Source organism: Saonia sp. (assembly GCF_056326165.1).
This window is the reverse complement of record NZ_JBWFBN010000013.1, coordinates 57672-102379: the sequence shown is the minus strand read 5'-3', so window position 1 is coordinate 102379 and position 44708 is coordinate 57672. Positions and strand designations below refer to the sequence as shown.

Here is a 44708-nt window from a genome sequence, read left to right as displayed (position 1 = left end):
CAGTTCCCGCTACTAGAATAAAAAGGCTTCATGGAAATGTGAAGTCTTTTTTATATTAATCGATTTAAATTACTTTCAATTCTTTTCCCACTTTTATAAATGCCCTAACTGCTTTTTTAATGTGCTCTTTTTCATGTGCAGCTGAAAGTTGCACACGTATTCTTGCTTTCCCTTTAGGCACAACAGGATAGAAAAACCCGATTACGTAAATTCCTTCTTCCAACAACATTTCGGCAAACTTTTGTGCCAAAGTGGCATCGTACATCATGACCGGGACAATTGGGTGGTTTCCATCAACAATATCAAAGCCAGCTTTGGTCATTTCTGCCCTAAAGCAGGCAGTATTTTCTTCCAACTTGTCCCTGAGCTCAGTTGTTGAGCTCAGCATCTCCAGTACTTTAATGGAGGCACCAACAATACTTGGGGCCAGTGTATTGGAGAACAGATAAGGTCTGGACCGTTGTCTTAGCATTTCCACAATTTCCTTCCGGGCAGCCGTAAAACCTCCTGAGGCCCCACCTAGGGCCTTTCCGTAAGTGCTCGTAATTATGTCTATACGGCCCATTACATTTCTATATTCATGGGTTCCTCTCCCAGTCTTACCAATAAACCCAGTGGAATGACATTCATCTACCATGACCATTGCCCCATATTCTTCGGCTAAGTCACATATCTTATCCAACTGAGCTATGGTACCATCCATTGAAAAAGAACCATCCGTAACAATAAGTTTTCTTCTACAATCTATAGAGAGCTTTAATTGCTCTTCTAAGTCTTGCATGTTGTTATGTGCATATCTAAATCGTTTGGCTTTACATAGTCTAATCCCATCAATTATAGAAGCATGGTTCAAAGCGTCTGAGATAATTGCATCCTCTGCACCAAGTAGTGGTTCAAAAACACCTCCATTTGCATCAAAAGCAGCGGCATATAAAATACAATCTTCCATTCCTAAGAATTCGGCGGTTTTCTTTTCTAATTCTTTATGAATATCCTGTGTGCCACATATAAAACGTACAGAGGACATTCCATATCCATGGGAATCTATAGCCTCTTTACTTGCCTTAATAATTTCTGGATTAGACGAAAGCCCCAAATAATTATTTGCGCAAAAGTTCAATAAATGGGTCGAAGATTCTGTATCTATAACCGCTCCTTGAGAAGTAACAATAACCCTTTCAGATTTATACAGCCCTTCAGTTTTTATTTCCTGAAGTTCCTTTTGAAGTTCATCTTTTATATTAGAAAACATATCTACTAGATTTAGAAAATGAATGTTGTTTTTTATTGTTTAGAATGTACTTATGGGACATGGGCTTTGTATTTTTGCTTTAGCTTTTCAATCATGATATTGGTGATTTTATCCAAGTTATATTCTGGTTTCCATCCCCAATCACGATTTGCCTCTATGTCTTTTATCGTTTTTGGCCATTTTGATGCAATATCTTGCCTATAATCGGGAATATATTTCACCTCAAAATTCGGATATAATTTCCTAATGGAAGTTACAATCTCTAATGGAGAAAAACTAACTCCAGAAATATTGTATGAGGTTCTAATTCCAATATTCTCTTTTGGGGCATCCATCAATTCCAGGGTGGCTCTAATAGCATCATCAATAAAAATCATGGGCAAAGTTGTATCCTCTTTCAAAAAACAAGTAAAAGGTCCTTGTTTGACCGCTTCATGGTAAATTTCGACAGCATAATCTGTTGTTCCACCACCAGCACTGGATTGATACCCAATAACACCAGGGTATCGTAATGATCTAATATCCAACCCATATTTTTCAAAATAATACTGCCCCCAATTCTCACCAGCTGCTTTACTTATACCATAAGAGGTCAGTGGATTTAAAGGTTCGTTATTTCCTGTATCCTCGTGAGCAGCCGTTGGACCAAAAACAGCAATCGAACTTGGAAAAAATATTTTTTCAATTCCATTTAACCGTGAAATCTCCAAAACGTTTAATAGTGCTTGCATATTAATATCCCAGGTTTTTAAAGGTTCCTTTTCACCACTAGCTGATAAAATGGCTGCTAAATGATAGATCTCTTTAATTTGATATTTATGCACAATGTCTTCCAAACACTGTATATCGGTCACATCTAATAGCTCAAAAATTCCATCAAAATCTTCTCTTGGTCTTAAGTCCGAAGCAACAATGTTTTCCTTTCCATATTTATTTTGAAGCGATTGTGTTAACACTGTTCCCAGTTGACCATTTGCCCCAATAATTAAAACTGCTTTATTCATTTAAATAAAATATTTATAAAAGCATTATTTACTGACAAAAATAATAAAAACAATTTTTTATTTATAAATATTGTGATATTACAGCTAATTTTACTGAATATTATTATTATAACCATTTTTTTAACTTAATTTACTTTGATTTTCATTCAAATACAATAATAGACAAACACAGGAAATGGAACAATTAGATAAAACCGATATTACCATTCTTAGAATTTTGCAGGAAAACGCAAAAAAAACAGCTAAAGAAATTGCAGAAAACCTCAACTTAACTGTATCCCCAGTTTATGAGAGAATTAGAAGATTGGAAAAACAGGGGTACATTAAAAAGTATGTGGCATTACTTGATAAAAAACTTATTGATTTATCTGTAACGGCAATTTGTCAAGTCTCCATGAGGTACCACGACGAATCCTTTATAGAAAAGTTCGAAACCCAAATACAAAGTCTAAATGAAGTACAAGAATGTCATCATATGGCTGGAAAAGTAGATTTTATTTTAAAAATCAACACTAAAAGCTTAGAGGGCTACCATAATTTTGTTAAGCACAAGCTTTCCAAAATTGAAAATATTGGGGTATTAAACAGTTCTTTCGTATTAAAAGAAATTAAGCAAAACTCTGAATTTAATATTTAATTAACCCCCTTAAAAAAATAAGCCCCTAAATTTAATTTGTATTTTTAGAAATACCCAAAATCAAAAAAATATCTTGAAACATCTATATAAAACAGTAGTTTTTTTGTTCTTATTAATAAGTGCTTCTTACCTAAGGGCACAAAATAGCCAACAAGATTCTATAAAAGTATGTTTTGATAGAATAAAAGTTCTTATCGATAATAAAGACAAGTATAATGATGATTTTGTTACTTCTGAACTCCTCTTGGAAAAGATAAAAACGAGTGTAGGCATAGAAAAAATAAATATACTACTTAAACTCTGCACTTTAAATAAGTATAAATCTATTGGTACAGCAAAAGAACATAACGACGAAGCATTGCAGCTATCAAAACAAATTGGCTATAAAGAAGGGGAATATAAAGCAAAATACAACCAAGCATATTTAGCCTTTGTACAAGGTGATTTTGATAATTCCCTAAAGTTGATTGAAAACATAGATGGAATTATTGATTACAAAAAATTTCCAGAAAGTTTTGCGGACCTAAAAACATTAAAATCTGACATTCATGCAGAAAAAGGAGAGTATGATATGGCTCTTGAAACTGGCTTAAAATTGTTAGACATTGCTGAAAAGTCCAAAAACGAATATATCTTCATGAAAGCCCATGCCGCTCTATCTCATTATTACCTAAGACATGAAAATTATTCAAAAGGACTAAGCCATTGCCTAATAGGCTTGGACTACTTAATTGAACATAGACAAGTTCATCTTCTTTTTCAAAAAGTAGATGAAATAGCAAGAATGTCTGGAAAATTAGGTGATATAAATGGAGCTTTAGAGGCTTATTCTTTTTATCTAAAGATGGAAGATGAATTATATTCTCCAGGAAGTTATATTCAAAGTGTTGTATATATGAACATGGCAGACGTTTATATGTCTAACGGAGATTTTAGTAAATCTCAGAATTATATATCCAAATCGTTATCCATGATTTATACTAACAATTACAAGTTTAGGACGCCAAGGGCATTGACATTGCAAGCCGAACTTAGCTTAAAAACTGGGTACACATCTAATGCTATCCTTAACTATGAGAAGAGTATTGAGGCCGCAGAAAACATTAATGCCTTTGACGTAATAAAATCCAATAGCCTTATTCTAGTTAATTTATATGAAAAGACAAATAAGCCCTCAAAGGTCTATGAATATAAAACGTTACATAAAGCCATTAAAGACTCTTTGTTCAACAATGAAAAGGAACAAAGAATAATTATTTTGGAGACGAGAAGAAAAATCAAAGAAGCAAACCAAAAGCAGAAAATTTTAGAGCTCCAAAACTTAGCCAATGAGGCAAAATTAAATACCATAATAACAATACTCACATTCCTATTGATTATTACCGCTTTTATTGTGTTTTCATATGTAAAGGTGAAGGAAAAAAATAAGCTGTTATATAAAAGAACTATTGAACTTGCTGAAATTCAATTAAAAATAACTGAAGGCATTTCTATAAATGTAACTGATAAAAAAGAATCTATACCACCTGTAGATGAACCTCAAAAAACAAATCATCCAATAGACTCAAACATCAAGGAAATAATATTAGATAGATTGGAAAAACTCGAAAAGGAGAATTTCTTTATTGACTCTAATTGCAATTTACATCAGCTGTCAGAGAAGTTAAAAACAAATTCAAAATACTTGTCCCAAGTAATAAATCAAGAAAAAGGTTCTAATTTCAATAATTATATCAACGGACTAAGAATAAATTATCTCTTGGGAAAACTACTTAAAGATGAGGAATTTAGAAATAGCAAGTTAAGCTATATAGCAGTATCCGTAGGTTATAACAATCTAAACACATTCAATTCGGCCTTTAAAAAAAGACAAGGAATTCTTCCTTCTTATTTTATTAATGAGCTCAACAATGAGTCAAACATAAAAGTTTAAAGTATTAGAAGGAATTCTCTTTAAGTCAATAAATTTGATTATATACAAACAAGAAAGGTAACACCAAAATTGATATTACCTTTCCAGAAAATTAAAACTAAACTAACTCACTAATTATCAAATAGACTTTTAATATATATATATGACTTGTACCCGTAATAAAGTCAATAAATCTATCTAAACAATATATCGTTAGAAGTAAACAAGTTAAAGCAATACCAACCAAACACATAAAGTTTTGGTTGCAAAGACCTTAAAATTCATGAATTTTGGAGAATGGGAAATTATATATTCCAATCCCACTCAAAAGTGGCTTATAAATCATCTTTTTTATAAATTAAAACCCTGTCCCTATTCTGTGTGACTATATATAAAAAACCTCCTGTTGCATTTTTTACCTGCGATATTGCCTTTGAATCTCCTGGAGTTATAAAACCACTATCCAGCTCTTCAATTGGTTTAAAATCACCTTTTCCATTCCCCTTTAAAAGCAAACCATTAAAAGCATCATGCCTTCCTATGAAGGTCTCATTACCAAAATCATTGCCAACAAGAATTAAATCCAAATTATTATCATTATCTATATCCGCAGTTATCACCCCATTTATAGGGGCTTTTTGTGCCTCCGCAGGCAATACATGCAATTTAAATTTTCCGTTTCCCAAATTCTCAACATAACTTGTCTTATCGTAGTTGCCAATTAATTTGGTAACATCTTTTAGTTCTTCCGTATTTAACAAATCTTCTTGTGTAGCAACTGCGTATTCTTTGTATAAACTAAACTTAGACCTAAACAAAGGGCTTTGCCCAAAAAGGTCTGCCCAAAAATTTACCGGGAAAGATTCATATACTCCTTCTTGATTTCTTAAATAGGCAAACATAACTGGATCTATACTCCCATTATCATCATAGTCCTTCGCCAATATAGTCACTGGTCGTTCTTTAGAAGGTTGATAAAAATTATTAGAACCCATATTTCCAACCAAAAAATCAAAATCCCCATCATTATCAAAATCTTCGGAAACAATACTTTCCCACCAACCTAAATAATTTTCTAATCCAGATGCTTCTAATTTAGAAAACGAAGTTCCATTGTTTACCAAAATACTTATCTCCATAAATTCCCCTACCACTACCAAATCCTGAACATCATCATTATTTACATCTGTCCAAACAGCATCCGTAACCATACCAATGTTTCTAAGATCTTTAGCCAATACATCAGTAACATCTTCCAGTTTTCCTCTATTGTTTTTCAACAAAAAACTCTTCTCTGGAATAGGGTATTGAGCAACTGGTGTTCTTCCTCCAACAAACAAATCTACAAAGCCATCATTGTCATAATCCATTGCTTTAACAACGCATCCACTTGCTTGGATGCTAGGTATTTTATCATTAGAAAAAATAAAATTTCCACGACCATCATTTATCATCAATCTATCGGCATATAGATTTTCCTTTCCTAAAAACTCATTACTTCCGGATACCAGATACAAATCCAAATCTCCGTCATTATCCAAGTCAAATAATACCATACTCTCTTCTTCATATTCCTTATCCTCTGATTCTGTAAAAAGAGATTTTTCCATAAAAGTACCATCAGCAGTTTGAAAGAATATGGTGGGTGAATATGTGGCTGAGCTTCCAATTATAAAATCTTCATATTTATTGCCATCTATATCGCCAACAGCAATACATGGTCCATTTTGCGAGAGCTTATGCGGTAATATCCGCTGCAAACTATAATCCACAATGTCTTTTTCTTTATGTTCGTAGTCTACACCGACCTCTTTAGATACTTCCACGAACAAGGGTTGTTTCTTTTCATTTTGAAAAAATGGAAATGGCAGTGTTGAAAATTCTATTGCCTTTGAGTCTTTATAATCCAATAAAAGAGTTTGATTTCTATCAACCTCTTTTAATTCTTGAAACCTACCATCTGGCCATAAAACTGCAACTGATTCTATGTTAGCGACTTCCCCAATGCCAAAATGAGCTATTTCATCTACCGATGACATATACCCCCTTGTAAGATAATGTTCATAATATTGAGCTTTACCTTCTCCATACTTAATAGTTATTTTTGTGCCAAGACCCATTTCATTATTCTTTGGCCCATTAAACTTTATATTAAGAAAACCATTCTTGGAACTTTTCCCAACTTGATTATTTTTAAAGACAAAGGCTTCCTCATTAATATTGTTCACCACATAATCTAAATCCCCATCCTTGTCCAAATCCACGAACGCAGCACCGTTTGAGAAGGATGGAATATTTAACCCCCAATACTCACTCACATCATCAAAAGTACCATCGCCATTATTCATAAAACCATAATTTGGTATTTTAACAATTGGTATAGAGTCCATAATTTTTCCAGGGCTTAAAAAAGGAGCCATGCCGACCCTAAAATCACCAAAATCTTTATCGGTTATATCTCTTGGAAAACCATTGGTAATCAATAAATCTCTATATCCATCATTATCTACATCCATAAATAATGGAGACCAACTCCAATCTGTTTTTGCCATGCCCGCCATGAGTCCAACTTCGCTAAAAGGAACGCCAACACCATTGCCTTGATGTAGCATGTTTCTCATATATTGATGTTCATAATCAAACCTTTTATTCAATACATAATTAATATAATTATTGTTTCCGATGGTCGTTTTCATTCTATAGTTTGTCTCACCCAACATATCCAATGTGACTATATCTAAAAAACCATCATTATTATAGTCTGATATATCACATCCCATAGAGAACTTACTCTGATGCTTTATATAGTCTTTTATATTATTTGAAAAAGTGCCATCACCATTATTGATATATAATAGATCGTTTGTTAAATAATCATTGGATATATGCAGATCTGGCCAACCATCATAATTAATATCTGCAACTGCAATTCCCAATCCAAAACCTTCAATAGTGATTCCCGCCTTAACAGTAACATTGGAAAATGTTCCGTCTCCATTATTATGGTACAAACGGTCATTGCTTACTGCGGAACCATCCATAACTTTAGGTCTATAATTTGTAGGCAGTGTATGTGTCTGTTCATTGTTTAAAACATAAAGATCCAAAAAACCATCTTTATCATAATCAAAAAAAGTAGCTCCCATACTATTACCAGGCGCATCAATTCCATATTCTGAAGCCATTTCTTTAAATACCGGTATTCCTTTTTCATTTATCCCTTGGTTCATATAAAGGAGGTTTCTTCTTTTTTCCTCAACTTCTGACATTGCGACAGCAATATAAATATCCTTATACCCATCTGAGTTCAAATCAACTATAGTTACGCCAGTACACCATCTATCAGCAGCTTCTATACCTCCTTCAATGGATACATCATCAAACTTAAAATCACCATCGTTTAGATAAAGTTTATTAGGAACTTGGTTCCCAGTAAAAAAAAGATCGGGAAAACCGTTATTGTCAAAATCCGCAACAGCCACTCCTCCTCCATTAAAAATATATTCTTCGGTTAAAATATTTACGCTATCTGTTTCTACAATTGAATTGTTGAATTTTATCCCAGATTCTTCAGAAGTGATTTGCTTAAAAAGCTTTTCTTGATTTTTGACACATGAAACCAAAAATGTAACTATTAGTATAATGTAGTAGATTTTTTTCATGAGATAATTAATACAAAATAGAGTTGAGTATATGTAATTAGGAAATCCATAAATCACTTTTTAAAATTCCTTAGTTTGTAAATTACAAAAAAAGACCATGAGGGTTAATACCCATCATGGCCTATTTTATTTTGCACCATAAATTGGCAACTATTTTAATTTAGTAAGCAGGGTCCTGGGTCAATGTTGGCTGACCATCAACTGCTGATCTATCGATTGCCTCAATAGGTATTGGGAAATATTCATGCTTTCCTGCAGTAAAAGTTTTTCCTACTAAATAAGACCTATGTTCAGATTCGCTAGCAATATAATTATTCAGCACCTCGGCAGATACACCCCATCGTTGCAAATCAAAGAAACGGTGGCCTTCCATGGCAAACTCCAGTCGAGTTTCAAAACGAACTGCCTTTCTCGCTTCAACAGGATCTGTCCAGGCTGTATCGTATGTAGCAATGTCATAATTTGCAGCGGGTGTTCCTTCCTCAACAGTAAAGTCGTTACGTTCTGCACCTTGCACAGCTCTTGGTACAAAACCATCAGAATTGGCTGCTCTAGTTCTAATTAAATTTACAAGTTCTCTTGCTCGCTCCAAATTACCTAATTCAACTTCTGCTTCAGCCAACCATAGATAAATCATATCCAAACGCATGTATCTATAATTATTGGCAGATAGGTTTCCCCAACCACCTTGTCCAAAAGCTTCTGGTTCTGCAACATGTTTCATAGAAAAGAATGGACCGGCATATGATAAATCTCTTACAAAATCTGTTTGATAAATTTTGAAATTTTTATACAAAATACCTGGACGGCCCACAGTGTGATCCAACCTTGGATCTAAAGTTCCAGTATATGTTGATAATGTTGTTGTAGCATCCACATCTGCAGGTACATCCGCATCATCAAAAGTATCCAACATAGGCAAGCCATTTTCTGTTTTATAAGCATTCACCAAGTTCTGAGAGGCTTGGTAAAAACCGCAACAACCCCATGGATCTGTATAAGGATGTGCCAAACCAATACCTCTATTAGAATTATCTCCAGAAGCACTACTTATAGCAAATTGAACTTCAAAAATAGATTCTGCATTGTTACGCGTGGCTACTAAGAAATTATCTTCAAACTTATCCATTAGTGTAAATGGTCCGTTATCCACAATATCATCTAAAATCACTTTAGCTTCCGCCATCTTAGTTGTATTTGGTGCACCATTGGAATCAAACCCCTGATAAATCTTTGCTTTCGCCAAGAAAGCTTTAGCTGCCCAACTTGTTGGTCTTCCCACATCACTTTGAGATGCCGGAAGAACGGCCGCAGCTGCCTCAAGATCAGCTTCAATTAATGGCCAAATCTCCCTGTCATTAGGAACCTTAGTGCTTTCTAAATCATTCAACACAAAATTCTCATCACTTACATAAGTTGGCATTCTCCACATTTTTCTTGCTTCAAAATGAAACAATCCTCTCAAAAATCTGGCCTGAGCAATAATCTGTGCCTTATCAGCCTCGCTAATACCCTCAACTACAGCAACTGTATTGATTACATTATTCGTCGCCGCAACCCCCTTATACAATCCTCTCCATTTATCTCTAATGTGAATGTTGAACGACTGAAAATCATATGCTTCAATAAAGGACTGTTCTGGCTGATCCCCTGCATCTGTACCCTTTAAAGCATCATCAGAAGCAATATTGAATACCCAAGCATGGATATCACTATGCCATGTTTGACCTTCAAGACCACCTCCTGATAACATATTATAAGCTCCAAGTAGTAATCCTTCAACTCCTTCTGGCGTTGCTACATCTCCCTCACTGAAACTACCCTGAGGTTCTCGAGTCAAAAATTCATCACTACAACCTGTAATAAACACCATAATGGTGAGACAGGCGATGAAGATTAAATTTCTTTTTTTCATAATATATATATTTTGCATTAAATTAATTTAAAGTAACATTAAGACCCAATAAGAAGGTACGAGATACTGGCAAGAATCCTCCATCATACCCAAGATTGGTATTATTACCAGTTTGAATCTCTGGATTTAAACCGGAATAATTCGTGAACGTTGCCAAGTTCTGACCTTGTACATAGATAGCAGCCCTTGTTAACCCAATTGTAGAAAGTATATGTTCAGGAAAATTATAGGTCAATTGAACATTTTTAAGTCTAAAGAAGCTACCATCTTCAATAAAATATGAAGAAGGTCTACTGCTTATTTGATCATTGGCGTCCATAATTGGAGTAGTTGCTCCAGGATTTGCAGCAGTCCATTGAGCTACGGGAGCGGTAGGGTTAGCTGGTTGCCAAGCATCATACAATGCCCTTTTTGACCTGTTACCTTGAAAGGTGTTAAAATCTGCAAAGTAGCGAACATAGTTATATATCTCGTTTCCTTGAGATCCGTTACCGAAAATATTCAAAGCAAGGTTTTTGTACGTAAAATCAATATTAATACCATATGTAAAATCTGGGTGAGGATTACCAATAACTGTACGGTCGTCATCGTTAATTTCACCATCATTATTAATATCAGTCACTTTTAATTTACCTGGCGCATTATAATCTCCATATTCTGGCCAAGCATCAGCTTCAGCTTGAGATTGGAATATACCTTCTGTTTTGAAACCATAAAACGAAGATAAGGGTGATCCAGCCTGCGTAACCGTTAAAGCTGGAACTCTTCTTGAGCTACCAAAAAATCTCGTGTCAGGACTATCGCTCAAATAATCAACATTATTTGTGTAAGCAGATAAATTAGCATTGATACTATATCCAAAATCTCCTTGCTGATTACTATAACCCAAGCCTAAGTCAATACCTTTGTTTGTTAAACCACCAACGTTAAACCTTGGTTCATCAGCTTGTCCTGCAGTATAGGCAACTGGAACTTGAAATAGCATATCTGTTGTAATTCGGTTCCAAACATCTAGGTTGAAATTTACCTTGTTATCAAACATAACCAAATCCAGACCTAAGTTATTGGATGTTGTGGTCTCCCATTTTGCATTAGGATTACCAAATGCTCTGGTAGAAAAACCTATCGTAGGTGATCCTGTTGAACCATCAATTGGATACCCCCCCGTAAGTATGTCTGAACGGAATGTAGTAAAGGCATTGTAATCTCCAATTTGCTGATTCCCAGTTTTACCCCAGCCATATCTAATTTTCATATCATTAATCCAATCTAAACCATCCATAAAGTTTTCGTCTGAAATTCTCCAACCTACACTAAATGCTGGGAAAACAGCACTTCTCGAGGCAGACTGAAATCTTGAAGAAGAATCATTTCTAAGTATAAACTGAGCTAAATACCTTCCTTGATAATCATAGTTTAGTTTACCAAATTGAGACCAAAGGGAATAATCTTGCTCTACATAACCATAGTTAGAAGAAGTGGTTGCATTCCCTAAATCTAAATAGCTAAGAATATTGGCTGTTTCAAAAGCAAATCGCTGACGGCCTGCACCAAAACGTTCCTCAAATTGTTGTATTGACTCTACCCCTACATAGGCTTTAAAATTATGAACATCATTAAATGTTTTTGAATAACTCAATGTATTGGTCCAAGTCCATTGATATTCATATTCTTCACGAGAATTTGAGCTATTGATAAAATTACCCTCTACATATTCTGGTTGTGGACGACCCAAGTCTCTTTGGCGTTGACCACGAATATCAACCCCAAAACTAGAGCGCATGCTTATATTTGGAGTAATTGCATACTCTCCAAAAACATTTCCTAAAAGTCTTAAACGAAACCTACGGTCATCCTCATTCCTTTTAAGACTTGCATAAGGGTTAAAATTATTACCAAGGTTAGCCCCCCTACTTCCTGCAAAGTTTCCAGCAATATCATATATAGGTAATAATGGATGATGCTTATATGATGCTGATACTGCATTTTGCTCTTCATCATTATTAAATTCACCTTTCAAATTATCAAAAGAAGCTGTAAAATTTTCTCCAATAGTCAACTTATCACTTAGGCCTTTAAACTCTGTATTTGCACGAAGTGACACTCTATCATAACTAGCAAATTTGGTAATGTAATCTGTGGAAACATACCCAACAGAAAAAGCATATCTTGCTTTATCAGTAGCCCCTGATGCCGAAACATTGTGGCTTAATGTAGGCGCAGATCTTGTAATCTCATTCCACCAATTGGTATCAGCAGAACGTGTAATGGCATAAATGTTGCCTTCTACCAATGAATACAAATCTGGATTCACACCAGCATCACCTTCCATTCCAGCACTTGGAAAAACATAATCAGGTATAGACACCTCCCCATTTGGTCCAAAAGTATACTGACCATGACCTGGTGTTTTACCAGCGTATAAATCTGCTAAATATAAATATTCCCCTAATTCACGTGCATTTAACGCTTCTGCGTCTTTTTCTGCAGATTGAATACCATAAAAAGTATTATAAGAGATAGTAGGTGTTCCTAACTTTCCCTTTTTGGTAGTAATAATAATTACACCATTCGCAGCTCTTGAACCATAAATGGAAGCAGCCGATGCATCCTTAAGAATCTGTAATGATTCAATATCATTAGGGTTTAAGTTAGCTTGCGCTTGCGTAGGCACACCATCAATAACATAAAGTGGGTCATTATTACCCACAGTACCAAAACCTCGAATACGTACTGTAGCCTCGCCTCCTGGTCTTGCATCGTTAATAATGCTAACACCCGCGGCTCTACCTTGTAACTGTTGTGCAAAAGTAGTCGCTGGTACGGCCAGCAACTCATCTGTATCTACAACCGCAACAGCACCCGTTAAATCTTTTTTGGCTTGGGTACCATAACCAGTTACAACGACCTCGTCTAATTGGCTTGCATCCTCTTCCAAGGTTACATTTACATTAGATTGTCCATTTACTGGAACTTCCATTGTTTTAAAACCAATGTAACTAAATACCAAAATGGCATCACTCTCTACATTGTTCAATGTGTAATTACCATCAAAATCAGTCTGAGTACCATTGGTTGTTCCTTTTACCAAAACATTGGCCCCAGGCAATGGCCCCAGTCCATCTGTAACGCTTCCCGCTACCGTCTGTGCTTTTACTACTCCGAAACATAGAAATGCTCCCATAAGCAATAAGCTCTTTAATAGTGTGATCTTCATAAATAATTTAAGTTTAAGTTAGTATTGATATAATTGTGAATTTGCTCCGATAAATGTCAAATTAGAATTATCCTAGTTTGATTTTTATTTAAAAGGCAAAAAAACTCATATATTCTTTTCAGAATAACAATTTATCTCAATGCTCTCAGATTACTAGCTATTTAAAAGAAAAGACCTCTAAAATTCATGAATTTTAGAGTGTTACGGTTTCCAGAACTGGTATTTGGAATTAACAGCATGAATAGTTGAAAAATTCACCCGAATAGATTTTACTTAGGAATACCTATTAAATGACTTCTTATATATACAGAAGTTTCTAAAGAATCCTTACTTAATTTTACCATCATAGAATTAGATGGAGAAACTGGCATATGACAAGCAATACAATTATCTCCCATATTTTCTCTCTCGGAAGATTCAGCACTACATATTGATGATTTCTGATTATGACACTCCATGCATTTTTGATTAAAATACAGCGAATTCCCTCTTTGGTTTTTGTGTGGATCATGACATGTTACACAATCCATTTTTCCTGATTCTTTAAAACATTTACTACTAGTCAACAACCCATATTGGTTAGCATGTACATCTAATTTATTATTGGGTTTACCAGTATAAAAATTTTTGGAATGTTCTTCTAAATTTTCTCCTGCAACATAAGAAAAAGGACTCCCCTTTAAACTACGTGCTCGCAGACCTGAATGACATTGGGCACAAACATCCAAGCGTTGTTTCTTAGAAAGTTCATTGAATTTAAGTACAAACTTAGGTTCTTTCTCGGTTGGATTTTTTCTGTGATAGACTACATGCTTGGCAGCTGGCTGATGGCACCGTTCACAATCTATACCATAAACTATTTGGTCTTTGTAATACTGATTGCCATTCCCCAAAGAATCAAGATTTTTTGCAAATGTAACATGACATTTTAAGCATGCATCCGAAATAGGTCTCTTGAATTGGTGATTGGGAAAGCTGGGGCTATTTATCCAATTACCAGTTGGTTTATAATAAGATGCTTGTAACTGGAACAATCTATCGTCTTTCCATGTTAAATAAGATTGTCCCTTTACTCCAGAACCAATAACAATATCCAATTTTGACAGCAATCTATCTTGTTTAGAATATTTATAAGATGTCTCTTGGTAGAAATTTCCTCTTTTGGATAACATTTGATAATTAACATCTTGCAATTTTAATTCATTATTCCCAAGTGTGAAGTTTCCTAATATATTATCAGTATTGGCAAGTGCCGAAGTATTGAAATGAGCTGTTTTTAAATGAGACTTATAAATATTTTCATGGCACTCTAGACATGTCTCAGACCCTACAAATTGTTGTCCATTATTATGGGTAGTTATAATCTTTGGATTAAAGTAATCTGATTCTATTCTGGAATCAATAGTATACCATATATAACCAAGGAGCAGTATAATGCAGAAAATAAGACCGCTTTTAGTTTTTTTTTTCACAATCGCCTACTTCTTGATTAAAACACCCTTAACGATTAACCTATTCAATTAAATAATGAATACTAATAATTATGTTTAGGTTAAAAAGTTTAGTGTTATAATTTAGCCCAACTCAAAAAACATATCAATTGGAATATTTGCTATGTCAACAAATTCCCTTCATCATCCCATTCAGCAATATCACCTCGTTTACTCTGGTCTACACATTTGGCAATCCATTCTGGGTCATAGGCAACACCATGTTGGTCCAGAATATCCTGTGGCACGCCATCCCACACATTGGGCTGATTTCCTTTATAACCCAAATCTGCAATGCCCACTTTTGATGTATAATACCCTGTTAAAGTAAGTGACCGCATCATTTTGAAGAATTGAATTTCCAGCGGTTGCTCGTTAATTGGTTTTTCAGTATCATGATAGCATATTTCATCACAAATTTGCTTCTTCTGTTCTAAGGTAGCCGTTTTAAATTCAGTTCCAAACTCAGTATTGCTTTTATGGTCCAACCACATCAAACCACCCACAAGAGTAGGCTGATACCCAGGTTCATCTTTGGCCATAAATTCAATAAATTCTGGTACCCCTGCTTCAATAGGGCCTCCATTTGGTTCTTTTGGCGGAAGAATTACCAAACTTAAAGCAGTTATGGTTTCCATATCATGTTCACTAAACAACTTCTCCGAGTTTAATTTAGCTATGTCCTCCAATTCCTCCGGTGTCCTTCCAAAATAATGTTCAGCGCCGTTAACAATATTTTCATCAACATTTGTATCTCCTTCAGTTTTACAGCCATGTAGAGCTAAGCCTGTAGCACCTGCGCCAGCACCCAAAATAATTGTCTGTATACTTTTTCTTCTATCCATAACTAGATGTTTTGCTGCTTTAATTGTTCAATAATATAATCGGATGCCCTCCAAGAAAGTGCCAAAATAGTCCATGTGCAATTTTTATCCCCCTGCGAAGTAAATGGCCCTGCATCTACAATAAAGACGTTATCTACATCATGTAACTGATTAAATTTATTAGTAACCGATGTTTTAGGATCATCCCCCATTCTTGTAGTACCTACTTCATGAATAATATCCCCTGGTGGGTGCAAGCCATAATCGCGGTCTGCTCCTGGTTTATCACCAATAGGTTCTCCACCCATATTATGAATAATTTCCTCAAAAGAATCCTGCATATGTTTGGCTTGCTTAATCTCATACTCTGAATGTTTGTAATTAAACTTCAAAACAGGAATGCCAAACTCATCTACTGTAGTGGGGTCTATTTCACAATAATTCTCTTTCCGTGCAATACTTTCCCCTCTACCTGCCATTCCAACTACAGAACCGTAATATTTTTTTACATCATCTCTAAGAGAATCACCATAACCACCAACTTTTAATCCAAAGAACTTATTAAAATCATTTGGATTCATCGCAAATCCATAGTTAGGATTACCCATTCCACCACCAACTTCTATATGATACCCTCTTGGGAAATCTAATTTGGAATTATCTCCCCACCATGGAGAATAAACGTGCATTCCGCCCACTCCATCTTCATTATAAGACACCTTGCGATTCATTAAGCTAGGAACAAAACCTGCTCTACTGGCCCCAGTAGAATCATGAAGGTATTTCCCTACCACATCACTACTGTTCCCAAGACCATTAGGATGTTGTTTGCTTTTTGAATTAAGAAGGATGCGAGCCGAACTACATGCAGACGCTGCTAAAACAACAACTTTTCCTCTTAATTTATATTCTTTACGGTCATCCTTGCTTATATAAGAAACACCCGTAGCCTTCCCTTCATCATCAGTTGTTACTTCACGAACCATACAGTTTACAAATAGCTTTACCTGGCCACCACTTTTCTGTGCTGGAAAAATTAAACAACTACCCGAAGAGAAATCCGCATAAACCGAACAAGAGCGGTTACACTGTCCACAATAGAAACAAACACCCCTATCATTGTTTATTTTTTTAGTTAACATGGACAACCTGCCCGGAATAGTAGGAATGCCTGTTTTTTTAGCGCCATTGATATAAAAAAGCTCGTGCAACCTTGGTTTTGGTGGAGGAAGAAAAAATCCATCTGGATCATTTTCAAGACCTTCGTTTGAGCCAAAAACCCCTATCAATTTATCAACTTTATCATAATAAGGCTTTACATCATCATAACTTATGGGCCAATTCTCCCCAAGTCCATCAACATCCTTATGTTTAAAATCCATAGGTCCAAATCGCAGGGAAATTCTCCCCCAATGATTGGTCCTTCCTCCTAACATACGAGAACGAAACCACCTAAATTCTGTTCCTTTTTCAACAGTATAAGGCTCGCCTTCTACACTAAAACCACCATAAGCCATATCAAAAGCTCCAAAATTTCGAAATTTTGTTGATTTGCCTCTACGAGGTGATTCATAAGCCCACTTTAGTTGTGTCATAGTTTCTGGATCCGCTGGGTCAAAAAAGGGGCCCGCTTCTACAACTGCCACATTAAAGCCTGCATCTGCCAATTGTTTTGTTGCCATACCACCACCCGCTCCAGAACCAACAATAATTACATCATAGACTTCTGAGGATTCTTTTATCTGCATAGTTTGTCTTTGTTAATTTGATTCAAAAATTAATAAAATTAAATAACACGAGGAATGTTTTCACTTAAAACATGTTAGAATTCATGAATTATAGTCCTTAAACTTTACTTATCCATAACTCACTTAGTCATAAAAACATTATTAACCCTTTAAAATAACCCTTTGATATCTGGTCATACTAGGGAAAGTGTCATCTGACACTTCCAAAATTAAGTGTATAGTTTCTCCAGACTTTAAGTCGGCAGGCATTTTTAAACCAATGGACAATTTATTTGGATTTTCTATATCTATTTTTTTAGGGTAAGAATCCACTTCTTCATATTGCCACCACTTAAACCTAAGAGCATCACCATCTGGGTCTTTTGCTTTCCCCTTTAAGGTCACTCTTTGATTTGGTTTAACTGATATTATATTATCATGCTTCAGGGTTACAATAGGCGCATGATTTGCATCTTTATAATTCTTTACACACCAATCGGCCCTAGCGGCAAAATCCAATTGTAGCGTCTCCAACCATCTAATTTGTGGATAAGCCAAGTCTTTTTCATTGGTAATAGGGTTAATATCTGCCACATCTTCACCATCTTCCCAACGGTTGGGAGTCGTCTCAGATTGCTGTAACCTACCTCCCCAACCTCCAAATTCTGGATGCTCCAAATTATCCAAACCTACGTCAATTAAATGAAGAAATGCAGGTGAATCTCCTTCTGAAATAAAATCATATTGATTAAAACTTCCCCATTGAAAATCCTTTATTTTAGAAATATCACCATGGATATGCTCGTCGTCACCCTCTTGTTTTTGTCCGTCGCCATAACTGTAATACATTTTGGTCAATGGGCCATGGTTGTTTATAATATGATCCCCCATAAACTTACCTTCTAAATAAGGATGTAATTTCTCATTCACGGCAGATTTCCAAGGATATGCAAAACACCAAAACTGGTGGGAGTTGTAGTATATTCTAATTTCTGGCCATTGTTTGGCTATGTATTTTCTATAGGTAGCATCTTGATCCAAGATGGCATAAATAATGGTTTTATTTATTACTTTTCGTTTAATGGCCTCCCAATCTACAGAGTTGCTGTATTCATCTTCAATTGACTTTAATGCCCTGGCTATGGTATTGGTACCTCCCCAAACTTGTAGGTATAAAGGGGTCATGTCATCATCCAAAAGTTTTTCTTTAATAAAGTCAGAACCCTCCGTGTTTTTGCCCATCTCCCCTTCAAAATCTATATTTCCAACTTTTATTAAACTTCTTAAATAGTTTGCACTTGGAAAACCTTCTGCATGCAATGCTAAATTTGGATGTACTTTTTCATAAGCAGTCACTAAATCTTGCATCCATTGTGTTCCCGGCCATCTCAGATCAGTTATTTCACCATACATTTTCTTGGTCATATCCATTTCAGAAACCATGGTGGTACCTTTTCCATCACCCTTATAATGCCACATGGAACTGCTATAAACCAGGCCTTCTATTTTAAATTCGTTGCCGTAAAGCAACATCCTTATAAAAGAATCCACATCATCTATTTCCCCATCCGTAGTTACAATGGTTCTGGGCTTACTCTCCCTTGATTGCGCATAAGTGATTATCGAGAATAAAATGACCCCATAAAAAAAAAGCCTCTTTATAACCAACTTAAAAAATGTTTTCATTGAGCAATGATTTAATTATTATTACCATAAGCTTTATCCAAAAACTGATAACGGTCATCTTTATCTGCCTTAATTTGTTTGCTTTCAGTATTTATTATCATTACGGGTGGCATATCATCTTTTGCATTAGCCGCATCCCATTGTGGAAGTCCTTCCCCATTTGGGTTTCCTGTTTTAATAAAGTTGGCAAAGTAATTGGACATGTCTTTTGACACCTTATAATCCTCCTCTGTCCACGCATAATCATCTACCAAATGCAGATTGCCCATACAATATTCTATTTCGCAAGCGTGAGGCGCTCCAACAGCTGCTGGGGGTGCGGAAGCATCGGAATCTTTTTTAACCGTTCCGCCCGCTAAACCAGAAGCCAATGTATTATCCCTTAATGGTGGACGAAGTTTACTGTACAAATATCTGTAAACAGGTTGGTTGCTATTTTTTCTATGTAAATCAAACCACTTCCATGTACTATATGCAATAAAACGGTCAGAGGCCAAAGCTGTGGCCGACAATATTATTTCTTTTTCTGATGAATATGGATACAACTTAAGTGCTTTACTATATTCCTTTGGATACATAGCTTTAACTTTTGCAACATAATTTTCTGGAGTCACAGGTCCTTGTAGAACTGCCATTCCTGGAATTTCAGCAGAATTCCAACCTAATAACAATGGAACCATTGCCTGTTCCTTACTTTCAAATATTTCTGTTATGGTCCTTGGCAGAAAATAGCCATCTAATACCGCAGGAAAACCAAATCTTTGAGATTCGTTGTAGATTTCATATACCTCCCTAGTGCTTAAACTTCTCAATTCATCCAACGTAGAGTATCCAGCATTTTTTGCAAATTCCAACCCTATTTTTTCTGCCTCCTCCAAAGGTACTGGTGACATGGTGGGATTAATGCCCGCACCACTTTCGCCAATGGCTCCAGCAATAAGGTTTTTGGAAAGAGGTGAAGCCATTTGTTGACTAACACCAATAGATCCTGCAGACTCTCCGGCAATAGTAACTTTTTTTGAATCACCTCCAAAAGCGGCAATATTTTTCTGCACCCATTTAAGTGCGGCATTCTGGTCCAATAATCCATAGTTGCCAGATGCTTTATAAGGAGCTTCTGCACTTAATTCAGGATGAGCCAAAAATCCAAAAATGTTCAATCGGTAATTTACGGTCACGGCCACAATCCCTTTTTTGGCCATACTCTCACCGTCATATCTATATTCTGATGCATCGCCCGCCACATTTCCACCTCCAAAGAAATAGACCAATACAGGCAGATTTTTAGTGTTTCTCTTGGCTGGTGTCCAAATATTAAGATATAAACAATCTTCACTTACTCCATTTGAACGCGATTTCATATCCCCAAAGACCATCGTCTGCATTGGCCTAGCCCCAAAAGCTTTTGTTTCCATTACACCCTCCCAATCCTCCATAGGTTGGGGAGCTTTCCATCTCAATTCACCAACAGGAGGTTTTGCAAAAGGAACACCAAAATATGTTTGTATCCCTGTGTGGGTATTATAGTCCCCCTCTATTATTCCATTTTCTGTTTTTGCCTGAACTGGGAAAGAATTTCTATCCTGAGCACTTATTTTATTACTTACAAGAAGCAATAAAGCATAACAAATTAGTAGTCTCTTCATAAGGTATAAATGTTAAATTTTTATTATTGTCTCATTTTGTTACAATAATAATTAGTTTTTTTGAAACAATTCTATTTTCTTTGGCAAAAGTTCAATTTTTAACTAAAATAATTATGGATCTCCCATTAAAAAGGGAATATCTTTCTCATATTGCTTATGATTCTGTGATTTTCGGATTTTCAGGGGATACCTTGAAAATATTGATATTAGAGTACCATAATACTAGATTTTTTGCTTTACCAGGGGGGTTCGTGAAAATTGAAGAGGATTTAAATGATGCTGTAAAAAGAGGTTTGAAAGAGCGAACAGGTTTGGACAAGATTTTTTTGGAACAATTCTATACGTTTGGGAAAAAATCCAGAAAAGATTCCAAAGCAATGGAAACCATTTTGAAAGCTAATGACCTATACGCAGATAAAAATCATTGGCTTTTAGACCGCTTTATTTCTGTAGCATATTATGCGTTAATAGATTATACAAAAGTTTCCCCAAAACCGGATGCCCTGTCCGATTCCATTAACTGGTATCCTATTGATGAATTACCACCATTGATTTTTGATCATGAGGAAATAGTTAAAAAAGCCATTCAGACTCTAAGGGACAATCTAGAGAGGAAATTAGTAGGAATTAATCTATTGCCTAGCAAATTTACAATGAAGGAACTCCAACAAGTACATGAAGCTATTTTGGATAAAAAACTAAGGAGAACAACTTTTCAGCGTAAAATGTTGGGACTGGATATTTTACAACGACATGAAAAACAGTTTTTAGGAAAGGCTCATAAAGCACCTTACCTATATAGTTTTAAAAACAATAATTAGAAATAAAAATAATTCAAAATCATACTAAAAACATGCTTTGTTGAACATAAAAGTTCGGAACGATAAAGTAAAGAAGTTTAAATAAACTTGTTATCTGGCATATTCCAAAAAAATACTCCATAAAAGATAATAGAATGTTGATGATAAAAAATTACAATACAATAACCTACATACTGTTTATGATACTGTTCCTAAACGGATTGCCATCATATTCCCAAGTAGGAATTGCAAATTTAAAAGTAGAGTATCAAACTGAACCAATAGGAATTGACATAGAAAAACCACAATTCAGCTGGCAGATGACAGTAACTAATGGGGAAAGAAACCAGTATCAAAAGGCGTATCAAATTGTTGTTGAAAATGATGAAGGAAACCTAGTTTGGGATACTAAGAAAGTACTATCCAATGAATCCCTTGCCATTATATATAATGGTGAGGCCCTACAACCTACAACCAAATATAATTGGAATGTAACCGTATGGAATCAGAATGATATAGAATTAAAAAAATCTTCAAGCTTTGAAACAGGGTTAATGAATTCTAATCCTAATCTTGAAGCTTGGAATGGCGCAAAATGGATTGGCGGTTCAGAAGAGGATATGGTCTTATTTTCCCATTATTTATCTGTTTTTAAAATAGAATATGGCATTCAATTAAATCAAAAAACTAAAAGTTCTAAGGCTGCATTTGTTTTTGGCGGAAACGATAGTCGCCTAATGGATAGCAATAAAAACATACAAGGCGTACAAAACAAAAAAAATCAAAGCTACATTGCCTTTGAATTGGATATTACAAGTGTTAATGGCGAGGATAACGGTTTAGCCAAATTTAATGTATACCGGGTTGGTTATGATTTGGGTGATACAGATGAAAGACCATTCAAAAGTTTTGATGTACCGCTATCTCTAATTAACCTGCAAAATAAATATAAAAAGCATCAGTTTTTTGTAGAATCTAACTTCGGGGTTTTTGATGTATTTCTTAACGGAACATCCAACGAAAATAAAATCACAAAAGGTGATGATCCAAACCCATCACCCTTTGGAGATGATGGAATGAACTTAAATCCCGTAGGGAAAGGAAACAATTACATTTGTTTTCCAGTAGTTGGTGATGTTGGATTCTCTGTTAAAAGTGGACATAAAGCATACTTTTCTGGTATTAAGATTAAAAATTTCAGAGCTCCATCAAACAGTTTATTCACAGAAAATCTAAATGGCAATTACAATGGAATTTTTAAATCTCTGCCCATTGAAAATGAATCTTTTGTATTAGATGGAAGTGTACAAGGGCTTTTAATCTTAAAAAACCCAAGTAAAAATTCAACTCCTTTACTTCGCACAACATTTTCCACTGAAAAGAAATCTATAAAAAGTGCTAGATTATATGTTACTGCAAGAGGTATTTATGAAATGTATCTAAACGGAGAACGTATTGGAGAGGACTATTTTAATCCTGGCCTTACCCAATACAATAAAACACATATGTACCAAACCTATGATGTTACACAAAATATTAAAAACGGCGAGGAAAATGTGCTAGGCGCAATGATTTCTGAAGGCTGGTGGAGCGGAAATATTACGTATAGTGGTGAACATTGGAATTACTTTGGAGATAGGCAATCCCTGCTTGCGAAATTGGTAATAACGTATAAAGATGATAGCAAACAAGTTATAATATCGAGCCCAAAGACATGGAAATACTTTAATAATGGACCCATACTTTATGGCAGTTATTTTCAAGGTGAGGTGTACGATGCTACAAAAGAAGATTTAATTCATGGGTGGTCATCCATAAATTATAAAGACAATAATTGGAAGTCTTCGGTGGAAATCCCTTTAGAGGGTACTGCATATATGGATTCAGTTATTGATATGTTTGGAAACGCTACCAATTTCAACTACCATGAATTGAAACTTATCGGCCAGATTGGTGAGAATGCAAAAATTGTAAAAACATTGACTGCGCAAAGTGTTAAAGAAGTTCGACCAGGTGTTTATGTCTATGATATGGGTCAAAATATGGTTGGATTTCCAAACGTTGTTCTAAATCAAGGCAAGAGGAATGACACTGTTACACTAAGGTATTCAGAGGTAAAATATCCAGATTTATCTGAATATGAAGAAAATGTGGGAATGATAATGCTAGAAAACATTCGAGCAGCATTAACCCAAGATATTTATATTAGAAATGGAGGGAAGGAAACTATTCAACCCCGTTTTACATTTCATGGATATCGATACATAGAAATTACAGGAATTAATGAGGTTCTACCTTTGGAGAACGTTAAAGGCAAAGTGGTAAGTTCCATGCATAAATTAGCTTCAAGTTATGAGACTTCCAATGAATTAGTCAATAAGTTATGGGAAAATATTACGTGGTCCACGCGAGGAAATTTTTTGTCCATACCCACGGATACCCCCGCAAGGAATGAGCGCATGGGATGGAGTGGTGACATTAATGTATTTTCCAAAGCTGCAACTTTTATTACCAATGCCAATTCTTTTTTAAAACGGCATATGATTGCTATGAGGGATATCCAAAGAAAGGATGGTCGTTTTACAGATGTGGCACCAGTTGGTGGTGGTTTTGGTGGGACCTTATGGGGTAGTGCAGGTATCATTGTGGCTTGGGAAACATATAGACAATATGGTGATGTAGAGCTATTAAGGGAACACTATCCTGCAATGAAACGGTATGTGGCATTCTTAGCTTCTAAAGAAAACGAAAATGGCATTTTAAACGAAGGTCCTTTAGGAGATTGGTTGAGTCCAGAAGGAAAAAAAAATGATGACACCTTAATGTGGAATGCCTATCAAGTTTATAATTTGGACATTCTAACTAAAATAGCCCATATACTTGGATATGAGAAAGATGCTATAAAATTTGAAAAACAACGCATAGATAGAAAAGCTTTTTTTAATAAAACCTATGTTGATTCTTCTACAAAGAAAACTATAAGTGCTGGGTTTGAATCTTTTAGTTTTGGACCTCCACTAGCAAAAGACCAAAAACCAAAACCAGGGGATTTGGTAGATAGTCAGGCTTCATATGCCATCCCTTTGGCCTTAAATGTTTTTAATGACACTAACAAAGTCTTGGCGGTGAAAAACTTTGCAACCACCATTTCTAGAGAGAATGTAGATGACAGTGGCACAATGAGGCCAGCATATTCTTTAATGACTGGTTTTATAGGCACAGCTTCAATAAGTGAGGCTTTGTCCCAAAACGGGTATGATGCGTATGCATATAGATTGCTTCAACAAGAACAATATCCTTCTTGGTTATACTCGGTAAAAAATGGAGCAACTACTATCTGGGAACGATTAAATTCATATACCGTAGAAAATGGTTTTGGAGGAAACAACAGTATGAATTCTTTTAACCACTACTCTTTTGGTGCAGTCGCAGCATGGATGAACAATTATTCTTTGGGTATTCAAAGACATAACGAAATACCTGCTTTTAAAGAATTTGTTTTGCGGCCTACCCCTGATCCAGATGGAAATATGACATGGGCCAAAGGACATTATGATTCAATGTACGGCACAATTAAAAGTGAGTGGAAACAATCTGAAAATAAATTACAGTACAATACAACAATCCCAGCTAATACAAAAGCGCTATTGTACTTGCCAGCAAGTTCGGTGAAAATGGTGGCCGAAAGTGGTAAAAAAACCAAAAAAAGTGAAGGAATCAAATATCTTGGAAAAGAGAAGGATAGGGTCATTTTACAATTAGCATCAGGCACCTACAAATTTGAAGTAAAAAAGTGAACAAAATAAAATCAATACATATGAAGAATTTAATTTTAAAAGGGTGCCTTCTGGGACTCCTATTTGTAGTATCCAATATTTATGGTCAAGAAGTCATTACAGGAGAAAACATAGCTGTGACCAATACCGAATCTGGTAAAGTACGTGGGTATATCCATAACGGAATATTTACCTATAAAGGAATACCCTATGCACAGGCAGAACGTTTTATGCCCCCGTCAAAACCAACACCCTGGCAAGAAGTAAGAAGCTCCACAACTTATGGCCCTGTTGCCCCATTGTTAGTGCCAACTACGCAGGTACAAGATGAATCGGAATTTGTTTTTGACCATGATTGGGGTTATCCTAATGAAGATTGTTTACGAGTAAATGTATGGACACCAAGCATCGATGACAACAAAAAAAGGCCTGTGCTTTTTTGGATACATGGTGGTGGTTTTACCTCAGGCTCAAGTCAAGAATTACCATCTACAGATGGAGAGAACTTAAGTAAAAATGGAGATGTTGTGGTAGTATCCATCAATCATCGACTAAATGTTTTAGGGTTTTTAGATTTATCTGCCTATGGCGATAAATACAAACATTCTGCAAATTCTAGCATTTTAGATATTGTGGCGGCATTAGAATGGGTACAAACCAATATTTCCAACTTTGGAGGCGACCCCAATAACATTACAATTTTTGGTCAATCTGGAGGTGGTGCCAAGGTGAATACTTTGATGGCAATGCCAAAAGCCAAGGGATTGTTCCATAAGGCTGTAAATCAAAGCGGCGCAATGCGAAGTGCTATTTTGGAAAAGGAAGACACACAAAGTATTGCAGCAGAAACCTTAGCTATTTTGGGGCTTGATGTATCGCAAGTAGATAGTCTTCAAACGATTCCGTTTGCTATGTTGGCAAAAGCTAGTGGTGAAGCATTGAAGATTGTTGAGAAAAAAAGAATTGCTGCTGGTAAACCTTCCATCGGCTTTGGTCTTAATTGGGGACCAAGCAGGGATGGTGTGGATTTACCTTATCAAGTTTCTTCCAAAGAAGTTTATGAGCTTTCAAAAAATATTCCTTTGATGATAGGAACGGTAAAGAATGAATTTGCACCCTTTTATAATATGCGTTTTGTAGGAGCGTCTGATGAAAAAATAATGGCTCATATCAAAAACACCTATAAAGAAAAAGCAGATGCTTATATCCAGGCTGTAAAAAAGGCATATCCCAAAGATACAGATGCAAAAGATTTATTGGATGTAGATACCATGTTCCGTCCAGGGGCAGTTGCACAGGCCAATACAAAATCCGCATTGGAAGGCAGTGCCCCAGTTTATATGTATTTATTTACATGGCAGTCTCCTGTTTTTAATGGAAAATACAAAGCGCTCCATTGCATGGAGCTTCCTTTTGTGTTCAATACTATAGAACGCGGTAAAAATATGACTGGCGGTGGAGAAGAAGCACAAGTGTTGGCAGATAAAGTTAGCCAGGCTTGGATAAATTTTGCTACAACTGGAAATCCAAATCATTCTGGGTTGCCAGAATGGCCAGCTTACAACTCGGATAATACCGCAACGATGCATTTTGATATTACCTGTGAGGTAAAACCACAACTAGACAAAGAACTCTTTGACCTTGTCCAAGGAAACTAACAAACTCTTAAAAATTAACTCATGAGCTTAAAAAAAATAAAACTAATTAACGCTGCAATATGTTTTTCTTTTATTCTGGGAAGTTGCGGTGACAAATTCACGACCGAACAAAAAGATGATTATATATATGTTTTGAACAAAGAGGGCAGTGCTTTGGGATACAACCCCGATTCAGGGGTAGAACTTTTAACGGTAGATCAATATGCATTTAAAGACCTAAATAAAAACGGAAAGTTAGATGTTTATGAAGATTGGCGTCTAACAGCCGATGAACGAGCCAAAGATTTGGCCTCACAAATGAGTGTGGAGCAGATTGCGGGATTAATGCTGTATTCTGCTCACCAATCAATTCCAGCTAGAGCGGGCGGGTATTTTGCAGGCACTTACAATGGAGAGAATTATGTTGAAGGAGAAACAGACCCTTCTGAACTTACGGACCAGCAAAAGAAATTTCTGGAAGAGGATAACTTACGGCACGTACTAATAACAACAGTTAAATCTCCAGAAATAGCTGCACAATGGAACAATAAACTTCAAGCCTTATGTGAAGGAATCGGTCTGGGTATTCCCGCTAATAATAGTTCTGACCCAAGGCATGGCACTATGGCCAAAGCGGAATATAATGCTGCTGCAGGTGGTGAAATATCAATGTGGCCAAGTTCCTTGGGGATGGCTGCCACCTTTAATCCAAAATTGGTAAAACAATTTGGGGAAATTGCGTCCATAGAATATAGAGCTTTAGGTGTTACTACTGCATTATCTCCTCAAGTTGACATTGCAACGGAACCTAGGTGGGCAAGGTTTAGTGGTACGTTTGGAGAAAGCCCCAAGCTTTCTGCGGCAATGGCACAAGCCTATTGTGATGGTTTTCAATCTACTAACAATGGTGGTTGGGGCATAGAAAGTGTAAACGCCATGGTGAAACATTGGCCAGGCGGCGGGTCAGGTGAAGCAGGGAGAGATGCCCACTATGGTGCAGGTAAATATGCAGTATATCCTGGCAATAATTTTGATGACCATTTAATTCCTTTTACAGAAGGTGCTTTTAAATTAAATGGAGGTACAGAAAAAGCATCAGCCGTAATGCCATATTACACTATTTCATGGAATCAGGACACAAAAAATGGAGAAAATGTAGGTAATAGTTATAATAAGTTTTTGATAACCGATTTACTACGTAATAAATATAATTATGACGGTGTGCTCTGCACAGATTGGCTCATTACCAGTGACCACAAAGTTCAAGATCTTTTCATTGATGGTAAATCTTGGGGAGTAGAAAATTTATCGATAGCTGAAAGGCATTATAAAATCTTAATGGCGGGAGTTGACCAGTTTGGCGGAAATAATGATGCAAAGCCTGTAATAGAAGCCTATGAAATGGGGGTTAAAGAGCATGGTGAAGATAGAATGAGAGATAGAATGGAACAATCGGCTATACGGCTTTTAAAAAATATTTTTAGGGTAGGAGTTTTTGAAAACCCTTATTTAGCTCCATCGGAAACTAAAGAAATAGTAGGGCAGCCTTTATTTATGAAAGCAGGTTATGAAGCTCAGCTTCAATCTGTGGTAATGTTGAAAAACACTAAAAATATTCTCCCGCTAAAGGAAAAGAAAACAATGTATGTTCCAAAGCGTTTTGTACCAGCAAGCCGTAATTTCTTGGGCATGGAAAGCCCTGCATCAACAGATTATCCTGTAAGCCTAGATTTGGTGAAAAAGTACTTTAATGTAACCGATAATCCAAATGATGCCGATGTGGCAATGGTTTTCATACAAAATCCTACGGCTACCATTGGGTATGACAAAACAGATGTGGAAAGAGGCGGCAATGGTTATATTCCCATTAGTTTACAATATAATGATTACACTGCAACAGAGGCAAGAGATAAAAGTATAGCAGGCGGTGATCCTTTAGAAGACTTTACAGATAGGGGTTATAAAAACAAAGCTACGTCTACCTCTAATATATCCGATGCCGAATTGGTTACAGAAACAAAATCAAAAATGAAAGGAAAACCTGTGCTGGTAATTGTGAACACAACAAATCCCATGGTATTTTCTGAAATTGAAAAAGATGCAGCAGCCATTTTAGTTAGTTTTGGGGTACAAGACCAAGCATTGTTAGATATTATTTCTGGTAAGGCAGAACCATCGGCGCTTTTACCCATGCAAATGCCAGCAAATATGATTACTGTAGAAAAGCAATTTGAAGATGTGCCTTTTGACATGACAAGTTATGAAGATTCTGAGGGCAATATATATGACTTCGGATTTGGTATGAATTGGGGAGGAGTTATTAATGATGAAAGAGTAAATAAGTATAGATAGTGCTATAAATATGGCATTCCATTCCATAAAAAACATGCCATAGATAAAAATTCCATGGCATGTTTTTTAATACTAATATTCTCCTACAAGTTTTTCTTCTGCCACATTCTACTAAACACTAAAAACAAAAATCCACATAACAACCATGCAGGTAATGTTACAAAGGACAAGAAAACATCAAATTTCACTGAAATAAAATAGAATAATACAAATGATATTGCCCATGCTGCAATCATCGATGTATTAAAAGGAGCACCCGATTTCTCAGCATAAAACTTTTGAATTCCGAATTTTTCACCAAAGAAATGCTCAAAGACTATAATAGCTCCTACTGGTGCCAGTATAAACCCATAAAATGCTACAAAATCCAATAATTTCATTGCAAAAGCAGGGAACAATCCAGCAATGGTAGCAATGGTACCTGCAATAATAGTTACCCAAAAAGTAGAGAGTTTTGGCATAATAGCTTGAAAAGCTAATCCTGCTCTATAAATCGTAGGGTTTGCTGTTGTCCAACCAGCAAGGATTACCGCTATAATTCCAAATACTCCTATGGCGTTGTAGGCCAATGGACCTGGAGCTACGGAAGGAGCTTGCCCTGCAGTTAACAAGGCTTGTGCTTCTGGTGTTCTAACATACACGGCATATAGTAGTGCAGCAGCAATCCATGCCATATAGTGCCCAACATACATTCCTGCAGCGGTTGTCCATCCAGAACTTGCTTTCTTAGCAAAACGAAACACCGAAAGGTCAGACATACCAATATGCATAGCACCATTAGCAAACCAAGACCAAAAAATGATGTGCCAAAGCGTATATTTTATCTGACCAGGAAAAGGGTCTGAGCCTTCGCCCCAAATGGCCCAAAAATCTGAAAAACTGCTAACTCCCAATTGTTTTAAAGCAACAACCCCACAAGCAATAAATGCTGTTATAATAATAGGAGACATCCAATTTGCAGCCTTGGAAACTGTATCAAAACCCTTGGCAGCAATTAAAGAAATAACCGCGCCTATAATAATAACAATAACAACCCATGTTGCACCATTAGGCATAGTATCGGTAAGCTTAGGCATTTCCATTCCAAAGGGAATTCCCACTGCAGTTGCAGAAACTGTAATCATAGCCCCTGCTAAGAAACAGAATAAAATACCATTGGCAAGGTTGTAACCAATTACTAATTTTTTACCTACAATTTTCTCTAGGTGATAGTATAATGTAAGCCTATATTTTACTGCTATTTCAGCCGTTAAAAATCGCCAGCTTAGAACTGCTAATAAATTTCCTATTAGCAATCCAATAATTAAATCGAAAGCACTAACACCTGCCGTTAAAAACAACGGTCCAATAACAAATTCGGTTCCTGCAGCATGCTCGCCTGCATACATTCCTAAAAAACTCTTCCAACTTTTCCAACTAGATTTTGGCACAGGAGTTCTTTCAAATTCGCCTCCTGCAGCTTCCTCAATATCTTCTTCAATGTTATACTGACTCATAGTTTGGTTGTTTTAGTTAATAAACTACCTCGAGGCTAAGCGTACGAAGTATTAAAATATTTTTTTTTAACATAAAATTGAAGGGTTATACCCTAATTGGCTATCGCCCCGTGATTAAGTGGTTTGGAAAGTCGTTCACCTTTTCACAGCAAACTTGTTCCATAACTTGTTGTAATTCTGCTTTTAATAGGGATATGGTATGGTTGCCACCTTCATTCCCTAGCGCAGCAACACCATACATAAAAGACCTACCTAGGAATGTAAACTCGGCACCACTGGCCAAGGTTCTTGCAATATCTGGCCCTGAACGTAAACCGCTATCCATCATCACTTTTATTTTATCTCCATATTTCTCTGCAATTGGCACCAATGGTTTTATGGTAGATTGACCCGCATCTAACTGCCTACCACCATGGTTAGAAACAATAATACCATCGAGTCCTAATTTAATGGCCTTCTCAGTATCCTCTTCGCTAGCAACTCCTTTTAAAACAATTTTCCCCTTCCACATATCGCGAATGGGTTTAATCTTTTCTTCATTTAAGCGACCCGAAAAAGTATCGTTCATAAACTTACCCAACTGTTTTAAATCTAATCCTTTAGGCATATAAGGAGTTAGATTAGCAAAACTAGGTTGCCCGTGAACTAAGGTTTTTACAGCCCATTCTGGTCTACCTAAAATTTGCATGATGTTCTTTGCAGACATTTTTGGTGGCATGGCCAAGCCATTACGAATATCTCTTGGTCTAAATCCAAATGTTGGCACATCGCTTAACAGCACTAAAACTGGGTACTCCGCTGAGGCAGCTCTTTTAATTAAATCGTCCCGTAACGAATCTTCCGCAGGATGATACAATTGAAACCACGCTTTCCCTTCTGTTAATTCTCCTACACGTTCAATATTACTTGTGGTAACGGTGCTTAAAACAAATGGAATATTATGCTCAAAGGCTGATTTTGCTAATATTTCTGTAGAATTTGGCCACATAAGGCCTTGCAAACCTACTGGAGCAATACCAAAGGGTGCATCGTACTCATGCCCAAATAAATTGGTCTTCATGGACGATTTTGTATGCTTGGATAAATAATACGGTTTTAACTCAACTTCGCGTATTTCTGATGTGTTCTTATCCAGGTTTACATCCTCATTGCAACCACCATCTAAATATTCGAACGCGAATTTTGGAATCTTTCTTTTTGCTCGCTCCCGTAAATCGTTCACCGAAGGATATTTAGGATTAAAACTCTTGCTTATTTCTTTAGGTATTCTTCCCATACTACACCAGTTCTAAAGGAACCAACTTTTTCATTTTGTAATTTTCTTTCAGAAATTTTTTTCCAAGTTGCTTATTTGACAAAACCATGCCTGCACCAAGTGCTGAACCTAAGGGTGATGTTGTGGTTCTTACTTTATATTCTTTAAAGTGATATCCCATCAATTTTACAAAAATGTCGTTATCTGTAAAACCACCATCAATATATATTTTCTGTATTGAAGTTTTCCCAATTGCCATTTTAACCGATGCTATTTGAAGCTCCATAAGTTCTATCATTAATTGATGAAAAGCTTCTTCAAAAGTTTTAAACCTATTTAAATCTGTTTCTTGGGGTTGTTTTCTTTTTAAACTAATCCCTTCAAACTTAAAATATATGGCAGCGTTTTTAACTAATTTAAGGTATAGTTCCTTGTTAAATGTTACCTCTCTATGATATCCATATTCTTTACCGTAATACATACTCAGTTTTTTAACCTGAAGCTTATATTCATTCCCCATAAAAAAACGAGTCGCTTTAACACGTCTACCATCAATCTGCATATAATTTAAACAATTATCATTGAGGTCTTTCTCAGTGAGTTTTTCATTATTATACGGATTTAATGAGATACTCCATGTGCCCGTAGATAAAAGAAGGAATGGTTTTTTTTCGCTAAATAAATAAGGTAGTAATGCTGCTGAACTATCGTGAATACCTACTCCAATTTTAATATTCGCACCATTGTAATTCATGTTGATACATGTCTGGGTTGAGACTATTGGGGGAAACACTTCATTTATTTTCTCTTGATATACCCAATCATGGTAATCATTCTTTTCATAGTCCCAAAGTAAGGTATGACTTCCCAAACTGGTATACTCACTTAATGGAATGCCTGTAAACAAATACGATAGGTATTGAGGAAAATGAAGCGAATATTTAATCTTCTTATACAATGCTGGTTTTGTTTTTTTTAACCAATACAACTGTAAGCCAGAATTTAACAATCCTGCTTTTGGCGATGCTGTTTCTACAGCGACCTCTTTATACGTAGCATAAAATTCTTCTATAAAATCTTCGGGTATTGGTTTTAGATAATTATACAAAGGCGTAAGTACTTTTCCATCTTTATCTAAATGCACAAAACTTGCTCCGTAGGTAGAAAAATTAATGGCTTTTATGTCATAGGTTTCTGCACTTAGAATCCTATCGAACAATTCTTTTAACCATTGTTGAAGCGCTGGTAGGTTCTCTGTTGGGAAACCATCCTCATCTTCAATTTCATCAAACTGGGTGTATTCTTTATATACTTCTTGAAAATTTGCATCGAATAGAAAAAACTTTTTATTGGTTTTACCAATATCAAAAACGGCGGTTACTTTAATTCTTTCCATTTTTAATTTTTTATAACCCAGATGCTTTAGAGTTTGCACCACGCTCTGCAACTAAACTTGAACGAACTCCTAATTTTCTGTATGCCTCAATCGGATTTAATGCCCCACCAGAAAGGAATCTAGCTTGTTTTATTAGTGGTCTAACATCTGTTCTATAAGCTTCTTGTATTATTTCTTGACATAAGGTGATATCATTTTCGCCTTGCGCCGCTCTAAGTTTTTTCTGGTCTATAAGCAGTGCTTTGGCATAGGCCTCTTGGATAGCTTCTAGAGACTGTATTAAATCTTCAATAGGGTCTTTTAGATTATGGCTAGCATCTATCATCCATGATAATGCTGGATTATTAGGATTGTTTTCCATACCATAAACCAGTTCATTAAAAATAAGAAATAGTGCGTATGGTTTTATGCTACCAACAGTAAGGTCATCATCGCCATACTTGCTATCATTAAAATGAAATCCCCCTAATTTCCCTTTACACATCAGCGTTGCCACTATTTGCTCAATATTCGTATTAGGTAAATGATGTCCTAAATCTACAAGCGTTGTGGCTCTCTCTCCACAAGCATTGGCTAGCATAAAAGAGGTACCCCAATCTTGTATTACAGTACTGTAAAAATTAGGCTCGTAAGGTTTGTATTCTATTAGTAACTTCCAATCTTCAGGAAGTGAACTGTAAATTTCTTTTAGACTACTTTCTGTATTTAAAAGTGATTCTTGAAAATTATTCTGCCCTGGAAAAGATGCTCCATCTGCTAACCAAACCGTAAGACTTTTAGAACCTAATTGTTCTCCAATTTTAATAACATCTATATTATGTTTAATCGCCTGTGCTCTAACATCTTTATTTCGGTCTGCCAGAGAACCATACTTATAACTTTGCTTGTCGGTAGCCTGGTCTTGAAAGGTGTTAGAATTCATGGCATCAAAACCAATATTCAATAATGAGGCTAGCTCTTTTATAGCATTGTAATCTTTTGGAACATCCCACGGAATATGCAAAGAAACCGTCCCTGCCGTTTGGGTAAGGGCATGTATTAATCCCACATCCTCTAGTTTTTGTTCTAAGGTGGCTGGTTCTCCTTGGTACGAAAAGCGAGCAAAACGTGTGCCGCCAGCGCCCAACGCCCAACTAGGGATTGCAACTTGAAAATCGGCTAGCTTTTTCACAATAGTAGCTACATCAAAACCTTTGTTATTTAATGAATTTGACAAAAAAGCATAACTATCTTTTTGTTGCTGTACCGCGCTTTTATTGCAATCATGAATGTGTTCTTCTTTAATTTTCATGTGTCCAAAATTTTGTCCTTGACAAAAAATATTTAAAAAAATAGAGAACCATTTAATCAAAAATTCTCCAATCTATTTACCGTACAAAAGCATTTGCCATACCACCATCTACATTAATAATATTTCCTGTAGACTTACCTAAAATGGCAACTAGCGAGAATACTCCATCAGCAATATCTGCTGGGTAAATAATTTCATTCAACAAATTTCTTTTGGCATAATGGGCTGGTAATTCTTCTACTGTAATTCCGTATGCTTTTGCTCTACCTTCTGCCCAAGCTCCTTCCCAGATTTTACTGCCTACAATAACACCATCTGGGTTTACCGTATTTACTCTAATTTTATCATTACCAAGCTCTGCTGCCAACAACCTTGTCATATGCTGTTGTGCTGCTTTTGCTGTGCCATACGCTATATTGTTTGGCCCGGAAACTAAACCGTTTTTACTGGCTATATGAATAATATCTCCTCCTAAATTTTGTTTGCGAAGAATGGTTACGGCTTGTTTTGCCAACTCAAACTGACCTTTTACCAATACATTTTGAAGTATATCCCAATCCTTTTCTGTAGTCTCTTCTAAGGGTTTAGATATAGCAAGTCCAGCACTATGAACCACAATATCTACACCACCAAATTCTAAACATGCCTTTTTATAGGCTTCCTGAATTGATGCCGCATTGGTAACATCAGATTGCGCATAAGCTGCCACATCATTTTTATAGGTAGCATGCGCTTCTTCTAACCTTTCTTCTGATAAATCTGTTAAAAATACATTGGCGCCTTCTTCAGCCAATTTATCTGCAATAGCTTTTCCTATTCCACCACCAGCACCAGTAATTAATACTACCTTTCTAGATAGTGGTTTCTCTTTGGGTTGGCGTTGCAGTTTTGCTTCTTCTAATAACCAATATTCAATATCAAAAGCTTCTTGTCTTGGTAGCGAAGTGTATGCTGTAATTGCTTCCGCGCCACGCATTACATTAATTGCATTAATATAAAACTCGCTTGCTACGCGCGTAGTTTGTTTATTTTTTGCAAAGGAAAACATGCCTACTCCTGGGTATAAAATTATTACAGGATTGGCATCTCTCATTGCTGGGCTATTGGCTTTTTTACAGGTATTATAATACTCCTCGTATTCTTTTCGGTATGCATCAAAAGCAGGGTTTAGTTTTTTAAGAATAGCTTCCGTATCTGAAACATCCTCATTTGGGTCTAACGACAAGACTAAAGGCTGAATTTTTGTTCGTAAAAAATGGTCTGGACACGATGTTCCCATTGGAGCCAAGCGAGACAAATCATGACTATTTATAAACTCCAACACCTTTTCATCATCCGTAAAATGACCTATCATTCTATTTTCAGAAGAACAAAGTCCTCTTAAAATTGGAGCTAGGATTGCTGCCTTATCTAATCTTTCATTCTTAGATAAACTCTTTATTTTTTGTCCTCCAAAAGGAGCTCCTTTTTCTTTTATTTTTTTCTCAATGTATTCTGAAGCAGTTTCAATAACCTCTAAACTATTCATGTAACATTCATAGGAAGTATCTCCCCATGTAAATAAACCATGACTTCCTAAAACAATACCCCTTATCCCTGGATTATCGTTTAAACATTTTTTCAATTGTAGTCCTAAGTCAAACCCAGGGCGTTGCCAGGGCACCCAGCCCATTGTATCTCCCCAGATTTCTTTTGTTACTTTTTCACTGTCTTTAGCTGCAGCAACAGCAATTAATGCATCTGGATGTAGATGGTCTATATGTTTAAAAGGGAGTAAGCCATGTAAAGGTGTGTCTATTGAGGGAGCTCTGCTATCTAAGTCATAAATACAATGATTAAAAAGACCTACCATACGATCTTCATCTGCCAAACCTTTGTAAACATTTTTTAAGTTTCTTAATCTATCGGTATAAAGTCCTGCAATACCAGAACGAGTTAATGTACCTATATCGCCTCCAGAACCTTTTATCCACATTACCTCCACTTCCTCATTGGTCAATGGGTTCTTTTCTATGGTCTTACAACTTGTATTTCCGCCTCCATAATTGGTAATTCTAAGATCTCTACCCAAAATATTAGACCTGTATAAAAAGAGCGCTATTTGGTCATTTCCCAGTTTTTCAACAGCTTCATCATCCCACAAGTACTCTACATTTTTAAAAATTTTAATCTTCATTTAGACTATTTTTACTAAAATATGAAGTTTAAATGTATTCATTATTTTATTTGTAAGTGTTCTGAACTGTTAGGTAATGACCCAAAATAAAAATTTAGTATTGGAATTGATAGCAATAAATGAGTTTTCAAAAATTCCAAAGTATAAACAAATTATTAACTCTATTTATACAGCCATTGAAAGTGGCACTATAAAAAGAAATGATAAGCTACCCTCTGTAAATGAATTATTAATAGAATTTGATATTTCCAGAGACACAATTGTTAGGGCGTATGACCACTTAAAAAAAATTAAAGTTGTGGAATCTGTACCTGGAAAAGGATATTATATAAAAACTGATAATCTTATCCTCAAGGCTAAGGTATTTTTATTATTTAATAAGTTAAGCACGCATAAAAAGACTATTTACGATTCTTTTTCAAGAACTTTAGGGGATAATGCCACAATAGATTTTTTCATCTACGATAATAAGTACCGGCATTTTAAAGAGCTAATAGTCGCTAGTAAATCTCGAGATTATAGCCATTATGTAATTATATCACATTTTGAAGAAGGAGGTGATCATATAGTGGATTTTATTAAAAAAGAAATCCCCATGAACAAATTAATTGTTTTGGATAAAAAAATAGACACCTTGGAAAAAAGTGTAGCTACTGTCTATCAAGATTTTGAAAACAATATATACTCGGCACTAACTGAATTAAATCAACTTTTAAAAAAATATAAAAGTATAAAACTCTTATTTGGGAGTGACACCTATTATCCAAAAGAAATTAAAAAAGGGTTTGTAAAATTTTGCGGGGAATATGCCTATGATTTTTCAGTTATTGACTCATTAAATTCCATAGAAATAGAAAAGCATACAGCCTATATTGTTTTAATGGAAAGCGATTTGGTTACTTTAATTAAAAAGATAAAGCAAACAGATTTTATTTTAGGAAAAGATGTAGGCGTTGTTTCTTACAACGATACTCCGCTTAAAGAAATTTTATTGAATGGTATTACCGTGATTTCTACAGACTTTGAAAAACTTGGTTTGCAAGCAGCCAATATGATTCTCAATGGTCATAAAAAACAGTTTAGCAATCCCTTTTATATTATACCAAGAAAATCGCTTTAAATAATGATTATTTTCTTTTTTCCTTTTTATAGAAGTTTAGAATAGTACTTTGGCGTTCAAATAGATTTAGTCATCAGAAAAATGTAGAGCATAGCAACTATATTAAATCAAAATGATTTTTATATCTTTCACAGGGTAATTTCTTTAAATTACTAAAAACCATTAACTATTAAATAACCAAATAACTAACTTATGAAAGGACTGGATTCACTAGACTGGATTGTAATTGCTGGCTACTTTATAATATTGCTAGGAGTTGCATGGTGGGTCATAAAACAAAAACAAAAAAATACTGAAGATTACTTTTTAGCAGGCCGTAATATAGGATGGTTTATGGTTGGTGCCTCAATTTTTGCCTCTAACATTGGCTCTGAACATGTTGTTGGATTAGCAGGAAATGGCGCCGGTGACAAAATGCCTTTACTTATTTATGAATTACATGCTTGGCTTGTATTAATGCTTGGCTGGGTATTTTTGCCCTTTTATGCTAGAAGCGGTGTGTTTACAATGCCAGAATTCTTGGAAAAACGTTTTGATGCACGTTCCAGATGGGTGCTATCTATAGTTTCTCTTATAGCATATATATTGACCAAAGTATCCGTTACCATTTATGCTGGTGGAGTTGTAGTGTCTGCTCTTTTAGGAATTCCTTTTTGGATTGGAGCAGTTGCAACTGTGGTTTTAACTGGTATTTATACTGTTTTAGGCGGCATGCGAGCTGTTGTCTATACAGAAACCATACAAGCCATTGTATTGGTTGTAGGCGCAGGTATTTTAACCGTTTTAGGATTAGATGCTGTTGGCGGATGGGGTGAGTTAAAGGAAACCATTGGTCCAGATTACTTTAATATGTGGCGCCCTAATTCCGATCCAGACTATCCATGGTTACCACTATTTATAACAAGCACCGTGGTAGGTATTTGGTATTGGTGTACCGATCAGGTAATTGTACAACGTGTACTAACGGCAAAAAACATTAAAGAAGGAAGAAGGGGAAGCATTTTTGGTGCACTGTTAAAGTTGCTTCCTATCTTTTTATTTTTAATTCCTGGAATCGTAGCACTGGGATTAAAATTACAGGGGAAATTAGACTGGGACAGCCCAGACGAAGCTTTTCCTGTATTAATGAGTAATTTAATGCCGTCTGGATTAAGAGGATTGGTTGCTGCAGGTTTATTAGCTGCATTAATGAGTTCGCTAGCCTCCGTATTTAATTCTTGTTCCACATTATTTACTTTGGATATTTACAAAAAAATTAAGCCGAACAAACCAGAGGCTGAATTGGTAAAAACAGGAAGAATTGCCACTTTCTTTGTTGTTGGTCTTGGACTCCTATGGATTCCTATAATTTCGAAATTATCTGATGGCCTTTATGAATACTTACAAAATGTACAAGCCTATATTTCACCACCAATTGCGGCTGTATTCCTATTAGGTATTTTTTATAAAAGAATGAATGCCAATGGTGCTATTGCCACATTAATTGGTGGGCTCATTATTGGGTTTTCTAAACTAACCTTGGAAATATTAAAATCTAGTTTTTCAGAAGGTAGCTTCCTGTTTAGCATAGCAAACATTAATTGGTTAGTTTTTGGCGCTTATTTCTTTGCACTTTGTGTTGCCATAGCAGTTGTTGTAAGTATGTTCTACCCAGCACCGACACAAAAACAATTGGCAGGATTGACTTTTGGCTCAGTTACAAATGAGCAAAAAGAAGCAAACAAATCTAGCTACAACATATGGGATATCTTAACATCAGTTCTGGTCATAGTAATAGTAATATACATTATGATTTCATTTAGTACGCTTGCATTGTAATTTTTAAAAAATATGAGCACAAAAAAAGCCTTCAATAGTTGAAGGCTTTTCTATTTATAAAATCAGCATTCTATTTTAGAATAATTTCAATTGCATTTAATTCTTCCTTACTAAAATCTAAATTATCCAATGCCTTAATATTATCTAGTAATTGAGCCGTTCTGCTAACTCCCACAAGTACTGTTGATACTCTATCATCTTTTAGCAACCAAGCTACAGCCATTTGAGCTAAACTTTGACCCCTATTTTCAGCAATATCATTCAGTTTTCTAACTTTATCCAGCACTTCTGGGGTAATCTGATTTGTATTTAAATACCTCGCATCTTTTACTGCGCGAGAATCTTCTGGAAAACCTTTTAAATACTTATTGGTAAGAATACCTTGCTCTAATGGAGAAAACGCAATGGAACCCACTCCTTTTTCACCCAAAACATCCATTAATCCATTTTCAGCCCAGCGATCAAACATATTGTAACGTGGTTGATGTATCAACAAGGGTGTTCCCATGTCTTTTAATATCTCATGAGCCTTTGCAGTATCTTCGGCATTGTACTGAGAAATACCCACGTACAAAGCTTTTCCTTGTTGTACAATACTATGCAAGGCTCCCATAGTTTCCTCAAGAGGTGTATCTGGATCGCGTCTATGGCTATAGAAAATATCTACATAATCTACACCCATTCGTTTTAAGCTTTGGTCTAAACTAGCAATTAAGTACTTTCTAGAGCCTAAATTACCGTAAGGACCAGGCCACATATCCCACCCTGCCTTGGTAGAAAGTATTAACTCATCTCTATAAGGTGCAAAGTCCATTTTGAACATTCGTCCAAAATTTTCTTCAGCAGAACCATATGGAGGACCATAATTATTTGCCAAATCGAAATGACAAATGCCATTATCAAAAGCTGTTCTTAGAATATCCCTGCCCTTATTAAAGTCATCAGAATTTCCAAAGTTGTGCCATAATCCTAAAGATAGCATTGGCAACATTATTCCACTGTTCCCACAACGGCGATATTTCATTGAATCATATCTATCTTCCGCGGCTTGGTATGTGCCAAAAGGTGAATCGTCATTAATTTTCATATAGTTGGTTCTAGGTTAATTTAAAGTAAGTTAAACTTACTGAATTTTTAAAATTAAATAAATATGTTTTTGTTATGATATTGAATTGTTTAGGGTTGTTACTGTCCTATATCAATCACTTCAAACGAAATCAATTCATTGTCTTCAAACTTAGATGTTACTTCTATAGGATTACAGCACACTTCACAGTCTTCTACATATGTTTGATGTGCAACCGAAGAGTCTAACAACATGGATATTTCTTCCCAACAATAAGGACATTGAAAAAAATGTTCGTCCATATTAGTTCAAAATCATAAACTAACATTCAATAGTTGTCCTGTAAGTTGCAATAATTGCAACTCGGCCAATTTAGCATCGTACTTTGCCAAATTTTTATTGGTCTGGGCATTCAATAAATTTATCTGCGCCTGTCTAAACTCTATAGATGTAATTCTTCCCAATTGAAACTGCTCTTTTGAACGCTCAAAATTATTTTGATTGGTGAGCACATTTTGCTCTTGAATGTTATAGATATTTAATCTGTTCTTATAGATGTCCATTGCATTTTGAATGTCCCTGTTCACTTCCAATTCAATTTGCTTTTTAAGCATTTCCTGATTCTCATATACAATTTTGGCATTCTTAACACGTACAGTTGTGCCACCGCCATCAAACAAATTCCATGTTAAATTGGCTCCCAATCCCAAACTTGCGGAAGTCGTATTAGTTCCAGGGAAAATTGCTCCGGACAAAAAAGCCGATGGTGCGCTTTGGTTTAGATTCCAACCGTAAGAACCAGTTAGCCCAATAGTGGGTAAATATCCTGACTTATTGACCTTAATATCATATTCATTAATCTTTAAGTTTTTCTCTGTTTGTAAAACGGCAACATTATTTTCTTGAGCCTGAGAAATGAATTCCTCTAACCGTATTTTGGACACAAAGCGAACAATGGTATCTACAACATAGGTTTCATTCAAATTTTGGTTCAATATTACATTAAGGTCCCTTTTTGTATTTCTTAATTGTTGTTGAACATTCAATAAATTTATACTGTCGTTTGTAACATCTACTTGCGCATTTAAAATATCTAACTTGGTATTCTGTCCATAATCAAAAGCATATTCTGCTCGCGTATTTCGGTTTTTTGATATTTCTAATGCCTGTTGTAATACATTCTTATTTTCTGTTAGTCTGGCAACTTCAAAATAAATACTAAAAAGTTGAAGGATTGTATTTTCTATAGTCTCCCTTGCCTGCAATTCACTTAGTTGATATTGCTCTTTCAACCTCTTGTAATTATAATGCCTCCCCAAACCATCAAACAAGGTATAATTTAGGTTTATACTGGAATTGTAACGCTGACTTTCAGCCTTATTCACCTCAGCGTTCGATCTTGGTTTACCATCTTCCGTAAGCTGACCTGGGAACTCAGTACTAGAATCACTTCTGTTATAATTTGCTCCAGCATTACCTGTTAGTGTTGGCAAATAACCCGAATTTAATAGTCCTGCATTGTTATCAGCAATTTCAACCAGATTTTTTGCTACGTTAATTCCGTAATTGTTTTCCAAAGCCAAGGTCACAGCATCTTCTTTGGATAGCAATTTTTCTTGGGCATTACCTTTACTAATAAAAGTGAAAATTAAAATGGGGATAAAATAAATTCTTCTCATTATTCTTTGTCTTCTTAGACTTGGGACATATCGATATTACTTTCTTCTACATTGGAAGAAACCTCATGTACACCATGTAGCTTATTTGGTAATTCTTCGCTCATGTGCAGCTCTTCATTCTGTTCTTTAATAGCACGTTCCACTTCTTCCTTTGTTACTTTATCACCTGTTTTTAACCATTTTGTAACTACTTTGGCCTTATTGCTAAAAGAAAGGAACAAAGGCAACATCAACAAAGTTAGAATGGTCGCAAAGCCAATTCCGTAGGCTATTGCAATTGCCATAGGTTTTAAAAACTGAGCTTGTCGGCTTTTTTCCATAAGTAATGGAGCCAAACCTGCAATTGTTGTAATAGAAGTCAAAAATATGGCTCTAAAACGTGAACGACCTGCTTCATAAATTGCATTGTCAAATTTCATTCCATCCCGTAAATTACTATTGAATTTCCCTATCAACACCAAACCATCATTTACCATAATACCTATCAATGCAATAATTCCAAGCATTGATAATATGTTAATTGGGAAACCGTGAATCCAATGCCCCCAAGCAACAGCAGTTAAACTAAAAGGCACCAAAAGTAACAACATCAATGGCTGACTAAAACTTCTAAAAGTAAAAGCAATCGTCACATAGATTAAAAACAAAACGGTAAGACCAGCAAACTTTAAAGATTTCATAAGTTTGTTCGCCTCCCTATTCTGTCCTTCGTAAGATGCTGAGACAGTAGGATATTTTGACTGAATTTGTGGCATTATTTCCGTTTTAATTTCGGTCATAATATCCGTGGCACTTGTTGTTTCTACATTTTTAATGTCCGCAGAAATACGAATTTCCCTTCTGCCATCTAAATGGTTAATTGCTACATCACCTCTTTCAATAGAGTAATTGGCAATTTCGTTCAGTGGCACTCTATTCCCACTCGGGGTAACAATACGCATTTCATCCAAATCGGTAATAGAAGACCTATTTTCTCTGTTATAGCGTACCCACACCCTAATTTCATCTTGTCCACGCTGAAAGCGCTGTGCCTGCACTCCGAAGAAACCTGCACGTACCTGGCTCATGATACTTCTTAAATTTAGTCCCAAAGCATATGCATTCTCCTTTAGTTCCAAACGTATTTCTTTAATACCAGCTGGGTCATTATCCTCAACATCTTTTAATAAAGAATTGTTTTCCATTACTGATTTTAATTCAGCTTTGGCTGCTTTTAATTCTGTGATATTACTTCCCAGAAGAGCAACGGAAACTGGGCTTCCCCCAAAATTGCCTCCAGAACCATATATAAGACTTTCGACACCAATGATTGGTCCTACCAATTCTTGTAAACGATTGGATACCATATCCGACCGAATAGCATCAGGTCTTTCTTCACCTGGAAGCATATTAATGACAAGTGTAGCAGAAGAAGATCCTGGTCCCAAATTCTTTATCACATTTTCAAACAACTGCTTATCCGTTCCTTGCAAATATTTATCTGTCATTTCTTGATTTACAATTTCGGCCTTATCATAAATCATACTTATAATAGAATCTGTAATTTTTTCATTAGTTCCATTAGGCATGGATAGCTCTACAGCGATTCTATCACTCGCAATTCTTGGAAAAAATGCAGTCCTTATAACACCCCCACCAATCGATCCAAAAGTGAGTACTAAAGCCATCACAAAAAAGGAGAAAGTCAATATTTTATATTTTAGGGCAAACTTTAAGGTTGGGCTATACAATTTATCTCGCATCCAAGCCATTGCATCATCACCAATCTTATTAATAATTCTTAACTTGGAAAACACCTTGGCTATACCCTTTTTTGGTTTATCATCTTGAGCTCTCAATGCTTTTGAATGAGCCAAATGAGCGGGTAATATAAT

At 35.7% G+C, this 44708-nt stretch carries 27 protein-coding genes (1 of these 27 only partly in view); 8 read left to right on the top strand and 19 right to left on the bottom strand.

What is annotated here, in order from left to right; translation table 11 throughout:
* Nucleotides 1-64: 64 nt before the first annotated feature.
* Together kbl and AC000W_RS12130 are read right to left on the bottom strand one after the other, a co-directional pair.
* Complete coding sequence (gene kbl / locus AC000W_RS12135; protein WP_474748631.1) at nt 65-1252, bottom strand: glycine C-acetyltransferase; 1188 nt, start codon at nt 1250-1252, stop codon at nt 65-67.
* 50 nt (nt 1253-1302) lie between these two features.
* Nucleotides 1303-2256, bottom strand: coding sequence for an NAD-dependent epimerase/dehydratase family protein (locus AC000W_RS12130; protein ID WP_474748630.1), 954 nt, complete (start codon nt 2254-2256; stop codon nt 1303-1305).
* 175 nt (nt 2257-2431) lie between these two features.
* Here AC000W_RS12130 and AC000W_RS12125 point away from each other — a divergent pair, with 175 nt between their 5' ends.
* On the top strand, nt 2432-2893 hold the full coding sequence (locus tag AC000W_RS12125; protein WP_474748629.1) for an Lrp/AsnC family transcriptional regulator: 462 nt from the start codon (nt 2432-2434) through the stop codon (nt 2891-2893).
* A gap of 73 nt (nt 2894-2966) precedes the next feature.
* Nucleotides 2967-4826 (top strand): helix-turn-helix domain-containing protein, encoded by a 1860-nt coding sequence (locus AC000W_RS12120; protein ID WP_474748627.1) that lies wholly within the window; start codon nt 2967-2969, stop codon nt 4824-4826.
* Nucleotides 4827-5140: 314 nt separating this feature from the next.
* On the opposite strand, the gene AC000W_RS12115 is transcribed toward AC000W_RS12120, so the two are convergent.
* From AC000W_RS12115 to AC000W_RS12080, 8 genes are all read right to left on the bottom strand, one after another.
* Nucleotides 5141-8467 (bottom strand): VCBS repeat-containing protein, encoded by a 3327-nt coding sequence (locus AC000W_RS12115; RefSeq protein WP_474748626.1) that lies wholly within the window; start codon nt 8465-8467, stop codon nt 5141-5143.
* A 160-nt stretch (nt 8468-8627) separates the two neighbouring features.
* Nucleotides 8628-10382 (bottom strand): RagB/SusD family nutrient uptake outer membrane protein, encoded by a 1755-nt coding sequence (locus AC000W_RS12110; RefSeq protein ID WP_474748625.1) that lies wholly within the window; start codon nt 10380-10382, stop codon nt 8628-8630.
* 22 nt (nt 10383-10404) lie between these two features.
* Nucleotides 10405-13599 carry a SusC/RagA family TonB-linked outer membrane protein gene (locus tag AC000W_RS12105; protein ID WP_474748623.1) on the bottom strand — a complete coding sequence of 1065 codons (3195 nt, stop codon included), beginning with the start codon at nt 13597-13599 and terminating at the stop codon, nt 10405-10407.
* Between the two features lie 269 nt (nt 13600-13868).
* The gene (locus AC000W_RS12100; protein WP_474748621.1) at nt 13869-15071 is read right to left on the bottom strand and encodes a cytochrome c3 family protein; all 1203 of its coding nucleotides are present in this window, start codon (nt 15069-15071) and stop codon (nt 13869-13871) included.
* Nucleotides 15072-15211: 140 nt separating this feature from the next.
* A complete protein-coding gene (locus AC000W_RS12095) occupies nt 15212-15934 on the bottom strand; it encodes a gluconate 2-dehydrogenase subunit 3 family protein (protein WP_474748620.1) in 723 nt (240 codons plus the stop codon).
* Between the two features lie 2 nt (nt 15935-15936).
* On the bottom strand, nt 15937-17661 hold the full coding sequence (locus AC000W_RS12090; RefSeq protein WP_474748618.1) for a GMC family oxidoreductase: 1725 nt from the start codon (nt 17659-17661) through the stop codon (nt 15937-15939).
* Between the two features lie 141 nt (nt 17662-17802).
* Nucleotides 17803-19326 (bottom strand): DUF1593 domain-containing protein, encoded by a 1524-nt coding sequence (locus AC000W_RS12085; RefSeq protein WP_474748617.1) that lies wholly within the window; start codon nt 19324-19326, stop codon nt 17803-17805.
* Nucleotides 19327-19337: 11 nt separating this feature from the next.
* Nucleotides 19338-20972, bottom strand: a complete 1635-nt coding sequence (locus tag AC000W_RS12080; protein WP_474748615.1) for a carboxylesterase/lipase family protein — start codon at nt 20970-20972, stop codon at nt 19338-19340.
* A 113-nt stretch (nt 20973-21085) separates the two neighbouring features.
* On the opposite strand from AC000W_RS12080, the gene AC000W_RS12075 reads away from it, so the two are divergent.
* The 4 genes from AC000W_RS12075 to AC000W_RS12060 all read left to right on the top strand — a co-directional run bounded on the left by AC000W_RS12075 (nt 21086) and on the right by AC000W_RS12060 (nt 29537).
* Nucleotides 21086-21793: an NUDIX hydrolase gene (locus AC000W_RS12075; protein WP_474748614.1), complete on the top strand. Its 708-nt coding sequence runs from the start codon at nt 21086-21088 to the stop codon at nt 21791-21793.
* A 179-nt stretch (nt 21794-21972) separates the two neighbouring features.
* On the top strand, nt 21973-25569 hold the full coding sequence (locus tag AC000W_RS12070) for a family 78 glycoside hydrolase catalytic domain (RefSeq protein ID WP_474748612.1): 3597 nt from the start codon (nt 21973-21975) through the stop codon (nt 25567-25569).
* A 20-nt stretch (nt 25570-25589) separates the two neighbouring features.
* Nucleotides 25590-27206, top strand: coding sequence for a carboxylesterase/lipase family protein (locus AC000W_RS12065; RefSeq protein WP_474748611.1), 1617 nt, complete (start codon nt 25590-25592; stop codon nt 27204-27206).
* A gap of 21 nt (nt 27207-27227) precedes the next feature.
* Entirely contained in the window at nt 27228-29537 is a 2310-nt protein-coding gene (locus tag AC000W_RS12060) for a glycoside hydrolase family 3 protein (protein WP_474748609.1), read from the top strand.
* An 83-nt stretch (nt 29538-29620) separates the two neighbouring features.
* Here the strand turns inward: AC000W_RS12060 and AC000W_RS12055 are convergent, their stop codons facing one another.
* The 5 genes from AC000W_RS12055 to AC000W_RS12035 all read right to left on the bottom strand — a co-directional run bounded on the left by AC000W_RS12055 (nt 29621) and on the right by AC000W_RS12035 (nt 37151).
* Nucleotides 29621-31033 (bottom strand): purine-cytosine permease family protein, encoded by a 1413-nt coding sequence (locus AC000W_RS12055; RefSeq protein ID WP_474748608.1) that lies wholly within the window; start codon nt 31031-31033, stop codon nt 29621-29623.
* Between the two features lie 100 nt (nt 31034-31133).
* The gene (locus AC000W_RS12050) at nt 31134-32309 is read right to left on the bottom strand and encodes an alpha-hydroxy acid oxidase (RefSeq protein ID WP_474748606.1); all 1176 of its coding nucleotides are present in this window, start codon (nt 32307-32309) and stop codon (nt 31134-31136) included.
* Between the two features lies 1 nt (nt 32310).
* Entirely contained in the window at nt 32311-33684 is a 1374-nt protein-coding gene (locus tag AC000W_RS12045) for an FGGY-family carbohydrate kinase (RefSeq protein WP_474748605.1), read from the bottom strand.
* Nucleotides 33685-33694: 10 nt separating this feature from the next.
* A complete protein-coding gene (locus AC000W_RS12040; RefSeq protein ID WP_474748604.1) occupies nt 33695-34975 on the bottom strand; it encodes a sugar isomerase in 1281 nt (426 codons plus the stop codon).
* A 76-nt stretch (nt 34976-35051) separates the two neighbouring features.
* On the bottom strand, nt 35052-37151 hold the full coding sequence (locus AC000W_RS12035) for a bifunctional aldolase/short-chain dehydrogenase (RefSeq protein ID WP_474748602.1): 2100 nt from the start codon (nt 37149-37151) through the stop codon (nt 35052-35054).
* A 76-nt stretch (nt 37152-37227) separates the two neighbouring features.
* On the opposite strand from AC000W_RS12035, the gene AC000W_RS12030 reads away from it, so the two are divergent.
* Together AC000W_RS12030 and AC000W_RS12025 are read left to right on the top strand one after the other, a co-directional pair.
* Nucleotides 37228-38271, top strand: coding sequence for a GntR family transcriptional regulator (locus AC000W_RS12030; RefSeq protein WP_474748601.1), 1044 nt, complete (start codon nt 37228-37230; stop codon nt 38269-38271).
* A gap of 192 nt (nt 38272-38463) precedes the next feature.
* The gene (locus AC000W_RS12025; RefSeq protein ID WP_474748599.1) at nt 38464-40089 is read left to right on the top strand and encodes a sodium:solute symporter; all 1626 of its coding nucleotides are present in this window, start codon (nt 38464-38466) and stop codon (nt 40087-40089) included.
* A 70-nt stretch (nt 40090-40159) separates the two neighbouring features.
* Here the strand turns inward: AC000W_RS12025 and mgrA are convergent, their stop codons facing one another.
* The 4 genes from mgrA to AC000W_RS12005 all read right to left on the bottom strand — a co-directional run.
* On the bottom strand, nt 40160-41176 hold the full coding sequence (gene mgrA / locus AC000W_RS12020; protein ID WP_474748598.1) for an L-glyceraldehyde 3-phosphate reductase: 1017 nt from the start codon (nt 41174-41176) through the stop codon (nt 40160-40162).
* Between the two features lie 98 nt (nt 41177-41274).
* Nucleotides 41275-41457 (bottom strand): CPXCG motif-containing cysteine-rich protein, encoded by a 183-nt coding sequence (locus AC000W_RS12015; protein ID WP_474748596.1) that lies wholly within the window; start codon nt 41455-41457, stop codon nt 41275-41277.
* A 12-nt stretch (nt 41458-41469) separates the two neighbouring features.
* Complete coding sequence (locus tag AC000W_RS12010) at nt 41470-42834, bottom strand: TolC family protein (RefSeq protein WP_474748595.1); 1365 nt, start codon at nt 42832-42834, stop codon at nt 41470-41472.
* Between the two features lie 14 nt (nt 42835-42848).
* On the bottom strand, nt 42849-44708 hold the 3' portion of the coding sequence (locus AC000W_RS12005; RefSeq protein WP_474748593.1) for an efflux RND transporter permease subunit. Its footprint extends 1425 nt past the window's final position; only the last 1860 of its 3285 coding nucleotides appear in the window; its start codon lies beyond the right edge, outside the window; it ends in the stop codon at nt 42849-42851.

What these genes read in the sequence shown, in the direction of transcription:
- AC000W_RS12080 (WP_474748615.1), bottom strand. Translation starts at nt 20,972, where the DNA reads ATGAAGAGACTACTAATTTGTTATGCTTTATTGCTTCTTGTAAGTAAT.
- kbl (WP_474748631.1), bottom strand. Translation starts at nt 1,252, where the DNA reads ATGTTTTCTAATATAAAAGATGAACTTCAAAAGGAACTTCAGGAAATA.
- AC000W_RS12010 (WP_474748595.1), bottom strand. Translation starts at nt 42,834, where the DNA reads ATGAGAAGAATTTATTTTATCCCCATTTTAATTTTCACTTTTATTAGT.
- AC000W_RS12040 (WP_474748604.1), bottom strand. Translation starts at nt 34,975, where the DNA reads ATGAAAATTAAAGAAGAACACATTCATGATTGCAATAAAAGCGCGGTA.
- AC000W_RS12055 (WP_474748608.1), bottom strand. Translation starts at nt 31,033, where the DNA reads ATGAGTCAGTATAACATTGAAGAAGATATTGAGGAAGCTGCAGGAGGC.
- AC000W_RS12095 (WP_474748620.1), bottom strand. Translation starts at nt 15,934, where the DNA reads ATGGATAGAAGAAAAAGTATACAGACAATTATTTTGGGTGCTGGCGCA.
- AC000W_RS12125 (WP_474748629.1), top strand. Translation starts at nt 2,432, where the DNA reads ATGGAACAATTAGATAAAACCGATATTACCATTCTTAGAATTTTGCAG.
- AC000W_RS12105 (WP_474748623.1), bottom strand. Translation starts at nt 13,599, where the DNA reads ATGAAGATCACACTATTAAAGAGCTTATTGCTTATGGGAGCATTTCTA.
- AC000W_RS12060 (WP_474748609.1), top strand. Translation starts at nt 27,228, where the DNA reads ATGAGCTTAAAAAAAATAAAACTAATTAACGCTGCAATATGTTTTTCT.
- AC000W_RS12075 (WP_474748614.1), top strand. Translation starts at nt 21,086, where the DNA reads ATGGATCTCCCATTAAAAAGGGAATATCTTTCTCATATTGCTTATGAT.
- AC000W_RS12065 (WP_474748611.1), top strand. Translation starts at nt 25,590, where the DNA reads ATGAAGAATTTAATTTTAAAAGGGTGCCTTCTGGGACTCCTATTTGTA.
- AC000W_RS12090 (WP_474748618.1), bottom strand. Translation starts at nt 17,661, where the DNA reads ATGCAGATAAAAGAATCCTCAGAAGTCTATGATGTAATTATTGTTGGT.
- AC000W_RS12045 (WP_474748605.1), bottom strand. Translation starts at nt 33,684, where the DNA reads ATGGAAAGAATTAAAGTAACCGCCGTTTTTGATATTGGTAAAACCAAT.
- AC000W_RS12085 (WP_474748617.1), bottom strand. Translation starts at nt 19,326, where the DNA reads ATGAAAACATTTTTTAAGTTGGTTATAAAGAGGCTTTTTTTTTATGGG.
- AC000W_RS12115 (WP_474748626.1), bottom strand. Translation starts at nt 8,467, where the DNA reads ATGAAAAAAATCTACTACATTATACTAATAGTTACATTTTTGGTTTCA.
- AC000W_RS12035 (WP_474748602.1), bottom strand. Translation starts at nt 37,151, where the DNA reads ATGAAGATTAAAATTTTTAAAAATGTAGAGTACTTGTGGGATGATGAA.
- AC000W_RS12070 (WP_474748612.1), top strand. Translation starts at nt 21,973, where the DNA reads ATGATACTGTTCCTAAACGGATTGCCATCATATTCCCAAGTAGGAATT.
- AC000W_RS12130 (WP_474748630.1), bottom strand. Translation starts at nt 2,256, where the DNA reads ATGAATAAAGCAGTTTTAATTATTGGGGCAAATGGTCAACTGGGAACA.
- AC000W_RS12050 (WP_474748606.1), bottom strand. Translation starts at nt 32,309, where the DNA reads ATGGGAAGAATACCTAAAGAAATAAGCAAGAGTTTTAATCCTAAATAT.
- AC000W_RS12030 (WP_474748601.1), top strand. Translation starts at nt 37,228, where the DNA reads ATGACCCAAAATAAAAATTTAGTATTGGAATTGATAGCAATAAATGAG.
- AC000W_RS12110 (WP_474748625.1), bottom strand. Translation starts at nt 10,382, where the DNA reads ATGAAAAAAAGAAATTTAATCTTCATCGCCTGTCTCACCATTATGGTG.
- AC000W_RS12015 (WP_474748596.1), bottom strand. Translation starts at nt 41,457, where the DNA reads ATGGACGAACATTTTTTTCAATGTCCTTATTGTTGGGAAGAAATATCC.
- AC000W_RS12025 (WP_474748599.1), top strand. Translation starts at nt 38,464, where the DNA reads ATGAAAGGACTGGATTCACTAGACTGGATTGTAATTGCTGGCTACTTT.
- mgrA (WP_474748598.1), bottom strand. Translation starts at nt 41,176, where the DNA reads ATGAAAATTAATGACGATTCACCTTTTGGCACATACCAAGCCGCGGAA.